Source organism: Mycobacterium sp. NPDC006124 (assembly GCF_040614235.1).
GTDB lineage: Bacteria > Actinomycetota > Actinomycetes > Mycobacteriales > Mycobacteriaceae > Mycobacterium.
The window spans coordinates 23296-80966 of the sequence record NZ_JBEXUA010000011.1 but is presented as its reverse complement, the minus strand read 5'-3'; the positions used below and the strand labels follow the sequence as shown (position 1 = coordinate 80966).

55 protein-coding genes and 2 pseudogenes are annotated in these 57671 nt (G+C 67.9%); 51 read left to right on the top strand and 6 right to left on the bottom strand.

Annotation, left to right across the window (positions count from 1 at the left end; genetic code table 11):
* The first annotated feature begins 103 nt into the window (after nt 1-103).
* The 3 genes from ABZ195_RS21020 to ABZ195_RS21010 all read left to right on the top strand — a co-directional run bounded on the left by ABZ195_RS21020 (nt 104) and on the right by ABZ195_RS21010 (nt 3581).
* Complete coding sequence (locus ABZ195_RS21020) at nt 104-2269, top strand: ADP-ribosyltransferase (RefSeq protein WP_355221173.1); 2166 nt, start codon at nt 104-106, stop codon at nt 2267-2269.
* Between the two features lie 88 nt (nt 2270-2357).
* On the top strand, nt 2358-2543 hold the full coding sequence (locus tag ABZ195_RS21015; RefSeq protein WP_355221171.1) for a hypothetical protein: 186 nt from the start codon (nt 2358-2360) through the stop codon (nt 2541-2543).
* A 51-nt stretch (nt 2544-2594) separates the two neighbouring features.
* Complete coding sequence (locus ABZ195_RS21010; RefSeq protein WP_355221170.1) at nt 2595-3581, top strand: hypothetical protein; 987 nt, start codon at nt 2595-2597, stop codon at nt 3579-3581.
* 43 nt (nt 3582-3624) lie between these two features.
* Here the strand turns inward: ABZ195_RS21010 and ABZ195_RS21005 are convergent, their stop codons facing one another.
* The gene (locus ABZ195_RS21005) at nt 3625-4008 is read right to left on the bottom strand and encodes a hypothetical protein (RefSeq protein ID WP_355221168.1); all 384 of its coding nucleotides are present in this window, start codon (nt 4006-4008) and stop codon (nt 3625-3627) included.
* 319 nt (nt 4009-4327) lie between these two features.
* On the opposite strand from ABZ195_RS21005, the gene ABZ195_RS21000 reads away from it, so the two are divergent.
* From ABZ195_RS21000 to eccE, 13 genes are all read left to right on the top strand, one after another.
* Nucleotides 4328-5086 (top strand): hypothetical protein, encoded by a 759-nt coding sequence (locus ABZ195_RS21000; protein WP_355221166.1) that lies wholly within the window; start codon nt 4328-4330, stop codon nt 5084-5086.
* A gap of 62 nt (nt 5087-5148) precedes the next feature.
* Complete coding sequence (locus ABZ195_RS20995) at nt 5149-7005, top strand: AAA family ATPase (protein ID WP_355221164.1); 1857 nt, start codon at nt 5149-5151, stop codon at nt 7003-7005.
* Between the two features lie 14 nt (nt 7006-7019).
* Entirely contained in the window at nt 7020-8603 is a 1584-nt protein-coding gene (gene eccB / locus ABZ195_RS20990; protein WP_355221162.1) for a type VII secretion protein EccB, read from the top strand.
* Entirely contained in the window at nt 8603-12784 is a 4182-nt protein-coding gene (gene eccCa, locus ABZ195_RS20985) for a type VII secretion protein EccCa (RefSeq protein WP_355221161.1), read from the top strand. The genes eccB and eccCa overlap by 1 nt, the downstream gene beginning before the upstream one ends.
* Before the next feature lie 173 nt (nt 12785-12957).
* The gene (locus tag ABZ195_RS20980) at nt 12958-13227 is read left to right on the top strand and encodes a PE domain-containing protein (protein ID WP_355221159.1); all 270 of its coding nucleotides are present in this window, start codon (nt 12958-12960) and stop codon (nt 13225-13227) included.
* An 87-nt stretch (nt 13228-13314) separates the two neighbouring features.
* On the top strand, nt 13315-14649 hold the full coding sequence (locus ABZ195_RS20975; RefSeq protein ID WP_355221157.1) for a PPE domain-containing protein: 1335 nt from the start codon (nt 13315-13317) through the stop codon (nt 14647-14649).
* 144 nt (nt 14650-14793) lie between these two features.
* Entirely contained in the window at nt 14794-15090 is a 297-nt protein-coding gene (locus tag ABZ195_RS20970) for a hypothetical protein (protein ID WP_355221155.1), read from the top strand.
* Nucleotides 15091-15135: 45 nt separating this feature from the next.
* A complete protein-coding gene (locus ABZ195_RS20965; RefSeq protein WP_355221154.1) occupies nt 15136-15432 on the top strand; it encodes a hypothetical protein in 297 nt (98 codons plus the stop codon).
* Nucleotides 15433-15582: 150 nt separating this feature from the next.
* Nucleotides 15583-16437 (top strand): ESX secretion-associated protein EspG, encoded by an 855-nt coding sequence (locus tag ABZ195_RS20960; protein ID WP_355221152.1) that lies wholly within the window; start codon nt 15583-15585, stop codon nt 16435-16437.
* 182 nt (nt 16438-16619) lie between these two features.
* Nucleotides 16620-18182 carry a hypothetical protein gene (locus ABZ195_RS20955; protein ID WP_355221150.1) on the top strand — a complete coding sequence of 521 codons (1563 nt, stop codon included), beginning with the start codon at nt 16620-16622 and terminating at the stop codon, nt 18180-18182.
* An 18-nt stretch (nt 18183-18200) separates the two neighbouring features.
* Nucleotides 18201-19760, top strand: coding sequence for a type VII secretion integral membrane protein EccD (eccD, locus tag ABZ195_RS20950; protein ID WP_355221148.1), 1560 nt, complete (start codon nt 18201-18203; stop codon nt 19758-19760).
* An 11-nt stretch (nt 19761-19771) separates the two neighbouring features.
* Nucleotides 19772-21184, top strand: a complete 1413-nt coding sequence (mycP, locus tag ABZ195_RS20945; protein WP_355221146.1) for a type VII secretion-associated serine protease mycosin — start codon at nt 19772-19774, stop codon at nt 21182-21184.
* Entirely contained in the window at nt 21184-23163 is a 1980-nt protein-coding gene (eccE, locus tag ABZ195_RS20940) for a type VII secretion protein EccE (RefSeq protein WP_355221144.1), read from the top strand. The genes mycP and eccE overlap by 1 nt, the downstream gene beginning before the upstream one ends.
* Before the next feature lie 79 nt (nt 23164-23242).
* Here the strand turns inward: eccE and ABZ195_RS20935 are convergent, their stop codons facing one another.
* The gene (locus ABZ195_RS20935) at nt 23243-23530 is read right to left on the bottom strand and encodes a hypothetical protein (RefSeq protein WP_355221143.1); all 288 of its coding nucleotides are present in this window, start codon (nt 23528-23530) and stop codon (nt 23243-23245) included.
* A gap of 351 nt (nt 23531-23881) precedes the next feature.
* Here ABZ195_RS20935 and ABZ195_RS20930 point away from each other — a divergent pair, with 351 nt between their 5' ends.
* From ABZ195_RS20930 to ABZ195_RS20880, 11 genes and pseudogenes are all read left to right on the top strand, one after another.
* Nucleotides 23882-24733 (top strand): ParA family protein, encoded by an 852-nt coding sequence (locus ABZ195_RS20930; protein ID WP_355221142.1) that lies wholly within the window; start codon nt 23882-23884, stop codon nt 24731-24733.
* Nucleotides 24734-24788: 55 nt separating this feature from the next.
* Nucleotides 24789-25151, top strand: coding sequence for a hypothetical protein (locus tag ABZ195_RS20925; RefSeq protein WP_355221141.1), 363 nt, complete (start codon nt 24789-24791; stop codon nt 25149-25151).
* Nucleotides 25152-25220: 69 nt separating this feature from the next.
* Entirely contained in the window at nt 25221-25616 is a 396-nt protein-coding gene (locus tag ABZ195_RS20920; RefSeq protein ID WP_355221139.1) for a helix-turn-helix transcriptional regulator, read from the top strand.
* Nucleotides 25617-25845: 229 nt separating this feature from the next.
* Nucleotides 25846-26874 carry a hypothetical protein gene (locus tag ABZ195_RS20915; protein WP_355221137.1) on the top strand — a complete coding sequence of 343 codons (1029 nt, stop codon included), beginning with the start codon at nt 25846-25848 and terminating at the stop codon, nt 26872-26874.
* 316 nt (nt 26875-27190) lie between these two features.
* Nucleotides 27191-27466: pseudogene (locus tag ABZ195_RS20910) on the top strand (WhiB family transcriptional regulator); the annotation flags it as partial.
* A 92-nt stretch (nt 27467-27558) separates the two neighbouring features.
* Nucleotides 27559-28287 (top strand): hypothetical protein, encoded by a 729-nt coding sequence (locus ABZ195_RS20905; RefSeq protein WP_355221135.1) that lies wholly within the window; start codon nt 27559-27561, stop codon nt 28285-28287.
* A complete protein-coding gene (locus ABZ195_RS20900) occupies nt 28284-28634 on the top strand; it encodes a hypothetical protein (protein ID WP_355221133.1) in 351 nt (116 codons plus the stop codon). The genes ABZ195_RS20905 and ABZ195_RS20900 overlap by 4 nt, the downstream gene beginning before the upstream one ends.
* Entirely contained in the window at nt 28631-28891 is a 261-nt protein-coding gene (locus ABZ195_RS20895) for a hypothetical protein (protein ID WP_355221132.1), read from the top strand. The genes ABZ195_RS20900 and ABZ195_RS20895 overlap by 4 nt, the downstream gene beginning before the upstream one ends.
* Nucleotides 28888-29778 (top strand): DUF6551 family protein, encoded by an 891-nt coding sequence (locus ABZ195_RS20890; protein ID WP_355221130.1) that lies wholly within the window; start codon nt 28888-28890, stop codon nt 29776-29778. The genes ABZ195_RS20895 and ABZ195_RS20890 overlap by 4 nt, the downstream gene beginning before the upstream one ends.
* A 111-nt stretch (nt 29779-29889) precedes the next feature.
* The gene (gene dnaB / locus ABZ195_RS20885; RefSeq protein WP_355221129.1) at nt 29890-31998 is read left to right on the top strand and encodes a replicative DNA helicase; all 2109 of its coding nucleotides are present in this window, start codon (nt 29890-29892) and stop codon (nt 31996-31998) included.
* 82 nt (nt 31999-32080) lie between these two features.
* Nucleotides 32081-32827, top strand: a complete 747-nt coding sequence (locus ABZ195_RS20880) for a hypothetical protein (RefSeq protein ID WP_355221127.1) — start codon at nt 32081-32083, stop codon at nt 32825-32827.
* A gap of 83 nt (nt 32828-32910) precedes the next feature.
* Here the strand turns inward: ABZ195_RS20880 and ABZ195_RS20875 are convergent, their stop codons facing one another.
* From ABZ195_RS20875 to ABZ195_RS20865, 3 genes are all read right to left on the bottom strand, one after another.
* Nucleotides 32911-33033 carry a hypothetical protein gene (locus tag ABZ195_RS20875; protein ID WP_355221125.1) on the bottom strand — a complete coding sequence of 41 codons (123 nt, stop codon included), beginning with the start codon at nt 33031-33033 and terminating at the stop codon, nt 32911-32913.
* A gap of 139 nt (nt 33034-33172) precedes the next feature.
* Nucleotides 33173-34123 carry a hypothetical protein gene (locus ABZ195_RS20870; RefSeq protein WP_355221123.1) on the bottom strand — a complete coding sequence of 317 codons (951 nt, stop codon included), beginning with the start codon at nt 34121-34123 and terminating at the stop codon, nt 33173-33175.
* A 141-nt stretch (nt 34124-34264) separates the two neighbouring features.
* A complete protein-coding gene (locus ABZ195_RS20865; RefSeq protein WP_355221122.1) occupies nt 34265-38956 on the bottom strand; it encodes a methyltransferase domain-containing protein in 4692 nt (1563 codons plus the stop codon).
* Nucleotides 38957-39239: 283 nt separating this feature from the next.
* On the opposite strand from ABZ195_RS20865, the gene ABZ195_RS20860 reads away from it, so the two are divergent.
* The 22 genes from ABZ195_RS20860 to ABZ195_RS20755 all read left to right on the top strand — a co-directional run bounded on the left by ABZ195_RS20860 (nt 39240) and on the right by ABZ195_RS20755 (nt 55118).
* Nucleotides 39240-39542, top strand: a complete 303-nt coding sequence (locus ABZ195_RS20860) for a hypothetical protein (protein WP_355221120.1) — start codon at nt 39240-39242, stop codon at nt 39540-39542.
* Nucleotides 39539-41371, top strand: coding sequence for a hypothetical protein (locus ABZ195_RS20855; protein WP_355221118.1), 1833 nt, complete (start codon nt 39539-39541; stop codon nt 41369-41371). Before ABZ195_RS20860 ends, ABZ195_RS20855 begins: the two co-directional genes overlap by 4 nt.
* Nucleotides 41368-42129, top strand: coding sequence for a hypothetical protein (locus tag ABZ195_RS20850; protein ID WP_355221116.1), 762 nt, complete (start codon nt 41368-41370; stop codon nt 42127-42129). The genes ABZ195_RS20855 and ABZ195_RS20850 overlap by 4 nt, the downstream gene beginning before the upstream one ends.
* Nucleotides 42130-42237: 108 nt before the next feature.
* Nucleotides 42238-42438 (top strand): hypothetical protein, encoded by a 201-nt coding sequence (locus tag ABZ195_RS20845; RefSeq protein ID WP_355221114.1) that lies wholly within the window; start codon nt 42238-42240, stop codon nt 42436-42438.
* Between the two features lie 129 nt (nt 42439-42567).
* Nucleotides 42568-42945, top strand: coding sequence for a hypothetical protein (locus ABZ195_RS20840; RefSeq protein WP_355221112.1), 378 nt, complete (start codon nt 42568-42570; stop codon nt 42943-42945).
* Between the two features lie 117 nt (nt 42946-43062).
* Entirely contained in the window at nt 43063-43698 is a 636-nt protein-coding gene (locus tag ABZ195_RS20835; protein WP_355221111.1) for a hypothetical protein, read from the top strand.
* Nucleotides 43699-43901: 203 nt separating this feature from the next.
* Nucleotides 43902-44165 carry a hypothetical protein gene (locus ABZ195_RS20830; protein WP_355221109.1) on the top strand — a complete coding sequence of 88 codons (264 nt, stop codon included), beginning with the start codon at nt 43902-43904 and terminating at the stop codon, nt 44163-44165.
* A 120-nt stretch (nt 44166-44285) separates the two neighbouring features.
* Nucleotides 44286-44621, top strand: coding sequence for a hypothetical protein (locus ABZ195_RS20825; protein WP_355221108.1), 336 nt, complete (start codon nt 44286-44288; stop codon nt 44619-44621).
* A gap of 119 nt (nt 44622-44740) precedes the next feature.
* On the top strand, nt 44741-45850 hold the full coding sequence (locus ABZ195_RS20820; protein WP_355221106.1) for an AAA family ATPase: 1110 nt from the start codon (nt 44741-44743) through the stop codon (nt 45848-45850).
* Entirely contained in the window at nt 45847-47121 is a 1275-nt protein-coding gene (locus tag ABZ195_RS20815; RefSeq protein ID WP_355221104.1) for a VWA-like domain-containing protein, read from the top strand. The genes ABZ195_RS20820 and ABZ195_RS20815 overlap by 4 nt, the downstream gene beginning before the upstream one ends.
* A 120-nt stretch (nt 47122-47241) precedes the next feature.
* A complete protein-coding gene (locus ABZ195_RS20810; protein WP_355221102.1) occupies nt 47242-47430 on the top strand; it encodes a hypothetical protein in 189 nt (62 codons plus the stop codon).
* Nucleotides 47427-48590: a hypothetical protein gene (locus ABZ195_RS20805; protein WP_355221100.1), complete on the top strand. Its 1164-nt coding sequence runs from the start codon at nt 47427-47429 to the stop codon at nt 48588-48590. Before ABZ195_RS20810 ends, ABZ195_RS20805 begins: the two co-directional genes overlap by 4 nt.
* Nucleotides 48591-48639: 49 nt before the next feature.
* A complete protein-coding gene (locus ABZ195_RS20800) occupies nt 48640-49917 on the top strand; it encodes an AAA family ATPase (protein WP_355221096.1) in 1278 nt (425 codons plus the stop codon).
* 207 nt (nt 49918-50124) lie between these two features.
* Nucleotides 50125-50379 carry a hypothetical protein gene (locus ABZ195_RS20795; RefSeq protein ID WP_355221094.1) on the top strand — a complete coding sequence of 85 codons (255 nt, stop codon included), beginning with the start codon at nt 50125-50127 and terminating at the stop codon, nt 50377-50379.
* Nucleotides 50376-50618: a hypothetical protein gene (locus ABZ195_RS20790; RefSeq protein WP_355221092.1), complete on the top strand. Its 243-nt coding sequence runs from the start codon at nt 50376-50378 to the stop codon at nt 50616-50618. Before ABZ195_RS20795 ends, ABZ195_RS20790 begins: the two co-directional genes overlap by 4 nt.
* Complete coding sequence (locus ABZ195_RS20785) at nt 50615-51166, top strand: hypothetical protein (protein ID WP_355221090.1); 552 nt, start codon at nt 50615-50617, stop codon at nt 51164-51166. Before ABZ195_RS20790 ends, ABZ195_RS20785 begins: the two co-directional genes overlap by 4 nt.
* A gap of 69 nt (nt 51167-51235) precedes the next feature.
* A complete protein-coding gene (locus ABZ195_RS20780) occupies nt 51236-51568 on the top strand; it encodes a hypothetical protein (RefSeq protein ID WP_355221088.1) in 333 nt (110 codons plus the stop codon).
* A 107-nt stretch (nt 51569-51675) separates the two neighbouring features.
* Complete coding sequence (locus ABZ195_RS20775; RefSeq protein WP_355221086.1) at nt 51676-51981, top strand: hypothetical protein; 306 nt, start codon at nt 51676-51678, stop codon at nt 51979-51981.
* Nucleotides 51982-51989: 8 nt separating this feature from the next.
* Nucleotides 51990-52466 carry a DUF6884 domain-containing protein gene (locus ABZ195_RS20770; RefSeq protein WP_355221084.1) on the top strand — a complete coding sequence of 159 codons (477 nt, stop codon included), beginning with the start codon at nt 51990-51992 and terminating at the stop codon, nt 52464-52466.
* Nucleotides 52467-52576: 110 nt separating this feature from the next.
* Complete coding sequence (locus tag ABZ195_RS20765) at nt 52577-52825, top strand: hypothetical protein (protein ID WP_355221082.1); 249 nt, start codon at nt 52577-52579, stop codon at nt 52823-52825.
* A 222-nt stretch (nt 52826-53047) separates the two neighbouring features.
* Entirely contained in the window at nt 53048-54778 is a 1731-nt protein-coding gene (locus ABZ195_RS20760) for a DUF87 domain-containing protein (RefSeq protein ID WP_355221080.1), read from the top strand.
* Nucleotides 54779-54929: 151 nt separating this feature from the next.
* Nucleotides 54930-55118, top strand: a complete 189-nt coding sequence (locus ABZ195_RS20755; protein WP_355221079.1) for a DUF4236 domain-containing protein — start codon at nt 54930-54932, stop codon at nt 55116-55118.
* 58 nt (nt 55119-55176) lie between these two features.
* On the opposite strand, the gene ABZ195_RS20750 is transcribed toward ABZ195_RS20755, so the two are convergent.
* Nucleotides 55177-55704 carry a hypothetical protein gene (locus tag ABZ195_RS20750; RefSeq protein ID WP_355221077.1) on the bottom strand — a complete coding sequence of 176 codons (528 nt, stop codon included), beginning with the start codon at nt 55702-55704 and terminating at the stop codon, nt 55177-55179.
* 132 nt (nt 55705-55836) lie between these two features.
* On the opposite strand from ABZ195_RS20750, the gene ABZ195_RS20745 reads away from it, so the two are divergent.
* Both ABZ195_RS20745 and ABZ195_RS20740 read left to right on the top strand, forming a co-directional pair.
* Entirely contained in the window at nt 55837-56079 is a 243-nt protein-coding gene (locus tag ABZ195_RS20745) for a hypothetical protein (RefSeq protein ID WP_355221075.1), read from the top strand.
* A gap of 516 nt (nt 56080-56595) precedes the next feature.
* Nucleotides 56596-57671: pseudogene (locus ABZ195_RS20740) on the top strand (hypothetical protein); the annotation flags it as partial.

The following is a 57671-nucleotide window of genomic DNA, read 5'->3' as shown; positions in this document are numbered from 1 at the left end:
TACACGATTGCCGACGGCAATTCGTCCCTACTGCGACGGAAACGGCGCCGCGCGTCGGTACTTCCTGGGTGTACCTGCCAAAGACACCTGAAGGAGGCGCGCGGTGTGCCGATCGACGAAGCATGGTGGGCGGCGCTGCCCCGGCTGCGGAAGCTACGGCGCCGCGGCCAAGGCCAACGGAAATCGCCGTCTGGGCCGGCTGGCCCGCAAGAAGGTCGTCGACCACCTCACCGAGCAGGGCCTGGTGGACACTGCGAAGGCGATCCTGGCCGCGCCGCCGAGCGTGCTGCCGGAGTTCATGAAGGCGATGGGCATCGAGGAGTCGGTGCTGGGTGACACCCCGATGCCCAGTGCGCACGCCAATCCGCCGTCGGCCGGGTTGTTGATCGCCGCGGCGAAAGCCGAGCAGGCGGCGCTGGCCGGGCCGCAGATCTCGCCGGAGGAGCAGGTCCTGGAGGACGCGCAGGAGGCGTTGGCCGCGGCCGAGAAGTCCGTCGACGACGCGCGCAAGGCCGTGCAGCGCGCCCAGGCCCGTCGTCGCAAGCTCGCCAAGGAGATGGGTTCGGCTGAGGGTGACGACCTGTCGATGGAGCAGCTCGCCGAGCTTGCCGAGGCCGGACAGGAGATCGACGCGGCGAAGGAGGCTTACGAGCAGGCCAAGCTCGCGGTCCCGGCAGCTGCCGATGACGTGGTGGCCGCCAGGTACGGGGTGGCCACCACGTTGCCCGATGAGGAGCGAGATGCCTACTGCGCCAACCTCGGCAGCGAGGAGGTCGAGGCGCTGGCCCGGTCGCTGAACCGGTCGGTGGCCGCCGAGGCGGCCGGGGCGCTGGACGCCGGGCCGCAGCCCGCGCTGATCGCAGGCGCGGTGCGCGACACCTCGGTGTACACGCCGGGCAAGTTCCTCATGGAGACCGGCTCGGGGGCGGTGGAAGTCGAGGGCCGGCTGCTCGACGGTGGCACCGCGATCCACCGCCGCGGTTCCGGCGACTTCCTGATCCTGCAGAAGCGCGACGGGGTGTATCACGGGGTCGCCGCGGCCGGAGGGAAGTCCGCCGCGCTGAACAAGGCCAGCCGCATCCCGATGCTCGACGAGCTGCCGCCGTTGCACGAGGGGGCCAGCGACACCGAAGCCCAGGCCCATCACATCAAGTCTCAAGTGCTGATGCAGCTGGCGGGTCAAGCCGCAGAGCATCATTGGAACACCGATCAGCATCAGGGATTCCTCGACGACAAGATGGGCGAGGCCCGCGACAAGCTCGTCGACGCCGTGGGCGCCGGCCCGGTGCGCGCTGACATCTACGACGCGACCAAGCGGCACAAGAAGCTGATGCGCGAGAAGGCGGCCGTAGCCGCCGGCGAGGCCGCGCGCGCCGAGGCGCTGGCCGCCGGCAAGGGTGCCGCCGCCGCGGCCGAGGCCTACGCCGCCGCCCATCGCCGCGCTCTGGGCACACCCACTCGTGGTGGCGGGGTCATCCCGCACTTCGAGCACAAGATCCCGCCGGACAGTCTTGGCGAGGAGAAGCACAAGTCGTTGTGGCGCAGTGGTATCCGGGCGTGGGGTAAGGAGACCGCTGACGATTACGCGGTGATTTCCCAGCGCGCCGGCAACCTGAAGGCCTGGGGCTTCTCGACGAGCGGTCCGGGTGTGAAGACGTCGAGCATCAGTGATCTGACGTCGGTGAACTCGGCGTTCGTGCAGAAGGCTCTCGACGGCAAGGAGCGTTCCGCGTTGACGACCTATACCGGGGGTAGCTACACCGCGATCAACGCCGCCATCTGCGGACGTGATGGCGCCAAGCCGTCGGGGTCGATCAAGACGGTGGTCTCGGGTATCGAGTCGGCGTTCGACAAGTTCCGTGAGAACAACCCGAACATGGACCCGATGACGGTGGTGCGCGGCACCCGAGTGCCCAGTGGGTGGAAGGGGACGCCGGGGGAGTACATCGACGCGGTGTTCAGCGTGGGGGCGCGCATGGAGGTCGGGAAGGTGACCAGTACGACGACCAAGCAGTCCACGGCGTCGGCGTTCGCCGGGCATCCCCCGTACTACATGGTGGTGCGCACCCGTGAAGGGCTGCCGGTCAAGAGCATCTCGAACTTCTCCGGTGAGGACGAGGTGATCCTGCCGATGGGGTCGCATCTGCGATGCGTGCACGTCGAGCACAACGGCATCGCCGGCAAGCCGACGGTGTATCTGGTCGGTGAGGACCTGGTGGCCGAGGCCGAGGACTCGCACGCCGGCGGCGGCTGGAAGAAGGCAAGCTGATGGTGGGTGACAAGTTGACTGTGGCGTTATGGCTGAGCTGGGCTAATAGCATGTCCCCACAGTGGTGTGGGTACGGAAAGGGGCGGTCATGGCAGCGTTGACCAGAGCGCAGATCGACGAGATCCAGCAGCGGCTGGACGAGGGAATGACTCCGGAGGCGGTCGCCGACTCGATCGGCCGAATGGCCGATCTGGACGAACTCGAGGTCGTGGTGATCAGGTCGACGGCCTACGACCTGCTCAACGGCGAGCCGGTGCGCGCCTCGGACGACTAGCGAACCCGTCGTGGGATGTCAGGACCGAGACCGACCGTGCGAGGAGCAGCGATGGCTGGCGTAGCCGACGAGTGGCTCAACCGGCTGGATCTGGCGATCGAGTTCATGGCGCAGCTGGACTTCGCCGGGGCGCTGACGCTGGACTACACCGCGGCGTCGCTGACGGCGTTGACGACTGGGCTGGCGGAGCGGGTCAGCGGCCCTCTCGCCCTGCTCGACGACTCGTTGCAGCCACTTCTGCAGGGTGCGGTGGCCTATGCCGGTGAGTGCTTCATCCGGCTCAGCCGCGGCCACTGGGTGTGGGAGGACACCCTCGACGACGCACCGCGGATGGGGCCGACGGATCCGGACGTGTGGGCCCGCGTGAGGCAGTACCGGTGGCGGTTCGAGGAGATCTCGGCGCGGGGTGCCCCCGTGGTGTGTGCCGACCCGGCCCTCGGACTGGATCCAGTGTCCCCGCTTCATCTGGTGATGGAACAGATGGCCTCGCGCGGCGACGATCCGGGGGCGCTGGTACGCGCGTTCGCCGACTGGTCGGAGGCGATCAGCGCGCATGCGGCCGCCCAGCCGGAGTGGACCGTGGTGACCGAACCGACTCTAAGTGCCGGCGGCATGGTGATCTTGCCGCCTTCGCCGGTGCTCGACGAATGGCTCGTGCGGCGCCGAGAGCACTTCCCGCATTGGGCCGCCTCGTATCCGGGTCCGTGGGATTTCAGCTCCGAGACGGTGGAGGCCCTGTCGGAGTTGGTTTTTCGCCTCACGCCGACCGTCGATGCGTTCGAGGATCCGGTCAACGCTGAGTTCAGCGAAACAGCCAGCTGGTACTACGGCGAGGTGTTGTGTCGGGCGTATCCGTCGCGGTGGGCGTTTCGCGAGTATCTGCACACGCCAGGCGATTCCCTGGCTGTCTGCTTCACCGTTCAGACCAACGACAACCTCGATTACACGAGCCCGTACGTGCGGCTTGCGATCGCGCTCAAGCGACAAGACCGCGGGAGGTTGCGCAGCGGGTACGACCGCTGGGCCGAGACGCCGTAGCGATGCGGCCGGGACTTCGGGGGGGACGTGTCGTCGTCGCTGGTCAGAACGCGTGTGGGGAGCGATTGATGCGCCAGAAGCCGGGGTCGAGGCGCTCAGCGAGGGTGGCGAGGACCTCGATGAAGGAGTCGGCGGCGGGCCCTTCCACGCGGATGGTCAGGTAGTCGCTGCCGCCGCGGATGGACGTCGTTTCGGCGTCCGGCGCTGCCGTCCACGCTGCGGCGGTCAGCGCGTTGATCCGGGCCAGCTCGTCGTCGGTCTCGGGGTCGCCGGTGGCGACCGAGAGGTAGCGCACGCCGCGGGTGAGGTCCTCGGCCTCGGCCAACAGTGAGCTGACCGCGAGCTGTTCGAGGAGGCCGGTGCTCTCGCCGGCAGAAGACGGGATGTCGCCGTCAGAGGTGGGTGCGCTGCGGGGCTCGTCGGTCATCGCGGTCTCCTTTGCGCGTTGGGTCGGCGTTAGCTCGATCCTGCCTGCCGGCGAGGCGGCAGTGGGTGTGGCGCGCCGAGCGATACATGCACTTCCCGCCATGGCGCACGTGGATTGCGTGAAAGTGCGCAAACAGGCTTACTAGCTGGTCTGACAGGCCCATATGGGTGTGGTCGGCGGTAGTCGAGGCGAATCAAAACTTACCACGGGTGGTGAACTTTCCGGATTTGGGTTAGTCTGGCCGTGCCAAAGACACCTTCACCGGAAGGGAAACCATGATTCGTCGTATTCCGTCCCGAGCGATTGCCGGGGCCTTCTGATGTGCCGCTCGCTGAAGAACGGCCAACGTCGCCGCTGCCCCAGTTGCACGAGCTATCCCGCCGCCGCCCGAGCCAACGGCAACCGCCGACAGGGCCGTCTGGCCCGTCGTAAGGTCGTCGATCACCTCGAACGGATCGGCCTGACCGAGACCGCCGCCGCGGTCCTGGCGTCACCGCCGAGCGTGCTGGCCTCCTTCATAGCCGCCACCGACATCGACCCCGCCGTCCTGGGTGAGGTGCCCATGCCGGGTGCCGGACCTAACGGCGTCGACGTCACCGCCCTGGTCGAGAAGGCCACATCCGAACGCGCGCAACGCAAACGCGTCGTCTCCGTTGCGACCGCGGCGTCGCCGGCGGCCGCCGTGGCAGCGCCGCCTCGCCGGCCGGCGGCCGCCGCCCCGCCGGCCTCGGTGCACGCCGGGGCCGCTGCCCGCCTGGCTGCCGCGCTGGGCCGTAATCGTGCCGTACGGCCGGGGACGCCAGCGCCCGCGGCGAACGTGCCGAACTGCAAGAAGAACATTTCGGTGGTCATGGAGTGGGAGGACCGCGCCGAGCACGTCTTCGCCGCCGGGGCCACCAAGGCGCAATGCCGGATCGCCTGCGCGGAGGCGGAGATGCTGTGCAAGGGCTGCCCGCTGATGGAATCCTGCGCTCAGGAAGCCAAGGTCACCCACTACACCGGCGTTGCCGGGGGCCGCATTTTCGTCAACGGTCGGCACCGGTTAACCCCCTCCGCCCCGGCTAGGATCGTCGCATAACCGCACTCCAGAGGGGTGCTGGTGCATGTGTGATCCGCTGCGGTGAGAAGGTTTGGTGAGCGATGACGGCAGGTGTCGGGCTGAAACCCCTCGACGTGTTCACGATGGGGTTGAGGTACCTGCGCAATAGTCAGACCGAGGAGGCCCGTGAGGCCTTCCGTCAGGCCGTCGAGCGCGACCCCGGAATGTGTGACGCGTGGCTGGGCATGCTGGCCACCGGGTCCACGTCGGCTGGGGTCACCGCCGGTGCCTACCGCTCGGTGGCCAACCTCGGCGGTGCCCTCAAGACTGCCGGGATGACCGTCGCCGACCTCAACGTGCAGACGTCGATGACGCTGGGGTCGTTCGGGCTGAGGTTGCCCACCCACACCCGCCTGCACGTCGCCGTGGCCTATGCGGTGGCGCTGGCCGAGGGGCAGCCTCCGCAGCTGGCCAAGGCCGACGAGGTGATCACGCGTGAAAGCCGCCTGCCGAACATGTCCGCGTTGGATCTGGACCTGCTCGACTACGTGCGACTGGGGTTGCTGGGTCTGGCGAGACGCTGGCCGGACGTGCTGAGCTTCGAGGGCAAGCAGAAGTGGCGCTCGCAGGACTCCAACCCCGAGTTCGTGAACTTCCTCAACGTCGGGATGCTGGTGTGGAAGGTCTGGGCGCTGGTCGGGACCGGGAATCCCGTCGAAGCCCAGCGTTACGCCGAAAGTGGGCTGTCCACATCGGGACTGCCCAACGACGTCCACGCCCGGCTGCGCCTGGGCCGCGGGTACGCGATGCGCGCCCAAGGTCAGCGCGAGGAGGCGATGACGGCGTTCCGGGAACTGCAGGCCTGGGTCAACACGCCCGAGGTGCAGCAGGCGATCGAGGACCCGGAGAAGGTCATCGAGATCGTCACCGCGTCCTCGTTGGCGACCCGCAGCGACGTGTGGGATCCCGAGTCGGGCAGCTCGGCGGCCTCGCTGGAAGTCGAGGCCCGCGAGAAGCGCCGCGACGGAGTGCGCGCGGAGGCAATGGCGCTGCTGGACAAGCAGATCGGCATGCACGGGGTCAAGGAGCAGATCCGCCGGCTGGAAGCCAAGGCGATGATGGACCAGAAACGCGCCGAGATGGGCATCGCGAGGAAGGACGTCGGCGCCGCCTACATCTTCACCGGCCCTCCCGGCACCGGTAAGACCACGATGGCGCGCATCCTGGCGCAGCTGCTGTTCGGGCTCGGTGTGATCGCCCGCCCCGAGGTGATCGAGGCTTCGCGGCCCCAGCTGGTGGATCAGTACCTGGGCAAGACCGCGCAGAAGACCAACGCCGTCATCGACAAGGCCCTCGGTGGTCTGCTGTTCATCGACGAGGCCTACTCGCTGTACCAGAAGGGCTACTCCGACGGCGACGCCTACGGTCAGGAAGCCGTCGACACGCTCCTGGCCCGGCTGGAGAACGAACGCAAGACCGAGGACCCGAACAAGAAGCTGGTGACGGTGATCGCCGGATACGAGGCCGACATCAACCGGTTCCTCACCATGAACGAGGGTTTGGCGTCGCGGTTCACCACCCGCATCCACTTCGACTCCTACACCCCTGAAGACCTGGTGAAGATCGCCGACCTGATGGCCAGCACCGAATCGGCGCTGTACTCGTCTGCGGCGCAGGACCTGATGTTGGCCAACCTGCAGAAGCTCGCGCAGATGCAGGTCGACGACGTGGACTCCGGCGGCAACCCGCGCCGGGTGTCGGGCATCGACAAGGCCGGCAACGCGCGCTTCGTGCGCAACGTGACCGAAAAGGCCACCGAGATCAGGGATTTCAGGCTGTCGTCGAGTCTTGACATCGACCTGTCGGTCAAGGAAGTGCTCGTCACGATCGAGGCCGAGGACGTCGCCTCGGCGTTCCGTGAAGTCTGCTCCGTGCAAGGAGTTCCGTTCCATGAATAGTCGAAAGGGTCGTCGTGGCTGAACTGGAGGGCCCCGAGCAGAGGCGCCGCCGCGGGTTCCGGCTCACGGCGAAGTATCAGGTCAGCGGCTGGCGGTTCCTGTACCGGCGGCTGCAGCACGCCCTGGTTCGCCGCGACACCCGCATGATCGACGACCCTCAGCGCGCGCAGGCATCGCCACTGGTGCTCGGCATCGCCCTGGGTGTCGTGGTGTGCATCGGTGCAGTGGTGTGGGGGCTGTTCTCCCCGGCCGGGCAGGTCAAGGACGCCAAGATCGTCGCCAACAAGGACACCGGTGCGCTGTACGTGCGCGTCGGGGACCGTCTGGATCCGGTGGCCAACCTGACGTCGGCACGGCTGATCGTCGGGCAGCCCGAAGTCCCGGTGCGTGCCAGTGCCGCCGAGATCGACAAGTACCCGAAGGGGTCGCTGGTCGGAATCATCGGTGCGCCCAACGACATTCGTGACGCCCAGAATCCGTGGTCGGTATGGACGGTGTGCGATTCGACGATGACCGGTGCGGCCGTGCCGTTGGATCCGGTGTCCGGTCTGCCCACCACGGCGCGCTCACCGGTAACGACCACCGCCATCGGCGGGCCGCTGACCAAGGGGGCCGACACCGCCACCATGGGCGGCAACCAGGCCAGGCTGGTGGGATACGACAACCGCACCTGGCTGATCTACTCGCGGCCCGACGGGGTGGTGATCCGCTCGACGGTGAACATCACCGACCCCATCGTTGCCGACGCATTGGGGCTGCGCGCCGACGATCTGGTGCTGCCGATTTCTCAAGGGCTGTTCAACGCCATCCCCGCCGAGCCGCCGCTGATCGCTCCGGCGATCGCCGGGGTAGGGGAACGGCCGGCGTTCGCGCTGGACAAGCCGTTGACCGTGGGCACGATTCTCAGCGCGCGGGATCTGGGCGGACAGAAGAAGTACTACGCCACGCTCGCAGATGGCGTGCAGGAAGTCAGTCTGACCGCGGCGACCATGATCCGGGCAGCCAACCCGCAGGTCAGCACCGAGCCCGTCGAGGTGGGTCCCGATGAGCTGGCGTCGTTCCCGAAGTCGGGGCAGCTGGCGGTGTCGTTCTACCCCGAGAACACGGTGACCCTCGTCGACGCCGACAACGAACCGGTGACGTGCTGGTCGTGGTCGCACTTCGGTGACGAGCCGACCTCGCGGACCGAGGTGATCACCGGGCGGACCCTGCCGTTGGCCCCCGAACAGGTCAAGTCACTGCTGCCGATGGTGTCGGCCGCGACGTCGCAAGGGATGACCGCCGATCAGGTGTACATGCCGTCGACGACCGGCCGGTTCGTTCAGGTCACCAGTGCGGCAACCGATTCCCGGTTGCGCGAGTCCTACTTCTGGGTCGCCGACAACGGTGTGCGGTTTGGTCTGGACACCTCTGATCAACAAAGCGGCGACGTCACCCTGACGGCGCTGGCGCTGCATTACCCGGTGCCGGCACCGTGGGTGGTGATCTCGCTGTTCGCCGCAGGACCCACGTTGTCGCAGAAGGACGCGTTGATCCGTCACGACGGCGTTCCCCCCAACCCGACCGTCGCCGGCCTGGACGTCAAAGGAGCGAACTAGTGCGTACCAGCTTCAATAGGCCGTTCACACCCGTTGCGCCGCCGCGTATTTCGCGTGACGAGATCAACGTTCCCGCGCCCAAAGAGATCGAAGAGGGCGAGCCGGTATCGAAGCTGCGCACCATCGGTGTGCCGCTGATGATGGTGGTGGTGCTGGGCGGCATGGTCGCGATGATGATGCGCACCGGGCGGTTCAACCCGATGTTCCTGATGTTCCCGCTGATCATGCTCATGGGGATGGGCTCGATGATGTTCGGCCAGAGCGGCGGCGGCGGGACATCGCGCGCCCAGCTGCTCTCGGACCGCAAGGCGCAGACGCGTGGGCTCGGCGTCACGCGGGAGAAGGTCTTCGAGCGCGGCCTGAGCATGCACGAAGGTCTGCAGCACGCCTTCCCCGATCCGATGATGTTCCCCAGCCTCATTGGGACGGAACGCATGTGGGAGGTGACACCCACCAACGACGGATTCACCGCGCTACGCTACGGGCTCGGGGAGGTCGAGTTGGCCGCGCGCGTCGTGGCCCCGGAGGCGCCGCCGGGAGAGTTCCTGGAGCCGGTCGGCTGGGTGCAGACGGTTCGCTTCCTGCGTCACCACTCCACGGTGTCGGGCATGCCGCTGGCTTTGGCGACGGCACGGTTTCCAGTTGTCGGGTTCTCCGGCGACCGGGAGGTGTCGCTGGGGATGCTGCGGTCGATGCTGCTGCACGCCGCGATCACCCACGGGCCCGACAACCTGGCCATGATCGTTCTGACCGACGACCCGGACGGGCCGCAGTGGTCGTGGATGAAGTGGCTGCCGCACACCCAGCACCCCTTCAAGCTCGACCGGCTCGGCAGTGCCCGCATGATGTACTCGGACTGGTCGACACTGACCGCCGACGTCGGCGGTGAGGACGAGGACGACCCCGCCAAAATCATCGACTTCATGATGAACTTCGACCCGCACGTCGAGTTCACCAACGATAAGTACCGCCACGTACTGGTGGTCGTGGACTCCGCGGTCACCGACAAGCTCATCGACTCGGTGATCGAGCCGAGGGCCGGGGTGACGTGGCTGATGGTCAATCCGCCAGAGGATGCGCTGACCTCGCGTGAGGGCATCGTGTTGCGCTGTGACACCGACCGCACGGTGTGGCGCACCGAGGCGGACAAGCCGTTGGCGGAACCGACGAAAGTGGCGGTGGCCGATCAGATCTCGCTGATCGATGCGCGCACCATGGCCCGCCAGCTCGCCAAGTTCGAGGTGGCGTCGTTGACCAGCCTGGGCCGGCAGGCCAAGCAGTCCGAGCGTGGCCGTGACTGGGGCACCCTGATGCGGGTCCGCGATCCCGGCGCGTTGGATCCGATGGACACCTGGAGCGCGATCAGCCGGTACGGCGACAAGCGGCGCCTGCGGATCCCGATCGGATTCCTGTCCAACGGCGACCGCCTGGACCTGGACCTCAAACAGGCGGCAGACGGCGGCACCGGCCCGCACGGACAGCTGCTGGGCACGACGGGCTCGGGTAAGTCGGAGTTCCTGCGCAACCTGGTGGTCAACGGGTGCGTCTCGCACTCGCCGGACATGCTCAACATGCTGCTCGTCGACTTCAAGGGCGGCCCGACGTTCCTGGGCATGGGCGATCTGCCGCACGTCAGCGCGGTGATCACCAACATGGAGCAAGAAGCCCACCTCGTGACGCGCATGAGCGAGATGATCGAGGGCGAGATCGCGCGGCGCTTCCAGATCCTGCGTTCGGCCGACGAGCTGAGTAATCGCTACGACGTCAAGGACATTCGCGACTACGAGCAGCTGCGCGAACGCGGCGTCGACCTGGCCCCGCTGCCGTCGCTGTTCGTCATCATCGACGAGTTCGCCGAACTGCTCGCCGAATACCCCGAGTACGGCGATCTGTTCAAGCGCATCGGCCGGGTGGGCCGATCGCTGGGCATCTACCTGCTGTTCGCCTCGCAGAACCTCGACATCTCCGGGCGTACGAGCGGTCTGGAATCCAACATCGGCTACAAGATCGGCTTGAAGACCCAGACCGCGCAGGAGTCGCGGGCCCTGCTCGACAGCTCCGATGCCGCCTACCGCCTGCCGGGAACCCCCGGTCACGGCATTCTGCTGGGCAGCGCCGGTGATCGCGCCGGTGAGCTGACCCAGTTCTACGCGGGGTTCACCGGCGCGGCCTACTTCCCGCCGGCATCGGAAGTCATCGTCGAGCGCGCCCAAACGCGTTCCGAAGAGGGCGGATTCGTCGGACCGCAGGCGTTCACCGCGATCGAGGCGCCACTGCCCAAGGACCCAGCCAACGCCGCCGAGGTGGTCAGCGAACCCGAGCGCACCGAAGAGGAACTCGAGAACGCCCCGACGATCTTCACGACCGTGGTCGAGCGGCTGCGTGCGGCCGACGCCTCGCAGGCGTACCGGATGTGGCTGCCGCCGCTGGAGGTCAAGACCCTCGACCAAGCCGATCCGGAGCTGCAGCAGTGGTCGGTTCCGGCCAACACCGCGCTGCCCAAGCTGAGGGTGCCGATGGGTCTGTTCGACGACCCCGCCAAGCACACCCAGCCGCTGTGGACCCTGGACACCACCGACCAGAACATCCTCATCATCGGTGGTGCGCAGACCGGCAAGTCCACGGCCATCAAGACGCTGGCCTGCTCGCTGGCCCTGCACAACACCCCCGAGCAGGTGCAGATGTACCTGGTCGACTACGCCGGCGGCGGCCTGGGCCCGCTGGCCGAACTGCCGCACGTGGGCGGCGTGGCCGGACGGTCCGAACCCGACGCCATCAACCGCATGATCGCCCAGGTGCGGACCCTGATCGGCGATCGCGAGCGGATCTTCCGCGAGTACAAGATCGGCACCATGGCCGACTACCGCAAGCTGCGCACCAACCCCGACCACCCGCTACTGCGCCAGGACCACTACGGCGACGTCTACATCATGATCGACGGATGGGACGCGGCCGTGGCTGAAGGGCAGGTGCTGCAGTTCCGCGGCAATGAGATCGAGTCGCTGATCGTGGGCGCCCTCAACTACGGCGTGCACCTGGTCTTGTCGACGGCGCGCGTGGTGGAGATGCGCGGTATCGAGCCCCACATGAAGGGGATCGTCGAGCTGCATTCGGACACGGAGTTCTCGCGGATCAGCAACGCGCTGTCGAAGAAGCGGCGCAAGGAAGCCGGCCACGTCTTGGTGGCGGGGTCGGAGCTCTACGGGTTGGTGGCTTTGCCGCGCGTCGACGGGATCGACGACCGCAGCACCATCAGCGAGGGCATGACGGCTCTGGTCGGCCAGATCGCCGAGCAGTTCGCCACCAGCTCGGCCGAGCGGCTGCGGACCCTGCCGACGTCATTCACCCACGAGCAGCTCGCGGCGTTGGTCGAGGAGGCCGACACGAGGTCGATCGAGCAGAACGGTCGCTGGGATCCGCGACGGCAGATGCGCATCCCGTTCGGCATCCAGGAGGAGCGGCTCACGCCGGCCTACGCCGAGATGTGGCGGGAGCCGCACCTGTTGATCGTCGGCAACGCCAAGTCCGGCAAGAGCGAAGCGGTCGGCTCGTTCTACGACGGTCTCACCCGCAGGTTCCCGAGGGGGGTGGACGAGGCGGCGGTGATCTTCGTCGACCCGCGCCGGAGGCACCTGGGCAAGATCAGCGACAACAACCTGTTCGCCTACGTCACCAACGAGGACGAGTTCATCGCGGCGGTGTCCAAGCTGTGGGAGACCTACGACATCGCCGGGCGCGCGTTGCCGCCAAACATCGACGCTGAGACGCGGGCTGCCCGGTCGTGGTGGAGCGGGCCGGACGTCTTCGTCGTCGTCGACGACTACCACCTGTTCGCCAACACCCGGAATATGGCCGAGACGCCGAAGATCTTCAAGATGTTGCCGCAGGTCGAGAACGAGCCACTGGCCCAGGGGTGGCACTTCGTGCTGGCGCGGGCGGCGGAGGACTTCTACATGGCGGTCAACCGCGACCCGATCCTCAAGCGCATGCTCAACGATGCCGTCCCGACCGTGATGCTCTCGGGCAACAAGCACGACGGGCAGATCGGGGACCACAAGTTCGAGAGCTTCGGCATCCCCGGCCGGGCCCGCTATGCCGAAGCCGCGGTAGCGCGCTCGGGGCGGATTCAAAGCGCCTGGTCGGGAATCCGCTACAGCGACGACGACAATCTGGGCGACTGATGCCTGACCGCCGGCATGGCTCACGAGCAGGAAAAAGTGCGACACCAGCACTCAACGGTGGCGGTATGCTATCGGGTAGATTTACCATCACAGGTAACATTGCCGGCACAGCGCCATGTGCGGCATCGGGGAAGTGAGGTTTGCTAGTGATCACCAATGTTTCGTCTTCGGTCATGATGGCCAGCGTCGCCGACGTGGTGAGTAACGCCGCCTCGACCGCCGGGGTCATCGACGGGGGAGCGCCGGTCATCATGGCGCCCGCGCCGGCGGGCACCGATGAGGCATCCGCGCTGGCCACAGCCAATACCAGTGCCCACGCAGCCGACCTGCTCGGCACGTCGATGCTCGGCTTCCTGGAGCTGGCACGTTTCGCCGGCACCCTGGGCATCACCGATGCCAGCTACACCACCGTCGACGCCGCCAACGCCACGCCGTTCGTGTAACCAGGGCGGCGATCACGATCATGACCGGGGGATTCGGAGAGGGCGCGGGCACGCAGCCTTCGACTCCGCGACAGAGAGGGGTGCGCTGTGTTCGGCCCTCCTGAAGTGATCACCGGCCGCCTGATGTCCGGGGCCGGTGCGGCCCCGATGACCGCTGCGTCGGCGGAGTTCGTCGCCGCAGCGACGGCTTACGAGATCTCCATCGACCGGCTCACCGCGATGATGGCCTACCTGTCGGCGTCCTGGCAGGGGCCGGCGGCGCAGGCCATGCAGGCCACCGTCATGCGGTTCATCATCGTCAACCGGCTCCTGCAGGCCCAGATCATCACCTCCGGGGCCAGGACCGCGGCGCAGGCCGCCGCGTTCACCGAGGCCTACACGACCATGGCGCAGATGGTCGAAATCGTGGAGAACCGCGTCACGACCGCCACCCTGCACGCCACCAACTTCCTGGGAATGAACACCATCCCGATCGGGATCAAGGAAGGTCAGTACCAGGGGTTGTGGATGCGCGACATCATGGTGCAGACCAACTACCTGGCGCAGACGGTGGCCAACACCAGCTACGACCCGTTCGCCAAGCTGCCCCCGCTGTCGATGCCCACGAGCTTCCCCTCGGTGATCAACCAGGCCATCGCCGCGGCCATGGCGGCCACCGATCGCGTGCGCCTGCAGGCGGGTAAAGCGCAGAACATCGCTTCGGTGCTCAAGAGCAAGCTCGGCATCGGGATGTCTCAGGCCGAAGGCATGGTGCAACGAATGGGGCAAGGCGCTCAGAAAGCCGAGACCCAAGCTGCCGTCGACCGGTTCCGTGAGGGCAACGTGCAGCGCCAGGCAGAAAACCAGATGGCGCAGCAGTTGATCCAGCAGATCCCGCAGCAGGCCGCGCAGGCCGGGCAGCAGGTGATGCAGGTCCCCCAGCAGGCCGCGCAACAGGCCCAGCAGATTGGTCAGCAGTTCGGCTCGCAGATCGGCAACCTGATGAACCAGGTTTCGCCCGAGCACCGCCTCGACAATCCGGGGTTCTTCGACACCCAGCCGTCGTCGACGACCCTAGACCGGCTCTCAGGCAGTACCGGGGGGTCCGGTCTGGCCGCGGCGATCCGGGTGCCGAACCTGGCTGGATTATCCGGTGCCTCAACGGGTTTCCGGTTTCCGAGTGGTTGGGACGGCGCCATGCCGGGGTCGGCGCCGCCGCAGGCACCCGCCGCGCCCAGCGGTGGCGGTTCCGCTATGCGCCCCGGTTCGGGCATGCCCATGCACGGTGCGCGCCGCCGTGACGAGGAGAAGGCGGCGACCGTCAAACGACCTGACACCGAACTCATTCCGATGTGGGGCCACGTCCCCGAGGACGAAGAGACGGTGACAGCCGGCGCATTGGTCGCCGGACGAGAGACCGATGACGAGAAGGAGGCCAGCTGATGACGGGCCTCCCCACACACTTGCGCTCAAGGCTGTTCGGAGCGCGGCGCGCCGCGATGGCGTGTGAGTCCAGGAGCGGCGTTTCTTCCACCAACAGAATTGGAGATACTCATGGCCGGTAGTGGCTCACCGTTCAGTATGGACATGGCCGTTCAGTCGGCCCAGACCGCCAGTTTCCAGGGGCTCGTCGATTCAGCCCAGGGCAACAACAAGCAGTTGATGGCCATCGCGGACTCGGCGATGGCGGCCAACCGCGGTGCGATGAACCAGTCGTTCCAGACCTGGCTCAGCGACATCCATCAGACCGCGGTCACCAACAACCAGGTGCTGGACTCGATCCGCGAGGCGCTGCACTTCGGTATCGGCTCGACCGACGCGCAGGAGTCCGCGGCATCGTCGGACTTCCAGCAGATCACCGGCGTCGTCAACCCGTTCCACTGATCGTCCAGCCAGCCTGAAACCCACTGAACCGCAAGGAGATAAGAAATGGCCTCGTCTGACGACGTTTACTACAACTATCCGCTGATGGAGTCCATCGCCCAGCAGATCCAGCAGTGCGGCACCGTCGCACAGGGTCTGCTCGACGCCGGGGTTGCCAACAAGCAGACCCTGCTGGGCAGCTTCACCGGTGACACCGCCATGGTGTTCGAGGAGAGCTTCACCAAGTTCCAGCACGTCTGCCAGGACACCATCGAGATCACCGGCCGCGGTGCCGTCGCCTACGGCCGCGGGACCGCGGACATGGGGACCAACGAGGGTCAGATGATGAAGCAGTTTCCCTGATCGACTGCCGCTGCGTGCGATAGGGCGCCTCGACTCCACCACGACGTGGAAACCGGGGCGCCCTATTGCGTTGTAGGGCACCTGCTGGCGAGGTGAAAAGGGCTGTCCGGCAGGCGGAATGGCCGTCAACCGGCGGTAACATCGGTGGTTATGGCACGCGACATCCTGGCAGCAGCGCACCTGAGCGTCGATTCCGCGTTGTTCATCAAACGCCTGATGGACATCGACAGCCTGTCCCCGGTGCTGGCGTTGATGAACAACGTCTACTACCCCGAAGACCAGGCCCGCGTTGACGACGAAACAGTCCCCCTGCTTATCGAGTCGGGTCTGATCGACCTCGACGGCAACGTCGATCCCACGCTGGCGTCCTGGATGCGGGTGCTGGAGCGCCCCGACATGGAGGTCACGCTGCGCGGAATGCAGGACGATCGCATGCGCCGCGCGGTGGTCGCCCGCCGCGGCGAGACCCACGTGATGGCGATGCGGCGCAACGACGAAATGGTCGTGCAGGCGGTGTGGTCGACCACGAAGTCTCTCGACGACGTGGTGTCGACCCCGATCTGGTCGGCCATGCGCGAGTCCGCTGAAGTGCTGGCGCCGCAGCCCGCGGAGTTCGAACCGGTGACGTTCCCGTTGGATCAGATCGCGGACTTGTCGGCGGCCTCGACCCCAGGAGACATGCTGCGCACCCTGCGCGGGGAACTGGGTGTCGACGTGCAGACCGCGAAGATCCTCAACGAGGTGTCGGCCTACAGCGGGCAGCGCTGCGAGATCGTCATGCGGGAGAACCGGGGTATCCAGACCGTCGACACCAAAGCCGGTGTGATGGTGGCCGATACCTCGTTCGGGCGGGTGGTGTCCGCGGTGGGCGGGCACGGGCCACGTTCCCGCCTGTGGGTGACTTTCGGGCCCGGAACCTTCACGCGATTCCGCGCTGCCATGGCCGATCTGGTGCAGCTGACCCCGAGTAGGGACTGGTTCGCTGCCCGTGGTGACCAGGACTGACAGGCCGGTGCATCGGTGCAGGAAAATGAGGGTCTTCGGCCACGAGTTCGACCAATTTGGTGCGCTAGTGTGCTGGTGAACGCTAGGACAATGGTCTTGCAGAGAACCCAAGGCGTCAGCAGTCAAACGACCGGAACACTGTCCGGTCACACCGTCAGATTTTGCGGGGAGAGGTGAGCCGAATGGCCGAAAACGTGGAAGCCGGTAACGGCCGGCACTGGTCGGAGCCCGAGGGCGCTGAAGAATCTACGCAGTCCGCACCATCGGAGCCCGCCGCCCCGCCGCAGGAGCTGCCCGGCCCGCCGGCCACGAGCATCACGCCCGCGAGCTCCTCGGAATGGGGTGCGCGGCCCAGCGTTCCGCCGGGACCCCCGGCCGCGCCGGCGCCCGCCGGTGAGCGCGGCTTCAACGGTGAGCGCACAGCCTCGACGTCGCAGCCCAGTCAGCAAGCCCCGTGGGGCGCGCCGGCAACGCCGGCGCGTGTCACCAACGGTGCCTCGCAGCAATCCGATCAGCGCTTCACCAACGCCGGACAGCAGTGGGGTGCCTCGCCGGGGCAGCCCTGGGGTCAGCCCACCGCGTCGCCCCAGGGTCAACATCAGGGCCCGCAGATGGCCCCGCGGCGTTCGCAACAACCCCAGGCCGAGCAGTACCAGGCGCCCGACGTCACCCAGCAGATCCCCGTCACCCCCGACCAGGGTCGGGTGCGTCAGGCGGTGCCCGATCGGGAGGCTGCCACGGGACGTGGCGTCGAGGCGGATCAGTACCGCCGCCCCGGCGCGCCGATTCAGGCCGCCTCCGCCGGCATCCGGCAGGACCTCATCCGGCTGGCCAACGAGGAGCGCACGCCGGTGGCCAACACCGGATGGCGCGGGGCGATGAACAAGACCGGGTTCAAGCTCAAGCCCGGCAAGAAGGAGAGCCGCCGCCGCGAGGTCTACAAGCGCATCCGCGCCCCGAAGGACTCGATGTACGCCATCGCCGTGCTCACGCTCAAGGGCGGGGCCGGCAAGACCACGGTGACCGCCACGCTGGGGCAGGTGTTCTCCTCGATCCGCGCTGATGGGGTCATCGCCGTGGACGCCGATCCCGATGCCGGTGATCTGCCGCTGCGGACTGCGGTGCATCCGCGGAGCCTGTCGATGATGGAGATGCTCGACACCGAATCCAACGATCTGCGTCAGCACGATCAGGTCCAGCGCTTCCTGTCGACGACCGAGACCGATCTGCACGTGCTGGCCAACGGATGGCGGCCCGACGGTGAGCGGGTGCTGGTGCCCGAGGACATCCGCGACGTCTACGAGATCGCTTCGCACTACTACAGCATGTTGCTGTGGGACGGGGACAAGGCGCTCAACTCGCACGTGGTGCGCGAGATGCTGGACAAGTCCAATGCCCTTGTGCTGCTTGTGGAAGCGTCGGCGCCAGGGGCGTTCAAGGCCGGCCAGGCCATCGACTGGCTGCGCAATCACGGCTACGAGGGGCTGCTGGCGCGCACGGTGCTGGTGGTCAACGAAACGACGGCCAACACGCGGTTGGACATGAAGGCGCTGACGACGGTGCTGGCCCGGCAGCAGCTCAAGCTGCATCACATCCCGTTCGATCCGCACCTCGACGAGGGTCTCAGCGTCGACCTGGACAAGCTGAAGAAGAAGACCCGCCGAGACTTCGAGGACCTCGCGGCGACGCTGGCCGACGACTTCTCGGTGCCCCAGCCGCCGGCTCCGGTAGCCGTCGCGAGCTAAGGTCAAGGGAGACAACACATGTCAGTCGTCTTGCCGGTCGAGTCGCTGCCAGCCGATCCCGGTAGGCAGCCCGAGAGCACGGGGGCGCCGGTCCAGGCCGTCCCCGAGCAGATCCGGGTCGCCATCCACGTCGGCAACTACAACGTCGACACGTCGCTGGCCGCGCATGCGCCGCTGTCGATCGTCATGGAGGGCCTGGTTCCCTTCCTGGTCGAGACGCTGCGCAGTGAGGGCCTCAACGTCGACTTCACCACCACCGGTGTGTACACCCTGGCCGTCGAAGGCGGCATGCCGTTCGCGCGCACGCTGTCGCTGGCCGAGGCCGGCGTCCTCGACGGTGCCCGGTTGCTGTTGCGCGAGGTGCACTCCAACGAGGTCTTCAAGCCGATCATCGAGGACGGCAGCGATGCCCTGGCGGAGTTCAACGCCGTCAAGTTCGCGTCGTTCACCGCTGACACCGCCCGTGCTCTGGGGTTGATCGCGATCGTCGGAGGCGCTGCGCTGACCGGCGCGCTGACGATCGCGGCCTGGTGGTCCACGCCGTCGAGCCTGTGGTGGGCGCCTCCCGCGGGTGCCCTGACGCTGCTGGCGATCCTCGGTGCGGTCGTGGCGTCGCGGCGTTCGATCGCGCAGGTGTCCTACGCCGCCGGTATCGCCGCGCTTCCCCTGGCGTTCTCGTTGGGGTGGGTGGCCGTACCGGCCTATGAGAACACCCCCGGAAGCTGGACGGCGGCCAACGTCTTCGCCGCCGCCTTCGCCACCGCCGCGGTGTCGTTGATCGTGTTGTGGCTGACCGGAATCGGGATCAGCGTGCACACCACGGTGGTGACGATGGCGGTAATCGGCGCGGCCGCGGCGGGGGTGCGCACCTACACCGGGTTCGACATGCGTCAGATCGGCACGGTCGCCGTCGTCATCGGCATGATCCTGGTGGCCGTGGCGCCCGGTCTGGCGTTATCGCTGGCGGGGGTCAAACCTCCGAGCCTGCCGGTTCCCGGCGAGGACATCGACCGCGCCGAGCTCGACGAAGCCGCGATGGTCGTCGAGGTGTTCGACGACGGTAACGACGTGCGCACCGTGGCGCTGTCGGAGGACGAGGACGCTCAGCTCGAACGCCGGGCACGGGTGTCGAACAAGTACCTCACCGGTCTGTTCGTCGCCGCTGTGACGACCATCGTGGCGGGTGCGATCGTGGCCACCGAGCCTGCGACCCACTACTTCTGGGGTGAGGTCGCCGTGGCGGTCCTGTCGATCCTGGTGCTGGTGTTGCGTGGTCGCTCGCTTCCCGATCGGGTCCACGCGGTGACCTTCTTCGTGGGTGCGTTCCTGCTGCTGGTCGGCTTCACCCTCACCGTGATCGCCGGCACGGCCACCGCCGTGGCCGAGATCAGCGTCATCGGTGGGGTGGCGTTGGTGACGGTGCTGGCCGCGCTGGCCGGGATGCTGCTGCCGGGACGAATCAAATCGCCGATTCCCCTGCGGCGCATCGAGTATCTGGAGTTCTTCGCCAATTTCGCGGTGGCCATGTTGGCGTTCTGGATCATCGGGGCGTTCAACTTCTTCCGGAACCTGCTGTGACCATGCGCTCGATGATGCTCGCGGCGCGTACCGCGGCCGTCCTGGCGTCGGTCACCGCCCTGGTCGCGGTCGCCCCGCTGGGAACCGCGGGTGCGGTCACTCCGCCTACCCCCGATGTCGCAGCCGCCCCGCCGGACGGCCCGCCGGGACCCGAGGGCCCCATGCGCAAGAACGGCGGATGCGTCGTCGGAGGCGTGCTGCCGAACTCCGATCTGGCCAAGACGCCGCCACCGCTGACCGCGTTGCAGATTGAGCAGGCGCACAAGTTCTCGACCGGCGCCGGGGTCATCGTGGCCGTCATCGACACCGGTGTGCGGCCCCAGCCACGACTGCCCGGCATGATCGCCGGCGGCGACTACGTGGACCCCGCGGCCAACGGGTTCGACGACTGTGAGGGACACGGCACGATCGTGGCTGGGATCATCGGCGCGGCGCCCGCGCCGACTGACGGGCTGATCGGGGTGGCGCCCAACGCACAGATCCTGGCGATCCGGCAGACCTCGTTGGCGTACATGCCACAGGATCAGTCCTCGAATCCCGACGACCCTAACCAATCTCGTACTGCCGGTGACATCCGCACGCTGGCGCGGGCCATCGTGCACGCGGCCAACATGGGTGCGCGGGTCATCAACATCTCCGTGGTGTCGTGTGTGAAGGTGTCGACGCCGATCGACCAGGCCATGCTCGGTGGAGCCCTCAAGTACGCGGTGGAAGTCAAGGACGCGCTCGTCGTCGCCGCCGCCGGCAACGTCAACTCGAGCGTCGACAGCGGGGCGGGCAACCAGAACTGCAAGAGCAACCCTGACGCCGACCCGACCCGGCCGTCGGATCCGCGCAACTGGGGCGGGGTCACCGTGGTGTCCACCCCGTCGTGGTTCGACGACCTGGTGCTGTCGGTCGGATTCGTCTCCCCGGAAGGGGCCCGCGCGGAGAACACCATGTCCGGGCCGTGGGTCGACGTGGCCGCGCCGGGGTCGGGCATCGTGTCGTTGTCGTCGAGCGGCGAGGGTGTGATCAACGGCGTCCCCGGCGAGGAAGGCGGTCTCGTACCGATCGCGGGCACGTCGTTCGCGGCGGCCTACGTCTCCGGGACCGCGGCGCTGCTGCGGTCGCGATTCCCGCAGATGACCGCCCGCGAGGTCGCCACCCGCATCATCACCACCGCCCACGCGCCGGCGCGCGGTGTGGACAACGCGGTCGGCCGCGGCCTGATCGACCCGGTAGCGGCGCTGACCTACGACATCCCGGTCAACGGAGCCCCGGAGGTGACCGTGCAGGCCGCAGAGCTGTCGCTGCCGGCGCCCCCGCCTCCACCTGACGCGGCGCCAAAGTGGACCGCGGCAATCGTGATCGGGTCGGTGACAGCAGCGGTCGTGATCGTGCTGATCGTCGTGACCGCGACCGGCGCGCGAAGGAGGCAGTGATGGCGGGCCCGAAACGCGCGCGGGGGCGGTGGATCCGCGTCCCCATGATCTCGGCGCTGGTGTACGGCGTTGCGGTGTGGGTGACCGTCGCCTTCACCGTGAACAAGGCGCTTCCGGTGTGGGCCGCCGCGACGATCCTGATCGCTGCCGCGATCGCCTTGTTCATCCCGATCCGGGGACGGGTTCTGCTCGTCGAGTGGTTTGCGGTGGTGTGGTCGTTCCTGCGGCATCGCCGCCGGCCGCTGCCCCCGGAACTTCCGCCGGCGACCGATGTCAACGTCATCTCCGGCACTGCCGGTGTGCGGTGGGACGGCAAGACCCTGGTGGCCGTGGTCGAGGTGGCCCCGCAGCTGGCGATGACCACCGAAGCCAACGGGCACACGGTCAGCGGCAGCGAATTGCCGCTGTCGCTGGTTGTTTCACTGATGACGCAGTACGGACTCAACATCGACATCGACGTCATCGAGGCGGGATGCCACGTCCCACCAGGCACGGCCTACCGCACCGTGTACTCACAGTTCGTGGGGCCTCGGCACGTGGTCGGTGAGCGGCGCACCTGGCTGGTGTTGCGGCTGAACTCCTTTGACAATCTCGACCGGATCATCGAGCGAGGTCCGTCGCGCACCGCCGGGCCCAAGGCGTTGGCCGCCGCCGCGCACCGCGCCGTTCAGCGGCTGCAGCAGGAGCAGATCCCGGCGTACGCGCTCTCAGCGGAGGACCTCGACGCGATGGGGGACGTGCTGTTGGCCCCGGTCGGGCCGGCGGACAACCAGGAGAAGTGGTCCTACATCCGATCCGGGCCCAACTTCATCACCACCTACGTCGGCAACCCCGAGCTGCTCGCGCAAGGCCAACTGGATCGCTGGTGGTCCTGGCGCACCGAGGAGACGATGACGGTGATCCGGCTGACCGGCGCCGGCGGCGGCGCCGAGGTTCAGGTCGGCGTGCTCCTCCGGTACGTCCACCACGGCAAGGCCTACAAGCCGCTGGCTGAGGCGAAGCTAGCTCGTCCCACCGGAATTCAGCGGCAGATGCTCGATGCCGGCATTCCCGCCGGTGACCGCGCCCTGCGTGCCACGATGCCGACCGTCGCGTTCTCCGCCGTGCGCGACGTCCGGGTGCCGATCGGGCCGTCCGGGCAGATCCTCGGCCAGCTCGACGAGGGCACGCTGGCGGTGGTGCCGTTGTGGGATCAGTCGGGCTCGCCCAAGCGGCGCCGCGTCGATGCACGCGTCGGCGTGGAAGTGGCCCGCCAACTCGTCCTGCGCGCCGTCGTCACCGGCGCCGTGGTGGCCATCCACACCGACGACCGGCAACGCTGGGACGGGCTGGTCGCCACGGTCAACGACGAGCGGCGGCTGTTCTACGCCACCGCCGGTGCCCGCACGAGCGATGTCGCGGTGTTCGACGGCCGCACGGTCACCACCGTGCCGACGCGCACCGTGCTACGGCTGCTGGGCCCCGACGCCGCCGGTGGTGGCGCGGACATGACCATCGTCGAAGGGCCCGGCCAGGTCCTGGAGGTCAGCATCGGCGACGCCGACCCCATCACCGTGTGGACGATCCGGACGCGGGAGGAGGACCGCTATCTCGGTTTGGGCCACAACGACATTCCGCAGCCGCGGCGGATGGTGTCCACGGCTCCGGTCTTGTCCCGCACCGGGCGGCGATCGGCGGCGGTAGCGCCGACGCCCGCGCCCACACGCAGGCGTGCCTCGGCTGAACCGTCGCCGGCCCCGGCGCCGCCCACGGTGGCTCCGGCTGCCGCGGCCCCGGATCCCGGCCTCGATCGCGTGCGGGTCAACGGCAACGGTGTCAACGGCAACGCGGTCAACGGCAACGGGCCCAACGGCGATGGTGGCGGTCGGCACCGCGACTTGGGTGGGCCGCAACGGATTCCGCGTAGTCAGCGCTCCAGCGAGCCGGCGCCGCCGCCACCGCCTCGTCGGCCGCCGCGCGACTATCGACCCAAGGAGTGACGGGTCGCAACCGTGAAAGGCACTGTGCCCCGCCACCGAAAAGTGGCGGGGCACAGTGCTGTGCGGTGCGTGGACGCGGTTACGGTTCGACGGGTGGCCGCAGTCCCATGCGGGCGCGCATCCGATCGTGGCGCGCCTTGGTGTCCTCGTCCATGTCGAGGGCGAGTTTGAGGTAGCGGGATGCGTCGGCGCGTTGGTCGGCGCTGCTGGAGGGGTGCCACCACGCCTCCGCGGCGTAGTCGGCGGCGGTACGTGCGAACTGCCAGCGCCGCCACGGTTCGTCCTCGGCCGAGGCTTCACAGATGGCGTCCAGCGCGGCGCTGAGCGCGCCGGCCGGAGAGGTGAGGTCCTCGGCATGGGGGCTCATTGGCTAATGGTATTGCCGCGTGAGGGTCGCTGCCCGGTGCGCGGAGGGGGCGATTTGCAGGGAATCGGGGCGGTGATGACGCGGCGTGTCGGCGACGGGTTATCGGGAAGGGGCGGTGAGATGAGCAGTGGCGAAACGGTCTGGGGTCCGATGACCAGCGGTGACGTGCCCACGTTGGACGTGATTCGTCCGTGAATCGGCTCTTCATGGTTCGTGAACGCAGCCCCGCGTGTCGCGCACAAGCATTGTGAATTATGCTTTGACCTGCGAAGACAGTATGGCCCCTGGTCGCCGGCAGTTTTTTCCCGCAGCAGAGGCATTCCCCCAGTCTTGGAAGGTTATGATTTGCGCATGCCAAAGACTCCGAAGCTGGTCCGGGCCTTGAATTCCCCGCCCGTGGTCATTGCGGTCGCCATGCGCAAGGGCGGTGTGGGTAAGACCACCACCGCGGTGAACCTCAGCTACGAGCTGACTCGGCTGCAGGTGTTCGACGAGGCCGAGCAGCAGACCCGACCGATCCGCGTGCTGCTCATCGACATGGATCCGCAAGGCAACGCCACCTCCGGTCTGGGCTTGGAGATTCCACCCGACGGTGACCCGACGCCGACCATGTTCAACGTGCTGCATCCCGAGAAGCACCGCAGGTTGCCGCTCAACGACGTCATCCAGGGAACCGACTACGGGGTCGACGTCGCGCCGTCGAGGGAGGCGCTCGACGAACTCGACAAGGGCCTGGGGCCCGGCGGCCAGATGCGGCTGCGCCGCGAGGTGGAGACGCTGCCGGCCTACGACTTCATCATCATCGACTGCCGACCGACGCTCAATGAGCTTGCCTCCGCGGCACTTTCAGCGGCGACGTGGGTTCTGGCGACCGTGGGCACCGGACCCGACGAGGTGGCGGCACTGGCGTCGCTGGACGCGGCGGTGGAGAACGTGGACCTCAACAACCCCGGCATCAAGATCACCCACGTGTTGCTGACGAACTACATGAGCGGCTCGCGAGCGACAAAGACCATCCGGCGTGCCGTCGAGGACGCGTGGGCCAAGGAGTACCTGGGCTACATCTCGCGCACGGTGCGTGTCACCGAGGCCAAGGCGCACAGTCAGCCGATCTCGGTGTACGACCCGACCTGTACCGCCGCTGAGGACTATCAGCGCGTCGCGATTCGCATCGCGGAGGAAGGACTGATCCCCAATGGCTAAGGACATGCCACTGCCGACCGCTCGCGGGCGGGCGGTGTCTCAGGACGCTGCCCGAATGCGAGGCGTTCCCTCCGGCACAGCGGCGGCCACGCCCGCGGCATCGCCGGCCGCGGCCGGTCACCAGGTGGCCGACCTGGTGGCCCACGATCCTGCTCTGGAGCAGCTGCGCAGCCGCAAGGTCAAGCGCACGGGGATCAACGTGCACATCAACACCAATGTGCACAACGCGTTTGCTGCATTCGTCGATGAGTACGACTTGCCCAAGGGGGACGCCGCGTCGCTGGCTATCCAGGAGTTCCTCGAACGCCGTGGCGTGCACATTCCCGGTGTGGCTCGGGCGTTGCCGCCACCGGTAGCAGCTGTCCCAAGTGTGACGGATGGGCATCCCACCGGTGGCGATTCGACGTCTACTGGATAGGCTGGAATCGTTGCTGGTAAACAAGTCGGGGGATCGGCCGATTGGCATCGACGCAGGATTGGGTGACGGGTGACCAACCACATGGACAACATTGCCGACATCGCGGCCGACGACGACGATAAGCCCGAAGGTGGCACGCACGAACTGGTGCGCGCAGAACAACGAGGCAAGGCCGCGATCGATCCTCCGCACGTCGCGACCGAGTTCTTCGCCAAGAAGTTCCAGGAATTAGCTGGAAGCATGAACGTGCGCATGCTCGAAACCGACAGGGTGCGTAAGCTCACGCCGCTGCGCATCCAGCGGATGCTCAAGGAGCAAGCACCGGACCTGCCGGTCTCCCAAACGCAGATCTACCGCTACTTCCACGGCGAGGCGCCGCCGCGTCTGGACGTCGTGTACGAACTGGCGCGCCTGTTCGGCGTCCCCCCGTCGTACTTCATGCCCGATGACTTCCTGCCCGAATAGGGGCTGACGCGAGCTGTCTGCGCGCCGGCGGATGTTGCGAAAAGCAACCCCTGTGCGGCAGGCGATTTGGTGTGATGGAGCCATAGACTGAGGCTCGCAACTCCGGCACGGTGCCTTACAGGGGTCTTTGGCAAGAGGTTTCCCGGTAGCGGTGCGGCAACGTGCCCCGTGCCGGAGTTGCTTTCTCCGAGGGGGATTTTCGCTCCCAGGAACGGGAGAAGGACCTGAGGTGGACAGCGAACACGGCGACGACGGCATAGCGGCCGTCGGCACGGCGCTCAAGGCTCACATTCGGATGCGGCTGGCGTTCTGGCAAGCCCAGGACCGTCGCAGTATCACCGTTGACGGGCCCGCCTGGCTGTGGCGCGGGCGCTACCTCGCGCCGCTGCGCCTGGCCGATCTCAGCACCCCGACAGCCGAACTGATCGTGCGTAGGCGCGCCAGGGGCATGGATCCCGCCGCGCTCTATGGAATCCCTGGGCCGCGCCGCCGTCGACTGCCGCGATGGGCCTCCCCGCGGGGCGCCGTGTGCTGGGTCGCCGCGGCGGTGATGCTCGCGTTCGTCGCGGCCCTGAGCGTGCGCGCCCCCGACGATGACGCCGGCATCGGGGCGTGGGCCGCCTGGGGCGCAGCGGCCTGTGGCGGCGTGGCGCTGGTCGTCGCGTCGCTGCTCGTGTGGGCCAACCGTGACCCCCTGAAGCTCACCAGATCCCAGGCCGCGGAGGTCCACGTCGCTCAGCGAACTCTGGACTGGAATCCGCTCGCCGGTGCCGGCCCAGTCTCGTCCGGTGGCGCCTTCCTGCTCGAAGGGATCACCATCGTGACCCTGCTCGATCGCAGTCCGGCCTGGGACTTGCCGGGACTGACCCTCGTCCGAACGGGTTTCGACGCCGCGGAGGAGATCTTTCAGATCGCCCGCGCTGCTTGGGTTCTCGATCAGCATGAGGCCCAGCGGGCTCAAGTCGCACACTTGGTCACCGGCACGTGGGCGGCCGCGCTGCGTGGCGAAACCCGGCATCTCACCGAAGCCCTCCTGGGGCGGCTGATGGTGCTGCATCAATGCGTGGCGACGCTCGACAGCCTGCACCAGCGCGCACAGCGAGCGGGTGTCGTCGCCGATGTCGCCGACAGTGCGTTCTGGGCCGCCGCGGCCGAGAACGAGCTGGCCGCAGCCTCCCTCGACGAACTCAACACCGACCTCCTGGCGATGTTCGAGTTCGACTACAGCGAGGTCGGGGCTTCGCGTCGCCCGGCCTAGTCTCGCCTCCAGCGCCGCTGCCAGCGCAAATGACAGAGCCCCAGAGTGGCGGCCTCGCTGAAGCCGCCACTTTTCGTTGACGGCCACTTAGGCGGGGACGTGGCATCGCCGCAGGCCACGGCCAATCAACTGTCGACGTGCACACAGCACTCACAACTTGCTCACGACGTATTCACCACCACGGATAAAGTTACCTAAGGCGGGAAGGCCGTTTGTCCTAGTCAGTGGCTAATCTGAGCCTACGGATGTGCAAATCGTAACGGGTTTGATCTGCACACTCGGGACCGCGAAAGCGACTGACCCAAGGGAGGTAGCGATGTCTGAAGCCGCCGTGATCGAGTTGACCGCCATGCTGGAAAGCCAGCCCCCGCAACCGTCGGACGAGGAGTGGTACGAGCGGGCGCTGTGTCCGCAGACCGACCCCGACGCGTTCTTCCCGGAGAAGGGCGGATCGACCAGGGAAGCCAAGAAGATCTGCCTGGGATGCCCTGTGCGGGACCAGTGCCTGAAGTGGGCGCTCGACAATGACGAACGTTTCGGCATCTGGGGCGGACTCTCCGAACGAGAGCGACGTCGGCTCAAGCGCGGTATCGACATCCACCCCTCGCAAGACGACGAAGACGACCACGATGTCGCGGCGATCGCCGCCACCGAGGGCTACGAGCAGCACGCGAGGTTGGCAGGATGACCCGGCCCGCTCAGCGCGCCGGGCGCCGGCAGATCCCCGGATTCGGGGAGGATCAGCCGCCCGCCGAGGTCGTCGACGCCTATTGGTACGCAGTGGATCTCGCTGCCTACGGCTGGCACGCCAAGCGCCTCGAATTCGACGCCCACACCGCCACCGCCTTCGTCACCGCACACACTCCGACGCGGCGCACCGTCACCGTGAGCTGGGACCTGCGCGGCAATCGTCGCGCACGACAACAGGTTCCGGGCAACGCGCCGGCGCGTCGGCTGCTCGAACTAGCCCGCGCGGTCGCCAGCCTGGGCCAGAACGACGCCGAGACCGGCGACGAATGGCTCACCCAACTGTGCTGGCTGGTGCAGTCCCAGGTTGGCTCCCCGCACCGCCACCACCGCAACTGGCGTCGCGGAGAAGCGCTGCCCACCGTGCCGGCCGGCCAACAGCCCATGACGCGGGGGCGCACCGCGGCCTGGCTGCTCGCGCGTCTGGTCGGCAAGTACGGCTGGACCGTCCGTCATCTCGGTGAGGACATCGCCGGCGGTGGGTTCATCGCCGACATCCCCGGTGACGTGACGGCGATCTTTCCGGCCGCCATGGAGTACGACGGGACCGCAGCAGCGGCGCTGGCCCGGCTGCTGCCCACTCTGCCCGCGCAGGATCTGCACCTGCTGGCGCGCCTGGACTACCAGGCGCTCTGGGCGGCCGGACGAATCGGTGGCCGGCGATGACCTCGCCCGCCACCGTTCTCGCCACCCCGGCGTCCTGGGTTCCGGACTACCTGCACGGCTCCCTGCGGCACTGGGATCCGCCCCACGGGCAGCGCTGCGGCTGCCAGCGGCGCTACGAGGGCACCCAGGTCATCCACTGCGTCGGACGGCTCCAGCACCTGCTCGACGTCGCATTCGGCCGACCGCCGCGCTCCCGGTGCGGGGTGCGCCTCATCCAAGCCGCCGCGAGCGCACTACTCGAGGACGGCGCACCGCTGTGCCCGGCATGCGCGGCCATCACCGGACCCCCGGCACCACTGGTCGAGATCTTCAACCACCGCGCCGACGAACCGGTGGGGATGCGATGAGCACCCACCACCTGGATCCCGACCTCGTACGCAAGCACCTGCTGGAGATCCTGGCAGAGGCCGGCGGCGACCTGACCACCGCCGAGCTACGCCAGCTGCTGCAGCGCTGGGCGCCGGGCCTGGTCAACGAGACCGCCTACCGCAACCTGCTCGTCCTGGAACACCGCGGCGAGGTCCGGCGCCTGCGCCGTCCAGGACGCCGCCATGTGGCCTGGGCCATCGCCACCCCCGCCCCCGTGAAGGAGTCACTCCGATGACCGCACCCCACCCGGTCGCCCCCTACGTTCTGGCCATTCCCGTCACCGAGTTGTTCGTCGACCACACCTACCAACGGCCCTTGGATCCGCAGCGCGTGCGCACCATGAGCGCATCCTTCGACCCGAAGCTGCTCGGGGTCATCGAAGTCTCCGACCGGGGACCCGAGCGCCGCCCGCGCTACGCGGTGATCGAAGGTCAACACCGTTGGGCCACAGTGGCTGCCATGGACTCGGCCGCGTCCATCGCCGCCCGCGTCCACAGCGGCCTGTCGATCGCCGAAGAGGCCCAGCTGTTCCTCGGCATCGACGTCCACCGCCGCCGGTTGAGCACCTGGAACCGATGGAAAGCGCGACGAGCGCAGGGAGATCCCGACGTAGCCGCGATCGAGGCCACCGTGGCTCGGGTCGGACTGCGTGTCGACGACGCACCCAAGGACGGGCACATCAGGTGCACCGCCATGCTGGAGAAGATCGTCGGCAGCCGCGGCGGACACCCCCTGCTGCGCGACAGCCTCCGGCTCCTGCACGACACCTGGGGGCCCCAGCAGAACGCTTTCGACGCACCGATGGTCGGCGGGATGGCGGTCATGCTCGACGCGTTCGGCACCGACGCGCAGTTCGACTGCGACACCCTCGTCGACGCGCTGATCGACCTGACCCCCGAGCGGGTCGGCGCCCTGGCGCGCGCCAAGAAGGCCAACGGCAAGCACGGCACCGGTGCACTGCCCAAGTTCGTGGCGCTCACCCTGCACGAGCGCTACAACCTGCACCGGCCCGCCGGCTCCCGTCTGGCCATGGCGCCCGGCTTCCGCGGCGTCCTGCGCGCGGCCTCGGCCACCACCCGGACCGCCGCCGGCGCCGACGACGCAGCACCCGCCGCCGCCTGACACGGGGACCTGCCGTCACCGCAGCTCACGGCCACGGATCGGGCCCGCGGTGACGGAAACGGATCGGCCCGCCGGTACTCACCACACGACGGCACAGGAAGGAGACCTGAGATGACCGCCCTCGATCACCGACCCGCAGCGGTCAGCGAACGCTCCGACGACAGCGACTACGGTCGCCTGCCCCCGCACGACGACAGCGCCGAGCAGTCCGTGCTCGGGGCGATGCTGCTGAGCAAGGACGCGATCGCCGACGTCCTGGAAGCTCTGCGGCCGGGTGACTTCTACAAGCCGCGCCACCAAAGCATCTTCGACGTCATCCTGGACCTCTACGGCCGCGGTGAACCCGCCGACGCGGTGACCGTCGCCGCCGAGCTCGACCGCCGCGGCGTCCTACGCCGCGTCGGTGGGGCGCCCTATCTGCACACCCTTCTGGCGACGGTTCCCACCGCCGCCAACGCCGGCTACTACGGGCGGATCGTGGCCGAGAAGGCAACGCTGCGCCGCCTCGTCGAGGCAGGCACCCGCGTCGTGCAGTACGGCTACGCGGGCGCCGAAGGTGCCGATGTCGCCGATGTCGTCGACCGCGCCCAAGCCGAGGTCTACGACGTCACCAATCGAGACCGCCGCGAGGACTACGTGGCGCTGGCCGATCTGCTGCAGCCGACGATGGATGAACTCGACGAGCTGAGCACCAACGGCGGCCTGGCCCGCGGCGTCCCCACCGGTTTCATCGAACTTGACGAGTTGACCAACGGTCTGCACCCCGGCCAGATGATCACCGTCGCAGCCCGCCCCGGCGTCGGTAAAGCGCTGGCGCTCAACACCGCCCTGCCCACACCGACCGGGTGGACCACGATGGAGCAGGTCGAGGTCGGGGACGAACTGCTCGGCGCAGACGGCCATCCCACCCGTGTAGTCGCCGCGACCGAGGTCCTCCACGGCCGACCCTGCTACGACGTCGAATTCTCCGACGGCACGGTGATCACCGCCGACGAACAGCACCAATGGGCGACCCGCCGCGGCATCACGATCACCGCCGAGCTACGTGTGGGCGACACCATCCCCACCGCGGCCGCCGTCGAGTTGCCCGCGATCGCCCCCCAGCGCGACGACCCGTACACCGTCGGTCGCTTCCTGGCCGGCGACCGCGGTGTAGCACTCAACGGTTACGACACGGTGATGTCCCACTACCTGCGGGGGTCACTGGAGCAGCGACGAACCATGCTGCGCGGGCTCCTGCACGCCAGCGCCGTCACCGGCGGGCCCGGTGACAGCTTTACGATCGAGGCGCCCTGGCGGCTGGCCGAGAACCGCACCCTCGCCGTCGAGCTGCTCAGCACCCTGGGGTACGTCGTGGCCCCAGGATGGCCCGGCGAAACGATCCACGTCGTGGCCGGCGAGCGCACCGTCACCGTCATCCGCGCTCGGCACAGCGTCGCCGTGCGCTGTGTGCAGGTCGACAACGACGACCACCTGTACCTCGCCGGTAGCGGGATGGTGCCCACCCACAACTCCACGCTGGCACTGGATTTCATGCGATCGTGCTCGATTCAGCACCGGATGGCCAGCGTCATCTTCTCCCTGGAGATGAGCAAGTCGGAGATCGTGATGCGGCTGCTGTCGGCAGAGGCGAAGATCAAACTGGCCAGCATGCGCTCCGGGAAGATGAGCGACGACGACTGGACCCGGCTGGCCAGGAAGATGAGCGACATCAGCGAGGCGCCGCTCTACATCGACGACTCACCCAACTTGACGATGATGGAGATCCGGGCCAAGGCCCGGCGCCTGGCGCAGAAGACCGATCTGAAACTCGTTGTGGTGGACTACATGCAGCTGATGACCTCCGGCAAAAAGGTCGAAAGCCGTCAGCAGGAGGTGTCGGAATTCTCCCGGACACTCAAGCTGCTGGCCAAGGAACTCGACGTTCCCGTCGTCGCCATCAGCCAGCTCAACCGAGGCCCCGAGCAACGAACGGACAAGCGGCCCATGGTGTCTGACCTTCGCGAGTCGGGCAGCATCGAGCAGGATAGTGATGTCGTGATGCTGCTGCATCGGCCTTCCGCCATTGAACACAATCATCCGCAGGCCGGGGAAGCCGAGATCATCATCGGCAAGCACCGCGCGGGACCCTGCCGATCCATCACAGTTGCGGAGCAACTTCACATGTCCCGGTTTGCGAACATGGCGAGAGGCGGTCATGAATATGAAAAAGGCTACTAGCGAGCGCAAGTAGCGATGCAGGACGCCATTGTCGGGCAAACCAAGACTAGAGTATAGCAAACACTACGAAAGGGAGAGGTGTATGGGGTTCTATGACACCGCCTGCCTGATCACCGGAGTGAATATGACCAGCATCGACGCGACCGCCGTTCTGCTGCGACGCGATCCCGGGGGCTACTACTACCCGATCTCGCTCGGCGTCCAAGGGTCCTACGACGGGTACGGAAGCCTCGACGCCATCAAGGACACCTATCACACCGAGGCCCTAACAACGTTTTTTACCAACGCCTTTCGATGGGGCCGGTTCCATGCTCACGACTACACCCACGCCGGAGACCCCATCTGGTTCGACCCCGACATCGCCATCGAATCGCTGCTCTACCTCGTCGAGCGCACCACCACCTGCTCGGACCTCTACGGAGGCGCCTACCCGCCCTGCACCCTGCTCGACGGAGACCCGGTGGTCATGGCCATGATCGCCCAACCCGTCTGGGACGCCATCACCGACGCCCGTCAACCAGGACGGCGCAACCTCGCACCGATGGCGTTCGGGGCCGGCCTACCCACCGCCACCGAAATCTACGGCCCAGGGTTGCACGGTCTACAGGAACCGCTGCGGCAGCTCGCGGTGATCTCCCACTTCATCGCCACCCACCCGCCACTGCGATGGGCCCCGCCCGGCGAACCCGAACAGCGCTATCCACGCGGCACCGGCCGCCAGTTCAGCGCCGAGGACAACCGCCAATTCGTCGACGAGGCGCGCCTTGACTACCGCTGGAACAACACCATCCAACGTGCGCTAGACACGTACAAGCAGGCCGTCGACTAGCCTGCGGCGCAACGGGTGTCACGCTCTGAGTGGCGTCATGCGGCTGGTAAGGGCAAGTGCCGACAGCACATCGGACTCCTGGCCTACGCCTGCTCGGTGGGCCGGATGACGATCTCGTTGACTGCGACGTGGCGGGGGTTGGTGACGATGTAGATGACCGCTGCAGCGACGTCCTCCGGCTGCAGGTAGTCGATCTCGCCGCACATCGCGGTGAACCCTTGAGCAGTCGCGTCACCACGGCTAGTGGATTCACTGCGGGCGGCCGCCGTCGAGTCGAGATTTACCAGAGCGTAATTCGATTGCCGCGGAGCAAGTCCCGCGTGACCCACGTGCGAGCACTCCGCCTCAACGACGCCACACGTGAACTCGGTCGGTCTTGAGCGGAGCGCCCTCGGGCCCCTTCACATACGGAGCAATCCACTTCGGCCGACGGTCGGCGTGGTTGGGCCCGCATGCCTGCTGGCGCCAGTGCCCGCCGACCCACCACCGACTGCTGTACCGACGTTCGGGGTGCTCACCATCGTGTTCGCGAGGCGGGCTCATGGGGCGGCGCAGCTCGATGATGCTCACCCGGTCTGGATTGCCCGTGGCCGGTTCGGGGGCCTGCGTTCGTGCTCGCGGGGCGTCGTCGAAGACGCGGGTCGCAGTGACCGTGGGTTGGCCCATGAGCAGCCAGGCGGCGCCCACGACGCTGACCAAGGGAGAGGCGTCCGCTGCACGAGTTGCCTCGGCGGTGCGTGGGACGAGCGGTTGCAGCAGCAGTGTCGGGTTCGTCGCCCACACCGGCGAGGTCACCTGGTAGGGGTTGAGAAGATCCGGTTGCTTGGCCAGGCGCGACAGCGGTTGCAGCTGGAGTACTCCGTCGGGTCGAGACCACCACCACAGGCCGTCCCATGTGACCTCAGTGGGATCGGTTGGGCTCAATGCATTCCACGGGACGCTGCCGGCGGGCTTGGCCCAGCAGAGCAATCCAGTGGGTGCGGGTGCTGCGATCGCCGGTGTCCACTCCGGCAGGGAGTCCGCGGCGTCAAGGGCGACGTCCACCATGTCGCGCGAAACCCAGTACAGTTCCGCGCTGTTGCGGATTGCGTCGGCCTCAGCACTCATCTGACTCAGCGACTCGGCCAGCTTGGATTGCAGTCGCTGCAGCCGGCGCTCACCCGAGGTCGAGGCGCTCGTCGGCCCGGCAAGGGCGGAGGACTGGTGCTCCACGAGCTTGTCCAGAGCGTTGCACCACTGCCGGCGGATGTCGGGAACATTGTTGGGCGCCCACGGCAGACTCTTGCGCTTCACCATGGCGTGTTTCCCCGCGCGCACCCCGGCAGCCTCACAGCGCCGAGCTTAACCGGCTCAGGTCGCCCACCGGGGGTGGGGACGCGGCATCGGCGCAGGCCCAGGCGGTGTGGAACTGCCGAAGGGCAGTCCCACACCGCACGGTCAGGCGGCCTGCTCACCACGTGGTCCGGACTCGGCGTCGAGGATCTCGGCCTGAATGATTGCGCTGACCTCAGCCAGTTCAGCCTCCGCGGCGACCAGATCGGCTGGTGCGGACAAATCGGTGCCGGCCGCGGCCGTGCGTGACTGTTCAGCCCGATCGTTTGCGAGCTGTGCGCGAGCCGCCGTATCCGCGGCCTCACCGGCCGCGCCTTCGAGCCAGGCGCTCACCAGCTGGTGAGACCAGGCCGTCAGCGCCTCGGTACCGCGACGACGCACCTTGGCGGGCACCAGCTGCGTCCACAGCACCCGGTAGCCGAAGCTGACCTTGACATGCTGGTCGCCGCGCTCGGAGATGATCTCCACCAGCAGGGGGCCGCTGGACCAGCGGGCCCGATGTCCGTTGCCGTTCACCGCGGCCTCGGCGCAACGCGACAAGTCCAGCTGAGCCAGCTGGGAGCGGTAGTCGACCAGCTCGGCCAGACGCTCGGCACGCGACCGCAGAGCCTCGGCGTGACGCTCGGCCTCGGCGGCGGCGTGCAGTGCGGCGTTGACGTTCTGACGAGCGGTCATGTGCTTCAGGCGCAGCTTGCGAACGGTGACCTGCAGCTCGTGCTGGCGCAGCAGCAGCGAATTGCCGGCGGCAGCGGCCTTGAGCTCGCCGAAGGTCAGAGTTCCGTCCCCGCCCAGGTCCTCGATCTCGCGTACCTCGCTGTCGGCGCGGTAGAGCTGCTCGAAGCCGCGGCTCTTACGTTCGGCCAGCTGGAACATGTAGGCGTCGAACGAGCCCTCCACCGCGTAGCAGTAGATGTCGATGGCGTCGTGCAGGTTCCCGGTACGCACACCACGGCCGTTGCGCTGATCCCAATCCCGCGCAGTCCAGGTGGGGTCCACATGGTGCAAGGCCGCCATGCGGTTCTGAATGTTCGTTCCCACACCAACTGTCGGGGTGGAGCCGAACAGCACCGACACACGCCCGTCGCGGCAGGCGGCGAACAGCGCCTCGCGCGCCTTCGAACTGGTCGCCTCATGGATGAAGCGGATCCGCTCGGCCGGCACGCCGCGGGCGATCAGCCCGGCACGGATCCTGCCGTAGCTCTGGGCATCGCCGGGGTGTGGCGTTCCCAGATCGCACAGAACGAGCTGAAATGCACCCGGCGCAGACGAATTGGCGTAGACCGAATCGCGGGTGCGGTGATAGATCGCCGCCACCTGGTCGGCGACGGCCTCCAGTTTCGGTGCGACCTCACTGAAGCCGACCAGGTTGGGATCCAGGGCCACCTTGCGGCCGTCGCCGCAGATCGCCAACATGTTGTCGGCGTCGGGCTGCACCCGGCGGGCGCGCAGGTCGTCCGCGCGTTTGACCAGGTTGGTCATGAACGCACGGGTGTTGTCCGTGGGCTGCACGACGATGGTGTGCTGGTGCGGTGTCGGCAGTTTCAGGTCGGTCATCGAGCTGCGGGCCATGGACATGAACGCCCCGATCATGGTCCTAAGTTCGGGCACGTTCTGGATGACGACCGGACGGCGACGGCTGCGGAAGCCCGAACCGTCCGGGCTGACCTCGATCAGGGTTTCGTAGCGCACGAACTGCGCCGCCCACGCGTCGAAGTGGCCCAGGCCGGATGCGATGAGGCGGTCCGGGTCGCAGAAGCGTTGCCACACATACGCTTCGGCGAGCGTGTTGGTGTAGGGGGTTCCGGTGAAGAGGCTCGCGTACGGGCGCGAGGAGTCGGCGCGGCGCAGCATCGACAGCTTCAGCAGCAGGTCTGTGGCCCGCTTGCTGGCCCCCATGCTGAACCCTTCGGCGCGTGTGGTGATCGGCAGCCGGCGGAACCGGTCGGCCTCGTCGACGGCCAGATAGTCGATGCCGAGCATGTCGAAGGTGATCGCGTCGGCGTCGGTCGCGACGTCGCGCAGCCGCTCGACGCGACCCTCCAACGAGCGCACGGCCGCCGCGATGCGCTTGCCGTTGTCGCCCTGGCTGCGCTTGTAGTCCTCCAACTCGGCGAGCTGGTCATCGAGCCACTCGCGTTCTACCTCGGGCGGGACCGGCATGGAGGCGAACGTCTCATGGGTCATGATCACCATGTCCCAGTCGCCGGTGGCGCAGCGCGCGGCGAACAGGCGCCGGCCGTAGCGGGTGAGGTCCTCGCGGGTGACCACGAGGATCTTGCCGGCGGGCGCGGTCTGCAAGGCCTCTCGCTGTGCCTGTTCGATGAGGTGGTTGGGCACGATGTAGAGCGGCCGGTTAGCAATCCCGAACTGCCGCAACGTCATGCACAATGCGATCGCGGTACGCGTTTTACCCAATCCGACACTGTGGGCGGCGAAGGCGACCGGGACCGACAGGGCGCGATCGACGAAATCGCGCTGCCAGGACCACAACTGCAGGTCGTCGGCGAGGCCGGGGAACGTCAGGTACGAGCCGTCGTCGCAGCGCAGCACGTGCGAGTTCATCGCGTGGTTGTAGCGATCGAGAAGACGCTCTTCGCGTTGCGGTGACTCCCACACCCACAGCGAGAATCGCTGCTCGATCGCCGCCAGCGCGGCCTGCGCGGCCTCGGTCTCGTCGGCGTTGCGGACCCGGCGGGTCGTCCGGGCGGCGTGGTCGTACACCTCGTCGTACACGGTGGGGGAGGTGCTATTCAGTCCGGCCTGCAGCAGGTCGAACGCCGACTTGCGGGTGGTGGTGTAGGTGATTTTGGCGTCGGCGGAGATGTTGTGCGCGTTGCCCTCGACCTCCCACGCCGCCAACGGGGCGATGTGATGGACCCGAACCCAGGACGCTTCGAACACCTCGCGGCAGAAGCCCTCGATGTCGCCGGCACTCACCCACGGGGAGCCCAGTTCGATGCGCACCTCGTCGCGGCCCAGCCAGCGCGGCTGGACCTGTTGCAGTGCAGTCACATTGCGCTCGTAGGCGGGATTGGTGGCCGCTGCGGCCAGGGCATCCTGCAACTTGGCGCGGACGTCGCCACACAGGTAGTCGCGTGCGGTCTGCACATGCCCTGTGGCGGGGTCGCGGTAGGCCAGATCTCCGAGAGCGGCGAATGCGGCCTCGGCTGTGCGTAACCCCAGAAGCTCGGCGACGCGGGCCAGGTCCAGGCCGCGGCCCTCGCCGAGGGACACGGCCATCGCCTCGCCGGGCGTGTCCGCCCGCGTGACTGGGACGGGGCGCCGGTTGACGCGGCGCTCCAGGATCGCCGCGGGGGCCGCGTCGCCGGTCTCCTGATCGAACCGCTCCAACGCGAACACCAAAGCCGCATCCGGATCGCCACGGAAGCCGGACATTGCAGGTGTGCGCCAGCTCAGCTTGGGCAAGCCGGTGTCGGGGTCGGTCTTGCCCTCGACGAGCGTGCCGCGGTTGAGCGGGCCGAAGCGCTCGACGTAGGCCAGATAGGACTCGCGGCAACGGGTTCGCAGCGGGTCCAGGGTCGTATCAGGGGTGTCCCAGTCGGCCTCAGCAGTCACGAGGTCAACCGTGGCGTCGCGGAGGGCGACCAGAGCGTGGAGTTCCTTGCTGGGCCGCGTGACGGGCTGCAGCTGGCCGTCGACGACGCGGGTCATCGTGCCGTCGACGAGGTGGAACGAACCCTCTTTGCGGCCTTCGGCGTCGGTGAGCGTGACGTTGGAGAAGTCGGCAGTGGTTGCGGCGTCGCTGGGGTAGGGCAGCAGCAGACGGTCGGCGGAGGTGAAGGCGGCGGCGACCGCCGCGTGCGGGTCGTCGGCGGCGACGGTGACCGGGTTCTGATGAAACCCGGTCAGTCGCATCGTGCCGGCGACCAGCTCGGGGTGTGCCGCCCAGAAACCGCTCACTCGAGCTGAGTCGGTGCGACCCCGCCCGTCGGGGCCGGTCAGGTAGTGGTGGGGCTGGCGGGTGTCCCACCCCTGCCGCGCCTCGTCGGCGGCGCGGACGCGCAGCACCAGGACGTCGGCCACCACATCGGTGCCCTCGCCGGCGAAGTAGCCCGCCGGCAGGCGGATGGCCGCCAGCAGATCGGCGTGCTTGCGCAACGAGTGGGACAGTCCGGTGGCCGCATCCATGGTGTGCCGTGAGGTCACCATCACCACGTAGCCACCCGGTCGCACCGCGCGGGCGGCCCGCACCAGGAAGTACTCGTGCAAGGGGCCGTAGAAGGCGATCGCGGAATCGGAGACGTTGGCGGCCGAGAAGGGGACGTTGCCGACGGCGGCGTCAAAGCGGTTGTTGGGCAACGATACCTGCTGCAGGCGGTCATGGAGAATCGTGGCGTCGGGGTGTAGGGCGGCGGCGATGCGCGCGGCGGTCGGGTCAACCTCGACTCCGGTGTAGCCGATGGGCAGATCGGCCGGGGCGTGGCGCAGGAAGCGGCCGTTGCCGCACCCGAGGTCTACGACGTCGCCGCCGCGGAAGCCGGCGCGCTGCAGCAGCCGGTAGATGTGCTCGATCAACGCCGGCGGGGTGTAGAACGACGTGTCGACCACGCGGGAGGCGGCCTTCATCGCTGCGGGGTCCGCATCGTCGAGGTCGTCGGCCAGCGCGGCCCACGACGTGGCTGGCTGCGGGTCGAACAGTGGAGAGGCCGCGCCCCATCCTGGGAACTGCTCCAGGCAGGCGCGTTGTTCAGCGTCGGGGGCGGCGCCGTGGGGCAGAGTCTTAAGGACGTGCACGGCGTGGACTGCGGCGCGGCCGGCGGAAAGAGTGGGAGCCATGGGAGCACCTTTCGGTTCGGTGACCGGCCCCTCAAGGCCAGCCGTTTCGTAGTGCCAGAACGTGTTCCGGCGTGCGTTAAGCACTGTAGCGGCGGGCTCCGACAACATGGTCGACGACGCCCAGCGCGGCGTTGCACACAGAATACCTCTCAGTCTTAACGACTTCTATACCTGAGGGCTGTTAGGCTCTTCGTGACGGCAACCCAGGGAAGGGGACACCACCGATGGGCCACACGCCACCACTGACCGCAACCGCTCCCGAGGCGTGCGTGGCGGTGATCGCGTGAGCACCGCCTACGACGGCGACAGCGGGTTCGCCGAAGGGCGCCGCCAGGAGCGGCGACGCTACATCGAGGGCCGCGCGGCGCGTACCGCGGTGCCGGGCCGCGCCAAGAACGTCAAGAAACCGTGGACCGTCGACGAAGCCAAGATCGCGCTGAATCTGGCACTGACCGTGCCCGAGGCGGCTGTGCAGATCGGGCGGACGGCCAGTGCCGTCGAATCACTTCGCCAGCGCTGGAGGAAGGGCCGGTTACCGGACGCTCTGTCCGTGCACATCCCGGCGCCCCGGAAGGAGCAGCGATGACCGAGGCAAAAGATCCCGTCAGCTATCTGCTGACTGTCGGCGGACGCACGTATCGCATCGACGCGGACGCCGAAACCCATGACATCCTTCAGTGGTACATCGAGGCCAAGGGCACGCCCACCGACCTCGCCGGCCTGTCCCGCCAACAGGTAGTGGCCCGGCTGGGACGCAGCGCCCTGCCCACCGACTTCCCCGCCTCCGACATGACGATCGGTGACAGTGCGCGTGAGGCCGGTTTCTGGCGGGGATGGTTCGAATCGACCGTCCGCGACTACGAGGAGCGGATCCTCGACACTGCAGCCGAAGCCGAGAGCGCGGGCCAGGAACAGGCCGACACCAGCGATGACGGTACGTCCCCCTGGGTGCCGAAGACCCGGCAGTGGACCGACGTCCCGATCGTCGCCGACGGCCGCGTCGCGATCGTTACCAGCAGGGGCATCGTCAAGCCCTCCGGCGCGGTCGTGGCCGGCCCCATGCCCGCTGGAGACGCTCTGCACAAGTTCCTGGTCTGGAACTGGGGCCCGAAGCCGAAAGAGCAGCCGCAGGTGTGGTTCACCTATGAAGCGCTCATCGCGCTCGGCGTTCCGATGGACAACCTGCCGCCCGATGATCTCGCCGGTCTGGTGGCCACAACGTTCCACTGCGAAGTGACGTGGAGCCAATCCGGTTGGTTCACATGCCGTTTCGAGGACCACGACGGTACGACACGCAAAGCGCAACTCGTGCTGGTGCCGCTGCTGTATCTGGACCCGCCACCGCAGCAACCGGGTGACATGGGCGTGGCAGGCAAGGAGGGGACACCCACCGAACTGCCCGAGGACGAGGCCGAGGCCGTCAAGCTCCTCGCCGACCGCATCGCATGGCTTGCCGGTGTGGGAGACGCCGGTCTCGTGCCGTCATCGCGGTGGGCCAACGTCGGCGCGCAGCTCCTCGACCGCAAACGGCAATCGGGTCGGACCAAGGCGATCGAAGCCTGCCCGCTTCCCACCGAAGTCAGCGTCGAAGCCGGCGCCGATCTGGAGCCGACGCTGCCGGTGAAGTGGGATCACCGGCCGCATCGAGGCCGAGAAGACTCCGTGGACGTCCAGGTGGATCAGCGGGCGGCCTACCTCGCCTCCGCAGGGCAGGTTGAACTTGGTTTCGGCAAGCCCAAGGAGCTGCAGCAGATCAAGGTCGACGTCTTCAACCAACAACGTCCCCCGTTCGGTCTGTGGCGGCTGCACCTGCCCCCGGCTGAACAGATGGACGGACTGACCACCAAACTGCCGCTGCCGCACCCGAGCATGCACTGGAAGGAACCCACCACCTTGTGGGTCACCACCCGCAGCATCCAGCACCTGACCGCGCCGGTGGAATCCGGCGGCGCCGGGTTGGGCGTCGAGGAACTCGACATCGACACCGCGTGGGTCTGGCCTGAGCAGTCCCGACTGCTCCGCGGATGGGCCGACGCCCTGCGCGGCAAGCTCCAGGAAGCCCGTGACGCCGAACGGCTCGACTACCAGCAGATGATCAAGGCCATCTATACGACCTACCTGGGGCGCATGGGCAGCGGCAAGTGGCCCCCCTTTCACAGCGAGCACCAACAGCCCGCCTGGTACGCCGCGATCCGCGCCGACACCCGGTTCCGCGCCATGCGCTACGCCGCCGGCATCGCCACCCAACACGGGCTCTACCCGATCGCCGCCGAACTCGACGCGTGGATCTACCGACTGCCCGCCGGCACCGATCCGCAGATCCTCGACGAGAAGTCCACTGCCAACGGCAAATACCGCATCAAGTGGACCAGTAGCGACAAAGCGGACACCACAGCCGAGGGCGCGGACCAGTGAAGAAGGGCCGCTTCGCCAGTACGCCGCCGCCGACGCCGCCACCCTCGCCGACCCCTGCGGCTACCCCACCGCCGAGCAGCGGCGGTCAAGGGGCGCAGCCGTCGTCGGCCGGCGGCGGCAAGGGCTTCGGCGCGGCCGTGCGCGCGCTCGTCGAACGCAAGTTCCGCGAACTGAGCAAAACCCAACGCTGGCAGGGAGTCTCGGAAGCCAAGAGGCGAGCCGAGGCGCGCCGTCGCGGCACCGATGAGATGCGCAAGCGCCTCGAACGTGAGACCGGGAAGCGGCCCGCGGTGAGCACCGTGACCCGCAACGCGTCGAAGGGAAAGACCCCGCAGGGTGCAGACCAACAACGCCTCGACCGCCAGGCCGCCATCGACCGCGCCGGCGGACTCAAACAGTTCGCGTCCAAGGCGAAGATCAGCTCCCACCAGGCGCGCCGGTGGAGGGACTCCGGCGGTCCCATCCACACCTCGGAAACCATCATCATCGACTTCGACGTCATCGGGGACCTGCAGCACGGGCAGCACAGCGAGGGTGAGCCGGAGACCCTCGACGTCGGCAAGCACCTGACCGGCGAAGTGGCCCTCGACGGTGTTGACGCCGACGACTTCATCGAGGCCTTCGCCGCAGGTGACATCGAGACACAGAAGGAGATCCTCGGTGTGCGGATCGCCCAGACGATCCTGATCGGCTGGGATGGCAACATCACTCGCACCTACACGGTGCAGTCGATCATCACGCTGAGCATCCGCGACTGACGAAGCCGAGGACGTGTCGGTGCCCATGACTAGACTCATCTCCGTCACCAGTTCCACAATCCGGCCCGACACGCGTGTCAGGTCAACTACCGAAAAAGGATGTGCCCCATGGACACAACGCACGCCCGCCCCGCACCCTCCGCGGACACGGCAGCCCCTCCGGAGCCACCGCAACCGGAACCGGCGGGCACGATCTGGGTCGACTTCGGAGACGGTGGATCGGCCCGCTGGGCGGGACTGAGCATGACCACCCTCGACCAGGTGTGCGCACACCTGGAAACCGTCAAGAAGCCCGACACCCTGACCTGACGACACCCGGCCAGAGGATCCGCCCCGCCCAGTACAGTGAACGACAACGAGGCCCCCGCGGCCACGCCCTACAACAGCAACCGGCCGGGTATGCGTACCCAGTCTCACAACCCCGATGGGAACCACCACATGCAGCTCACAGAGGACGAGATGGCGAGCCGCGTCGGCCTGCCCGGCCCCGTCATCGCCGAACTTCTCCAACCTCCCAACGGCACATCCACCACTGCCTGCTTCGCCGACAGCGACGTTCTACGGGCCCAGATCGCCGCGCTCATGCTGTCCTACGGAGTGCGCTGGCACTGGGTGCAGACGGCGATGCGCGAATCCTCACCGAACCCCGAGTCCTTGCGCGCCGCACTGGACTTCTGGAGCCGCATCGCTCCACACCCCGCCCACCCGCGGCACTGGCCGCATGCGGCCACTGCGCTGGCAACCGCCCTCATGGTCCTGTCCCTGCTGACGGGCATCATCCTCGGGCTGCACCTGAGCCCCCAGGGGCTGCTATGACCGAATGCCACCGCCGCCACACTGGGGGACGCGTCGTCGCCGCAGATAGCCCCGTCAACCCCGAAGCGAAAACCGGCACCGCCGGCCCGACCCACCCATACCGAAGGAGTCTCGATCATGACCGACAGCCGCGTGTACACGCCGGCGCAACCCTGGTTCCCGCCGGCAACGCCGGTGGACTTCCCCGAAGGCCGCCTCACACCGGCCTGGGTGGGCAAGGTAGCCAAGTCCAAGCACGGCGACGTCGTAATCCGCTCCCACCTCGTCCCACGCCACCCTCAGGACAAGCGCTACATGGGCGCGTTCCGAACGTTCTGGCGAGCACTGGCGTTCGCCGACCGCCGAGGCGTCTACACGATGCTCGAACGCTGGCTGGCCGATGCCGATGCCGAACTGGCAGGTGCCGCGCTCAGCGAGGAGGACGTCGCCGTGTTGCGCCGCTTCCGCGGCGACGTCGACGGCGCACTCAACCGGCTCAAGCGCGCCGACGACGAGCCCATGGCGTGGGCTGGAGCCGAGTTCTCCAAGTACGCGCCCGAGGAGCGCGTCATGCTCGAAGCCCTCATAGGCGCCATCTCCCTGCACCGCGCCGGCGATCTGGCCGACGACGAGCTGTACGCCATCCTGGGCAGCCTCGACGTGGACCCCGCTGACCGCGACACCGGCATCACCGACGCGGCCCTGGCCAAGATCCGCGCCGCCGCCCAAACCGGCGAACCGCTCGAACTCGAGTCCACCTACCGGCGCTCCTGAGGCGGACCGGCGCGAATCCCTCTCCAGCCGCAGTGATCCCGTCGTCCGCCTAACCATGAAAGGGTCTGTCGGGTCGGGGCGATGGCCGCGAAACATGGTTGTCGGTGGTGCCCGATAGCATCTACCGCACAGCGCGAAAGCGATTGCAGGCACTATGAATCGGCCGTCTCTGCGGGGAGCGGTCACCAACCGAGGAGCACACCATGACCGACGTGACCACCACCTACGGCACCGACTCGGACTGCCTGGATGGCCCTCGCGGCTGCCAGGGGGACGCCTTCCCACGCGCCGCGCTGTCGGGAAGCGGGGAGTACTACACCCGCTGCGACCATCATTGGAACGCATACCACGAGCGCACGGCCCCGCGGATGGCTGAGATCCGGGCCCGCTACCCGGAGACCCCACCGCTCGACTTCGACCCCCTCGCAGCGGGTGAGCGATGGTCGGAGGACGACCCCTGGCCGTGACACCCCAGCTGCTTGTCGGTGCCCGTCGGTAAAATCGACTGCAACACGAATCGCCCAGTGCGATCACCGAATCGGCCCCACCTGAGGGTGGTGCCACCCAACCCCGAAGGGGCGATGACAATGAACAGCGACACCATGGGATCTGCGCGCTTCGTCGGTCCGGCCGCCGGACTCGTCCACGACGGCCACCGGGTCGTCGAATGGTTCGGCGACGCCGGTCTGTACGTCCTCGATCCGCCGCTGCGCGGGTACGGCACCGTCGTCGCCTCCACGCTGGACCGCGCCCCGCGCATCGCCGCGTCCGGCGGTGCCGAGTACGGCGTCGAGACGTTCCTGTGGGGCATCACCGGAGAGGACCTCCAGTACGGGTTCGACGCCGAGGAACTGCCCGGCAGCGGCTGGGGCAACACACTGGCCGACGCTATGGCCGAAGCGGGCTACAAGCTGATCCCGTAACGGTCGATGCTGCGTGTGTCGGTGCCCACCGATAGAATCACCCCAGCAGGGCAAACCACTGTCCTGCGGCACAAACGGCCATCCCCGCGGGGACGGTCACCAACCGAAGGGTCATTGCAATGGCTGATATGAACACCACCGTCACCGTGATCGACGCGTGCGGCATGGCGAAGGTCCCGGCGCTGCTGCTGAGCCGTCCCGGCAAGGGCAAGTCGAGCCTGATCCGCGGACTCGCCGCCGCCCAGACCATCCCGTGCGAGGTCGTCCTGGGCTCGCAGTACGAACCCGCCGAGATCGGTGGACTGCCCTATCTCGACCCCAACGGCAACGGCGTACAGCGGGAGGCCCCCGCATGGGCCAAGCGGCTCGTCGAGGCGGGCACGGGCATCGTGTTCCTCGACGAGCTGACCACCGTGCCCGAAAGCGTCCAGGGACCGATGCTGACCGTCGTCCTCGATCGCGTCGTCGGTGACCTCAAGTTGCCCGATGACGTTCGCGTCGTCGCCGGCGCGAACCCACCCGATATGGCGGCGGGCGGATACGACCTCGCGCCGCCGATGGCAAACCGGTTCTGCCACATCAGCTATGAGCCAACCGTCGATGACTGGCTGCACGGCATGAGCACCCGGTGGCGCATCCTGCCGGTGTCGCGTGCGGTGGTCGCCAGCACCGAACGCCTCTCCGCGACGGTCTCGTCGGTCATGGGTTTCATCCATCACCGTCCCGACCTGCTCGACAAGTTCCCCGAATCGCCTGAGGAACGGGGCCGCGCCTACCCGTCGGAGCGCAGCTGGGACATGCTCGCCCGTGCACTGGCCTACGTGCGTGCCGACGATCAGCCCGCGATCCAAACCCTCGCAATGGGATTGGTCGGCGAGGGCGCGGGCATGGAATTCGTGCAGTGGTTGCAGCACGCCGACCTACCGGACCCCGAGGCGGTGACCGCTGACCCGTCGCTGGTCGACTGGGCGCATGAGCGACCCGATCGCGTGTGGGCGGTCCTCAACGGCGTGGTGACCCTGGCCGCTGAACGCGGCACCGTCGAGGCGTTCCGCAAGGCGTGGAAGCCACTCGGTGCCGCCGCCGATGCCGGGGTTAAGGACTTCGCCGCGGCCGCGGCGCGCACCCTGGCCAGCTTCCGCCCGCCCAACGCGAAGATCCCGGTCGAGATGCGCAAGTTCGAAGCGCTGCTCAAGAGCGCCGGGTTGCTGAGCGAGGACGCGGCATGAGCCTCGCGACCGGCACCCAGGCTCGCGCTTTGACCGCCGAGGAACGCGAGGCGTTCCGGGTGGTGCGGCTCGTGGCGTTTCAGCAGATGCCCTATTACGCCGCGGGGCTGTTCAGCCTCATTCCCGTAGCACTGCCCGGCTTGGGAACCTGGGCGGTAGACCGTTGGTGGCGCGTGTATCTCGACCCCGAACTGCTAGTGGGGGAGAACGCGTGGCCGGTGCGAGAATCTGGCGGAGTGCTGTGCCACGAACTCAACCACGTGCTGCGCGTGCACGCCGAACGCGCGACGGCACTGCCGCAGCCGTACAGCCATGACGCATGGAATCTCGCCGCCGACGCCGAGATCAACGACGACCTGCTCGACGCGGGTGTGGAGCTGCCCGACGGGGTGGTCACACCGAAAGCGATCGGCTGTGACGACCACGGCCTGGCCGAGGACTACTACGCGCACGTGATCGACGACGACCCCGACGACGGGGGTGGTGGCAGCGCCCCCTCTGAGGACGGGGAACCGGGCTGCGGATCCGGGGCGGGACTCGCTCCAGTGCCGGGGGAGCTGGCTCCGGCCCAAGCCGTGGACGGGCAGACCGGCGTCGACGAGGCGACCGGCGGTCTGATCCGCCGGCAGATCGCCGAGGCGGTCCGCGACGCCGCCGGGAAGGGGCGCGGGACCGTGCCCGCCGGGCTGCAACGGTGGGCCAACGGCGTGCTCAGACCGTCCAAAGTGCCCTGGCATCGGGTGCTGCGGTCCGTGACGCGGCAGGCCGTCGTCGAGGCGGCTGGCCGGGTGCAGTTCACCTACACCCGCCCATCCCGCCGCCAGAGCCCCGGATTGATCCTGCCGTCCATGCGCGGCCCCAAGGTGCGGGTCGCCATCGTGCTGGACACCTCGGCGTCCATGACCAACGCCGATCTGCTCGCGGGTATGGCGGAGATCCGCGGCGTGCTCAAGTCGACGGGTATCAGCGGCGATCGCGTCACCCTGCTCACCTGCGACGCCGCCAACGGAACCCCGCAGCGGATCAGCCGGGTGGACAACGCCGTGCTCACCGGCGGCGGAGGAACCGACATGCGGGTCGGGATCGCCGCCGCCGACGCCCTGCGACCGCCGCCGCACGTCACCATCGTCATCTCCGATGGCGACACCCCGTGGCCCGATCACCCGCCCCGGTCAAAGCTGGTGTGCGTCATCGTCGGAAACGAACACGCCGCTACGCGCACACCGCGTTTCGCGCTGTCCGCCACGGTGCCGAGCGGAGCCGGCTCCTGACGGCGACCCAACATGTCGGTGGGTCGCGCTACAGTTCTTAGGTAGCGCGACCCCCACGGGTTGCCCAGAACCGGCCAGGCTTGCGAGCCCGGTCACCGAGCCTCGATAGGCGGTACCACCATGGCTGAGAACAGCGACCATCCCGGCGGCGCACTGCACGCATACGCCCACCAAGTGCTGGCCGGAACCGGCCTGACCGAAACCGACGCTTATGGCACCCCCTCCGACGACGATGAGGGATCAGCGGTGCACGCGTTGCAGCACGGATGGGAGCTGGCGTGCCGCGCAGCGAAGGTGGCCGCGCAGTGACCGTCGAGTTCTACGACCTCGCGCAACGCCTCGCCGCCGAGAAAGCGGGCAAGCCCGTCCTGCGGGTCGCTCAAGCCCTGTCCACGCTGTCCCCCGCGGCGGTGTTCGTCGATGCGGACACCACCGAGAAGGGCACTGTCCGAGCCACTCTCACACCCCCGGCCAGCTCGCCCACCACTTACACGGGCAGGGCAGTGCTGCGCGCTCTGGCGCGCGCCGGCGCACAGATGGACCCCACGGCACCGCCGGCACAGCTCGTCATGCCGGATGGGGCCTCCCTGGCCGTGCTCGCGTCCATCGCGCGCACTCACCACAAGGACGCCGACCCGAGCATCCGCGCGGCATCCGCGGTCGTCGGCTGGTGGATCGACCGGGCGGGCTATCCGGGCACCAACGCGGTCGTCAACCTGCTGGCCCACAGTCGCCAGAGGTTCATCACCGGAGCGCCACCCGATGCCGAACGTCACACCGCGCATTGGCGTTGCGCGCTCGCGGTTCCCGGTCTGCCGCAATGGGCTCAACGCGTCGGAGCCGGGGTGCCGTTGGACGCGTTGGCCCCGATCCGGGAGGACGACGCCTACACCTTCGCCCAGGCGTGCGCGCGGTTCGACAAGGGCTACAGCTGGACTGCGCCGGAACCGCCGCCGGTCGCGGCCATGGGGTTGCGCGCCCGCTGCGACACCGCAGATCTGTGGGAGGCGGCGCTGCTGTCGGATCGGCTCTGGCGACACCGTGCCGTGCACACCGGCCACGTGACCGGCGGTGAAGTCGTCGAGACGACCAAGGCCACCTTCACCGTGCGCTGCCGCCGCCTCGACGCCCGGTTACGCATCGGATCAGATGTTCTGGGCTGGGCCGGCGGGTTGGACTCCTACGACCGGGCCACCCACTTCTACGGAGACATCCACGAAGCGACGGCACACAAGGGCGCGCTGCTGCTCACGGTGGCACGGGTGGCCGCAGAACACCGCCCGTCGACCGGGCAGTGGGTCTCCCTGATGCCAGCGCCGCCCAATCCGCGCACCGTGAGCATGGGCCGATCCAAGTACCGCCGGTTGCAATTCCGCGCCGACTCGTGGATCGCCTCGGGGAAGTCCCCCGGCCTGCGTCGCCGCGACGTACCCCTCGATGTCCTCTGTGCCGCAGCAGAAACGGAGTAAAACCATGCGAATCCTCAAGCCGCGCAACACTGTCGCTGCACAAGAAGGCGTGAACGCACCGCCGGCACCCGTCACCGCACCGGTCCCCAAACCCAAGCCCAAGGCGGTCACCTGGCCCGGAATGGAACTGCTCAACGACCCGATCAGCGCCCAAGTGCTCATGTCGGTGTGGAGCGGAGATCTCGTGGTCAACGTTCCGAGCCCACCGGGAGCCGGCAAGACCCGCCTCACGGTCCTGCTGGCCGCAGCGCTGTCACACCGCGCCGGTCTACGGGTCGGTATCGCCGCCCAAACCCGCGCCCAGGCCGTCGACATCGCCCGGCGGCTATCGAACGTATGTGAGCATCCGAAGATCGGATTGCTCTGGGGCCGAGGCAATGTGAAGCCCGACGCCCACGGGTGCCCGATCCTCGACGGGTCGACCAAGATGTGGCCCAACAGCGGCGGGGCCGTCCGGGTCGCCACCAAAGCGCGGTGGCTGTTCTCCGAACCATCCAAAACCAAGGCCGACGTCTTGATCGTCGACGAGGCATACCAGTGCACCTACGCCGACCTTGGCGCGCTCGGATCCATGGCGGCGCAGGTGGTCTGCGTCGGAGACCCCGGCCAGATCGACCCCGTGGTCACCGGTGACGTCACGCGGTGGGCCAGCTCACCCACCGGCCCGCACATCCCCGCCCCACACGCGCTCGCCGCCGCTCACCCCAAGATCGTCAACACCGTCGCACTGCCCTACACCTGGCGGCTGGGACCCGACACCACCCACCTCGTGCAAACCGCGTTCTACCCCGAACTGCCCTTCACCTCACGCCGCCCGCCCGAGCACATCGCCTCCGACGGCCAGGCGCTACCGGAACTGACCCACCGGGCGATCACCGTCGCCAACGGCAGCACCGACTCCGCCCTCATCGCCGCCGCGGTGACGCGGGTCCGCGAGCTGCTCGACGGCGCGCAACTGTGCGACGCCGCCGGCGCGCGTCCGGTCACCGAGGACGACCTGGCCGTCGTGGTGCCGCACGTGCCGCAGGCCGCGGCGGTGCGCGCCATGCTGGCGGATTACCCGCGCCTGCTCTGCGGGACCGCAGATGCCCTGCAGGGCCTCGAACGGCCCGCCGTCGTGGCTGTGCACCCGATGGCAGGTAAACGCATTGCTGATGAGTTCTCCCTGACGACGGGCCGGCTGTGCGTCATGCTGTCCCGTCACCGTAGCCACCTGTCACTGCTCGTCGACCAGCAGAGCCGCGACGTGCTGCACCAGACCGACTCCGAGGCTGCCGTCGCCGCGGCGACCGTCATGGACCGGCTGCTCGCGACCGCGGAATTCTGAGTGCCGCGGCGACGGAATCAGGCTGCGGTGGCGGTACTTCTCCGGCATGGATGCCAAAGACCCCTACCGCGACCGACCGCCCAGCCCGCCGCCGAAAAATGTCGGAGCGCCGCGATACACTGAACGCAGCGACTCACACCGAGAGCGCACACCAACCGGCCAGGCCCGCGGGCCCGGTCACAGAGCCCCCGAAGGGTGACACCACCGATGTATTGCGTTGACGACGAGGACTTTCCCCTCGAAATGCTCACCGCGGACGAAGCCCGCACCGTTCTGCACAGCCTCCACGCGCAGGCCACCGCGAACACCACCCACGACCGTGCCCTGGCCGCCCGGATCGACGACGTTACCGCCTGGCTGGAGACGTTGGCCGACGAGGCGGCCGCCGCCGCCGCGGACGAGGCCGCGGCCGAACACGCCACCGACATCTACGCCGACGAACTCGCCGGGATCTGCTCATGACCGCCACGCACACCGCTGACAGCGCCGACGTCGACACCGACACCGACACCGACGACATCTGCTGCGACCCGTACGAGGAAGGCTGCACAGCCTCGCTCGACGACGGCGAAGGATGGAACGGAGCGTGCGGCAACTGCGCTGACCGCCAGTACGCCGAGGAGGAAGGCGACTGGTGGCTCGACGACGATGACGCCGACGACACCGACGCCGCCACCCAGAGCGAGGGGGATGGGCGATGAACCGCCCTCAACCGGTGCTACCTGCCGCCCTGGCGGCGCGGCCACACGACCGCCGTCGCGGCCTGCCTATCCCGTTCGTCAACGAAACCCCTCACGGCGATATCGATTTCGCGGCCATTCAGGCAAGCCAGGTGCTGCGCTGCGCCCGTGAGCGGCTGTGCGGCTCCTGCGGACAACCCCTGGCGTGGTGGGTGGCGTTCCTCGGCGGACCCGAATCAGCCACGCAGCGGGCATATCTCGACCCTGGGATGCACCCGGACTGCGCGGAGGCGGCACTGACCCTGTGTCCCCACATCGCCCGACGACAGCACCGACGCGCCCCCGAACACCGGCTCGCGACCGGCGTCATCACTCCCGACACGATGACCGAGACCAAGCCGCAGCGCTGGGTGATGGGAATCTGCCGCGACTACGAAGCCGGAATCGTCGCGCCTCGCAGCCCGCAGGCGCACGTGCTGTTCCTGCCCAAACCCTTCCACCGCGCCCGCACCTGGAGCTACACCGCCGACGGGCACCTGACCGAGGAAACACCCCCACGGCAACGCTGACCAGCGGGGACGGCACGTCCCCGCTACACGACGACCGGACGATCCCCGCCCAGCAAGGAGGAGACAACCATGCGCGCACTCCGCATCAGCGCCAACGGATGGTGGCAGAACATCGACATCGAGCCCGCCGCGGCGAGGAACCGGCACCGCGGCGTCACCCTTGGTCTACGGCACAACATCGCACTCTGGTACTGCGCCGACACCAGCCCTGACGCCGAACCCAACATGGCCGCTATGACGCTCCTGCCGGCGGTGAGCGGCCTCGGGCCCGAGGCCGTGCCGATGATCTACGGCGACGCCGTTGTGATGGGGGTCGACCCGGACACGGGTGAGCCCGCCACGATGAATGACCAGCAGTACCACGCCATCAGCTACGCCCTACTGTCCTCGCTGGCCGCCTGAGTCCGAGCGCCCATACAGGGCAGCGGGCCGCGCAGTGGCCCGTCCCCCTCACCTACACGGCCGGCCCCGAGAGGCCGGTCACCAACTCCGAACGGCGGGAGACCGTGATGCCGATCGACGACAGCTACTACACCCCAGTCCAAGACCCGGCCACCGCCGAGTTGGCCTGGGCGACCTCGTTGGGCGAGTTCCAGCTGGCCGACCGCGTGGCCCTTCGACCCGAGTCGCACTGGCACAGTGCAGGAGAGCGCACCGGGATGGTCGTCGGTGTCCCCGGCGGCTGGGTCCGGGTGCGACTGGACACCTCCGGCCGCAAGGTCAAGATCCGCTGCCGGGACCTGGCCGTCATCGCCATCCCCATTCGGTGCAGAGCCGTCACCGAGGCGATCATGGAATCCAAGGACTTCCAGTGAGTGGGCACGTGCTGATCCTGGTGGCGTGCGGTGCAACCAAACTGAGCCATCCAGCTCCCGCCGAAACCCTCTACACCAGTAGCCACTTCGCCCTCATGTTGTCAGCCGCCCGCAGCGAAGCAGTCGATACGGTGCGCGTCTGCGGCGGCACCGCCGACGTCGCCATCCTCTCGGCGCTGCACGGGCTTGTCGACCCCGCGAGCGTTCTGGAGCCCTACGACCTCAAAATGGGCCAGCCCGGCTCGATCACCGCTGCGCAGGTCGCCACCCAACTCGTCCACACCCCGCCAGACGAGATCGTCGCGATGCTTCCGGCGGCCTACCGGCTGGTGCTCGTTGAGGCGGTGGAAACGCTCAATGACGCGGCCCTGGCCGACATCACCGTCCACAACGCCTTCGAAAGTGCCCCCGGTATCGGATACCAACGCGGTGTCGCTGCATCGCTGCTACGGACCGCAGGCCGCTTCGGCAACAATCGACAGTAGGAAGCAAATGTCAGTGCGGCGCAATATAATTAGAGGTGCGTCGCTGATCGCGGCGCACCATACGGCCCGGCCTGCTGGCCCGGTCGCCCACCTCCGAAGGGACGCCACACATGACGATGCGCACCGTGCTCATCCAATGGACAGAGATCTCGCAGCACACGGCCCGCGTGCAGGTGCCAGCCGACAGCGACACAGGGGAGCTGGACCTGGAGAACCGGCTCGCCGAACTCGACGACGACGGCTTCCAAGGCCTCGAACGCGAGATCCAGTCCGTCGTCACCGTCGAGCACGATCCCAACGCCGAAGTCCTCGTACCCCTCGACGACACGACTGCTCGACGAGCGAGGATGCGCCGCTGATCGGCGCCCGACCCTACGGCGGGGGACCTGCCGTCGTAGCTGTTCAGCCACTACGCCGAGCGGGTCCGACGCGCCCGGACGCGAGACCGCCGACGGGTGCACCTGGCTCGCGGCGACATGAGGGCCGATCACAACCGCCGGCGCACCCTCAGAATGGCGCCCGCCAGGTGCATACTCAAAAGGGACGCACATCAGGGCAGGTCAACGGGGATGACACGGAACATGCACGACACCGAGCACGGCGACGCACCCGCGCCGCGGATCGCGCTGTCCGCAGACTTCACCATGCCCGTGGACGCCGTAACCGCCACCTACGCCATCCTCGGAAAGAAGGGCCGCGGAAAGACGTACACCGCGTCGGTGCTCGCCGAAGAACTGATGGACGCCGGCTGCCTGATCTGCGTCATCGACCCCACCGGAGTCTGGCACGGACTGCGGTCCTCCGCCGACGGACGCGAGGCCGGCTACCCCGTCGTCATCCTGGGCGGAGACCACGCCGACATCGCGCTACGCCCCGACCAAGGCGCAGTCATCGCCGAACTCATTGCCCAACAGCGCTTCCCCGCCGTCCTCGATCTGTCACTGATGCGCAAAGCCGAGCGCCGCGCCTTCGCCGCCGACTTCCTCGAAACCCTGTACTGGCGCAACCGCGAACCGCTGCACCTCATCATCGACGAAGCCGACGAATTCGCGCCGCAACGAGCCCCAGCAGGAATCGAGCGGCTACTCGGTGCAACAGAGGACATCGTGCGCCGCGGCCGTGTTCGAGGGCTCGGGGTGACGTTGTGCACCCAACGTGCCGCTGCCCTACACAAAACCGTTCTCTCGCAGATTGATTCGTTGATCGCACTCGGAGTGACCGCACCGCAAGACGTCAACACCATCAGCGAATGGGTCGCCCAGCACGCCGAAGAAGGCCAAGCGCGCGAAGTCCGGCAGTCCCTTCCGTCACTGCCAGTCGGGCAAGCCTGGGTCTGGTCACCCGAGTGGCTCGGGGTCACGCAACGCATCACTGTGCGCCGCCGCCGGACCTTCGACTCCAGCTCCACCCCGAAAGCGGGAGCGCGCCGGCACACCGCCATCACCTGGGCTCCGGTCGACGTCGACGGACTGCGCCGACGGCTCGACGACACCACCGAGGACCAGCAGGCGACCCCCGGCGCGCGAGGCCAGCAGGCCCAGACCGAGATCGACCGCTTACGCCGACAACTGGCCGCCGAGCAGGCACGCGTCGCCCAGGTGCAGCGCGTCGAAGTGCCGGTGCTCTCGGGCGAGGAGATGCGGGCACTGACCGAAGCGGTGACCCGCCTGCGCGACGTCGGCCAACAGATCATCGCCGCGGCAACCACCGTCGAACGAGCCCTCGCCGCAACGGAAGCCGTCATGACCAGGGCATCCGACACGTCCCCCGATCGGGAGCCGCCGCCGGAGCCCGCAGTCGCTCCGGCAACGGCAGTAGGGGAGGGGGCCGGCGATGCCCGTCTTAGTCTGGCGCACCGCCAGATCCTCACCGTGCTCGCTCAGCACGGCCAGCGGACCACCAATCAGGTCGCCTTGCTGACCGGCCGCAGCCACAAGGGCGGTGGATACCGCAACGCGCTGTCGACACTGCGCAGCGGCGGATTGATCGAAGGTCGCGGCGATATCCGCATTACCGACGCCGGCCGGCTCGCGCTCGGCAGCTGGGAGCCCCTGCCCCCGCCGGGCCCTGGGCTCATCGACTGGTGGGCCCAGCAGCTCGACAAGGCGCCCCGCCTGATCCTGCAGTACTTGGCGAACAACGCCCACCGCAACGTCCCCATCGCCGAGGTCGCCAACGCCACCGACTACAGCTCCGCCGGAGGCGGCTTCCGCAACGCCATCTCCCGGCTGCGCTCCCTGGACCTGGCCACCGGCCGTGGCGAGCTTCGTATCAACCCCGACCTACTCACGGCCGGTGACCTCGCGCTCTAATGCTGCGGCCCACGCGCATGGCAACGACAGGGGGACCTGCCATAGCCGCAGCTAGGGCGCGCGCTCAGTGCAGCTTGCAGTCGAGCATGACGGAAACCGGGTCCAGGGCCGGTACTACCACTGCGACACCCCATACACCGGAGGAACCACCATGCAGTTCCGCAAGACCAAGACCCTGGGACCCTTCCGCTTCACCCTGACGCAGCGAGGCCTGTCCGTCAGCGCCGGAGCAGGCCCACTGCGATTCAGCCGAGCCGCCGACGGCACCGTGCGCCGCACACTGCGGCTGCCCGGCACGGGAATTTGGGACACGAAAGTCATACGCCGCCAACGTCACTGATGGAAAGGGACGTCCCACGCCGACGTGATGACAGACGACCCCCTGCACCCGTGCTCAGTTATCGGTAGCGGCGTTTAAGGGTTTTAGGCGTGCGATCGAGCGCCTTGGCCCACTCAAGGAACTGCTCCAGCCGCTCGAGTTCGTCTGCGTCGCCACCGTCGTCATGAGCGGCCTGCAACCTCTCGAAAGCGACACGACGGGCTGCGTCCAACTCGTACTCGGCGCGAGCCCACCAGATACGCGGCCCTGAATCGGGCGCCCACAACGGCTGGTACTTCTCATGCACCCGTTGCCGCCGTTGATTCAGCACCTCCGCGATCATGCCCCAGCTTGTCTTGCCCCAGCGGAGTTCCATGATCAACCCAGTCTTGGTGTCGTCGAGAATCTTTCGTGCAGATTCGACAGTGTCCAGCATCCGCAGCACAGCCAGTTCGTCAGCGCTGCGGGTTCTCAGCTCCCAATCCGGTGTGTGCCCGTGCGGATCTCGGCGACGCAGCTCGCCCTCCAAGAGAGTCACCAGCATCTCCCGGATCGAAGTGATGGGTTCACTGTCCTGCCACGTCCACTCGCGGTCCAGGGGCGACAAGAACGGCCACCGTTTGAACCAAAATCCCCCGTCGGCGCGCCGCCCCATAACACAGCACCCTGCCACAAAGTGTCCGGATATGCGGACAGAAGTAATGATATGTGCAGGTCGTGAGGGGTTTCAATGGGTTCTATGACCAATAACCACCACGCACCACCGCCCGAGCCGAACTCCAACACCAGAGCGTTCGGCACAACGATTCGCGCGCTCATCTCCGTACTCGGCAACATCGCCGCGTCGTTGGCGACGCTGGCCGACCTCACCGGACGCACCGAGATCGCCATCGCCCTACAGATCATCAGTGTTGCAGCGCAGCTCATTTCACTGGCCTACGCCGCCGCCGAAGCCGATGACCACGGTCACGGAACCACATAGCGTCCCCGCACCCCTGCTGCCACACAGCCTGCCCCGCCGGGGCGGGCTGTTTTCGTATGCAGCTCCAGCACCGGTGGTCGCGCCTGGTCCGCGCCGTCGTCGAAATCGGGTGTTGTCGAGACGCTGAAGCGCCCGAACCCGCAGCTAACCTAGAGACCACGCGTCACCAGCGACTACGCGAGGCCCCAGCCCTCAGTCGCAGCTCGGGACCGGCGCCCACGAGGAGACTGAGGGGAGATCACCGCCGATGACCGCTCACGGTAACGACCGTTCGCCGGTGTCCAGCGCCGCGGCGCCCACCGAGAGTCATCGTCGTGCACGATCTGCGAGAAGGCGATTACCTGCCCGACTACGGCAGCACGCCGTCGACATTCGCACCGAACACCTCGGCGTCGAGTGGGTCGACCTCCTACTCTCCGACCAGCGTCATCTCACCCTCGACGGCCACGACGACATTGTTGCCGCCCCCGCAACAGCCGAGTCCGCGGCCGTTCCGGTGAAGGGAGGTACTGCCCTGTGTCACGGTTTGTGATCAGCAGCCTCCGCGAAGGCCCCGACGAGCTACGGCGCAAGCTCCCGCTGGGCGGAGAGACCATCGAGATCCGGACGGGCCCCGATGGCCAGGCGTATTTCTCGGCGCGGCTCGACGAGCAGGTCATTCACCGCCTCAACCCGGACGTCAACGCGGCGGCCCTATCGGCAGAACACCTCGGCGCAGACGACTCCGGGCCCTTCCTGTGGGTGCGCGACATCGTGATGCGCCCCAGCCGCCCAGGCGACACCCCGCACTACGGCATGCAGCGATTCCCGGTCGACATCGCCTACGTCCTGGATCTCAGCTACCACGACGACCAGGTTGTCGACTTCACCAAACTCCAGCCCGTCGCCGCGGTCGACATCGACGACCTCCCCAACGACGATGAGACCACCGCCCCCGACGATCACCTCACTGTGCCGCCGCCGTTGGTGGCCGCCGAGGGCCTCGACGTCGAACGGACGGTCCCAGTCCAGCTGGCTGGCCGCGACGATCAGCTCACTGTCCCGCCGCCCGTGGCGATCGGCGAGGACCTCGACGCAGCCCCGGCCGAGCCCGAGGACTTCGCCGAGGAAGCGGCATCGCCGGGTGCCGACAGCGGCTTGGACATCGACGTCGAACAGACGACCCCTATCGGGACCGCCGGCCATGGCGATCAGCTCGCCGCCCCGGCCCCGGTGTTTCCCGCCGAGGACCTCGACGCCGCCCCGGCCGAGCCCGAGGACTTCGCCGAGGAAGCGGCATCGCCGGGTGCCGACAGCGGCTTGGACATCGACGTCGAACAGACGACCCCTGTCGAGACGGCCGGCCATGGCGATCAGCTCGCCGCCCCGGCCCCGGTGTTTCCCGCCGAGGACCTCGACGCCGCCCCGGCCGAGCGCGAGGACTTCGCCGACGAGGCCGCATCGCCGGGTCACGACAGCGGCTTGGACATCGACGTCCTGCCCAGTGCGGAGACCACCGCCGAGGACCTCGACGCCGCCCCGGCCGAGCGCGAGGACTTCGCCGACGAGGCCGCATCGCCGGGTCACGACAGCGGCTTGGACATCGACGTCCA

What these genes read in the sequence shown, in the direction of transcription:
- ABZ195_RS21015 (WP_355221171.1), top strand. Translation starts at nt 2,358, where the DNA reads ATGGCAGCGTTGACCAGAGCGCAGATCGACGAGATCCAGCAGCGGCTG.
- ABZ195_RS21010 (WP_355221170.1), top strand. Translation starts at nt 2,595, where the DNA reads ATGGCTGGCGTAGCCGACGAGTGGCTCAACCGGCTGGATCTGGCGATC.
- ABZ195_RS21005 (WP_355221168.1), bottom strand. Translation starts at nt 4,008, where the DNA reads ATGACCGACGAGCCCCGCAGCGCACCCACCTCTGACGGCGACATCCCG.
- ABZ195_RS21000 (WP_355221166.1), top strand. Translation starts at nt 4,328, where the DNA reads ATGTGCCGCTCGCTGAAGAACGGCCAACGTCGCCGCTGCCCCAGTTGC.
- ABZ195_RS20995 (WP_355221164.1), top strand. Translation starts at nt 5,149, where the DNA reads ATGACGGCAGGTGTCGGGCTGAAACCCCTCGACGTGTTCACGATGGGG.
- ABZ195_RS20980 (WP_355221159.1), top strand. Translation starts at nt 12,958, where the DNA reads ATGATGGCCAGCGTCGCCGACGTGGTGAGTAACGCCGCCTCGACCGCC.
- ABZ195_RS20970 (WP_355221155.1), top strand. Translation starts at nt 14,794, where the DNA reads ATGGCCGTTCAGTCGGCCCAGACCGCCAGTTTCCAGGGGCTCGTCGAT.
- ABZ195_RS20965 (WP_355221154.1), top strand. Translation starts at nt 15,136, where the DNA reads ATGGCCTCGTCTGACGACGTTTACTACAACTATCCGCTGATGGAGTCC.
- ABZ195_RS20960 (WP_355221152.1), top strand. Translation starts at nt 15,583, where the DNA reads ATGGCACGCGACATCCTGGCAGCAGCGCACCTGAGCGTCGATTCCGCG.
- ABZ195_RS20955 (WP_355221150.1), top strand. Translation starts at nt 16,620, where the DNA reads ATGGCCGAAAACGTGGAAGCCGGTAACGGCCGGCACTGGTCGGAGCCC.
- eccD (WP_355221148.1), top strand. Translation starts at nt 18,201, where the DNA reads ATGTCAGTCGTCTTGCCGGTCGAGTCGCTGCCAGCCGATCCCGGTAGG.
- mycP (WP_355221146.1), top strand. Translation starts at nt 19,772, where the DNA reads ATGATGCTCGCGGCGCGTACCGCGGCCGTCCTGGCGTCGGTCACCGCC.
- eccE (WP_355221144.1), top strand. Translation starts at nt 21,184, where the DNA reads ATGGCGGGCCCGAAACGCGCGCGGGGGCGGTGGATCCGCGTCCCCATG.
- ABZ195_RS20935 (WP_355221143.1), bottom strand. Translation starts at nt 23,530, where the DNA reads ATGAGCCCCCATGCCGAGGACCTCACCTCTCCGGCCGGCGCGCTCAGC.
- ABZ195_RS20930 (WP_355221142.1), top strand. Translation starts at nt 23,882, where the DNA reads ATGCCAAAGACTCCGAAGCTGGTCCGGGCCTTGAATTCCCCGCCCGTG.
- ABZ195_RS20925 (WP_355221141.1), top strand. Translation starts at nt 24,789, where the DNA reads ATGCGAGGCGTTCCCTCCGGCACAGCGGCGGCCACGCCCGCGGCATCG.
- ABZ195_RS20905 (WP_355221135.1), top strand. Translation starts at nt 27,559, where the DNA reads ATGACCCGGCCCGCTCAGCGCGCCGGGCGCCGGCAGATCCCCGGATTC.
- ABZ195_RS20900 (WP_355221133.1), top strand. Translation starts at nt 28,284, where the DNA reads ATGACCTCGCCCGCCACCGTTCTCGCCACCCCGGCGTCCTGGGTTCCG.
- ABZ195_RS20895 (WP_355221132.1), top strand. Translation starts at nt 28,631, where the DNA reads ATGAGCACCCACCACCTGGATCCCGACCTCGTACGCAAGCACCTGCTG.
- ABZ195_RS20890 (WP_355221130.1), top strand. Translation starts at nt 28,888, where the DNA reads ATGACCGCACCCCACCCGGTCGCCCCCTACGTTCTGGCCATTCCCGTC.
- dnaB (WP_355221129.1), top strand. Translation starts at nt 29,890, where the DNA reads ATGACCGCCCTCGATCACCGACCCGCAGCGGTCAGCGAACGCTCCGAC.
- ABZ195_RS20880 (WP_355221127.1), top strand. Translation starts at nt 32,081, where the DNA reads ATGGGGTTCTATGACACCGCCTGCCTGATCACCGGAGTGAATATGACC.
- ABZ195_RS20875 (WP_355221125.1), bottom strand. Translation starts at nt 33,033, where the DNA reads ATGTGCGGCGAGATCGACTACCTGCAGCCGGAGGACGTCGCTGCAGCG.
- ABZ195_RS20870 (WP_355221123.1), bottom strand. Translation starts at nt 34,123, where the DNA reads ATGGTGAAGCGCAAGAGTCTGCCGTGGGCGCCCAACAATGTTCCCGAC.
- ABZ195_RS20865 (WP_355221122.1), bottom strand. Translation starts at nt 38,956, where the DNA reads ATGGCTCCCACTCTTTCCGCCGGCCGCGCCGCAGTCCACGCCGTGCAC.
- ABZ195_RS20855 (WP_355221118.1), top strand. Translation starts at nt 39,539, where the DNA reads ATGACCGAGGCAAAAGATCCCGTCAGCTATCTGCTGACTGTCGGCGGA.
- ABZ195_RS20845 (WP_355221114.1), top strand. Translation starts at nt 42,238, where the DNA reads ATGGACACAACGCACGCCCGCCCCGCACCCTCCGCGGACACGGCAGCC.
- ABZ195_RS20840 (WP_355221112.1), top strand. Translation starts at nt 42,568, where the DNA reads ATGCAGCTCACAGAGGACGAGATGGCGAGCCGCGTCGGCCTGCCCGGC.
- ABZ195_RS20835 (WP_355221111.1), top strand. Translation starts at nt 43,063, where the DNA reads ATGACCGACAGCCGCGTGTACACGCCGGCGCAACCCTGGTTCCCGCCG.
- ABZ195_RS20830 (WP_355221109.1), top strand. Translation starts at nt 43,902, where the DNA reads ATGACCGACGTGACCACCACCTACGGCACCGACTCGGACTGCCTGGAT.
- ABZ195_RS20825 (WP_355221108.1), top strand. Translation starts at nt 44,286, where the DNA reads ATGAACAGCGACACCATGGGATCTGCGCGCTTCGTCGGTCCGGCCGCC.
- ABZ195_RS20820 (WP_355221106.1), top strand. Translation starts at nt 44,741, where the DNA reads ATGGCTGATATGAACACCACCGTCACCGTGATCGACGCGTGCGGCATG.
- ABZ195_RS20815 (WP_355221104.1), top strand. Translation starts at nt 45,847, where the DNA reads ATGAGCCTCGCGACCGGCACCCAGGCTCGCGCTTTGACCGCCGAGGAA.
- ABZ195_RS20810 (WP_355221102.1), top strand. Translation starts at nt 47,242, where the DNA reads ATGGCTGAGAACAGCGACCATCCCGGCGGCGCACTGCACGCATACGCC.
- ABZ195_RS20795 (WP_355221094.1), top strand. Translation starts at nt 50,125, where the DNA reads ATGTATTGCGTTGACGACGAGGACTTTCCCCTCGAAATGCTCACCGCG.
- ABZ195_RS20790 (WP_355221092.1), top strand. Translation starts at nt 50,376, where the DNA reads ATGACCGCCACGCACACCGCTGACAGCGCCGACGTCGACACCGACACC.
- ABZ195_RS20785 (WP_355221090.1), top strand. Translation starts at nt 50,615, where the DNA reads ATGAACCGCCCTCAACCGGTGCTACCTGCCGCCCTGGCGGCGCGGCCA.
- ABZ195_RS20780 (WP_355221088.1), top strand. Translation starts at nt 51,236, where the DNA reads ATGCGCGCACTCCGCATCAGCGCCAACGGATGGTGGCAGAACATCGAC.
- ABZ195_RS20775 (WP_355221086.1), top strand. Translation starts at nt 51,676, where the DNA reads ATGCCGATCGACGACAGCTACTACACCCCAGTCCAAGACCCGGCCACC.
- ABZ195_RS20765 (WP_355221082.1), top strand. Translation starts at nt 52,577, where the DNA reads ATGACGATGCGCACCGTGCTCATCCAATGGACAGAGATCTCGCAGCAC.
- ABZ195_RS20760 (WP_355221080.1), top strand. Translation starts at nt 53,048, where the DNA reads ATGCACGACACCGAGCACGGCGACGCACCCGCGCCGCGGATCGCGCTG.
- ABZ195_RS20755 (WP_355221079.1), top strand. Translation starts at nt 54,930, where the DNA reads ATGCAGTTCCGCAAGACCAAGACCCTGGGACCCTTCCGCTTCACCCTG.
- ABZ195_RS20745 (WP_355221075.1), top strand. Translation starts at nt 55,837, where the DNA reads ATGACCAATAACCACCACGCACCACCGCCCGAGCCGAACTCCAACACC.